The 48,689-nt window shown below is 65.0% G+C and carries 49 protein-coding genes and 1 pseudogene; 40 read left to right on the forward strand and 10 right to left on the reverse strand.

Annotated elements, in window-relative coordinates; all coding sequences use genetic code 11:
- Window positions 1–616 (forward strand): aldehyde dehydrogenase family protein (locus PMI40_RS00440; protein WP_008110993.1); only part of this gene is annotated, 616 nt, incomplete at its 5' end.
- A gap of 65 nt (window positions 617–681) precedes the next feature.
- On the opposite strand, the gene PMI40_RS00445 is transcribed toward PMI40_RS00440, so the two are convergent.
- Window positions 682–1,476: an IclR family transcriptional regulator gene (locus tag PMI40_RS00445; protein ID WP_238540866.1), complete on the reverse strand. Its 795-nt coding sequence runs from the start codon at window positions 1,474–1,476 to the stop codon at window positions 682–684.
- A 258-nt stretch (window positions 1,477–1,734) separates the two neighbouring features.
- On the opposite strand from PMI40_RS00445, the gene PMI40_RS00450 reads away from it, so the two are divergent.
- From PMI40_RS00450 to PMI40_RS00485, 8 genes are all read left to right on the forward strand, one after another.
- A complete protein-coding gene (locus PMI40_RS00450) occupies window positions 1,735–2,568 on the forward strand; it encodes an ABC transporter substrate-binding protein (protein ID WP_008110997.1) in 834 nt (277 codons plus the stop codon).
- Window positions 2,569–2,706: 138 nt separating this feature from the next.
- Complete coding sequence (locus PMI40_RS00455; RefSeq protein ID WP_008110998.1) at window positions 2,707–3,402, forward strand: amino acid ABC transporter permease; 696 nt, start codon at window positions 2,707–2,709, stop codon at window positions 3,400–3,402.
- A gap of 1 nt (window position 3,403) precedes the next feature.
- Window positions 3,404–4,111 carry an amino acid ABC transporter permease gene (locus PMI40_RS00460; RefSeq protein WP_008111001.1) on the forward strand — a complete coding sequence of 236 codons (708 nt, stop codon included), beginning with the start codon at window positions 3,404–3,406 and terminating at the stop codon, window positions 4,109–4,111.
- The gene (locus PMI40_RS00465) at window positions 4,111–4,839 is read left to right on the forward strand and encodes an amino acid ABC transporter ATP-binding protein (protein ID WP_008111002.1); all 729 of its coding nucleotides are present in this window, start codon (window positions 4,111–4,113) and stop codon (window positions 4,837–4,839) included. Before PMI40_RS00460 ends, PMI40_RS00465 begins: the two co-directional genes overlap by 1 nt.
- 67 nt (window positions 4,840–4,906) lie before the next feature.
- Window positions 4,907–6,109 (forward strand): pyridoxal phosphate-dependent aminotransferase, encoded by a 1,203-nt coding sequence (locus tag PMI40_RS00470; RefSeq protein ID WP_008111004.1) that lies wholly within the window; start codon window positions 4,907–4,909, stop codon window positions 6,107–6,109.
- 29 nt (window positions 6,110–6,138) lie between these two features.
- Window positions 6,139–6,822, forward strand: a complete 684-nt coding sequence (locus PMI40_RS00475) for an RraA family protein (RefSeq protein WP_008111006.1) — start codon at window positions 6,139–6,141, stop codon at window positions 6,820–6,822.
- A complete protein-coding gene (locus tag PMI40_RS00480) occupies window positions 6,806–7,840 on the forward strand; it encodes an amidohydrolase (RefSeq protein ID WP_008111007.1) in 1,035 nt (344 codons plus the stop codon). Before PMI40_RS00475 ends, PMI40_RS00480 begins: the two co-directional genes overlap by 17 nt.
- Window positions 7,841–7,885: 45 nt before the next feature.
- Window positions 7,886–9,235 (forward strand): MFS transporter, encoded by a 1,350-nt coding sequence (locus PMI40_RS00485; protein WP_040501453.1) that lies wholly within the window; start codon window positions 7,886–7,888, stop codon window positions 9,233–9,235.
- Between the two features lie 28 nt (window positions 9,236–9,263).
- Here the strand turns inward: PMI40_RS00485 and PMI40_RS00490 are convergent, their stop codons facing one another.
- Window positions 9,264–9,896: a carbonic anhydrase gene (locus tag PMI40_RS00490; protein WP_008111011.1), complete on the reverse strand. Its 633-nt coding sequence runs from the start codon at window positions 9,894–9,896 to the stop codon at window positions 9,264–9,266.
- Window positions 9,897–10,044: 148 nt separating this feature from the next.
- On the opposite strand from PMI40_RS00490, the gene PMI40_RS00495 reads away from it, so the two are divergent.
- Window positions 10,045–10,461: a PaaI family thioesterase gene (locus PMI40_RS00495; RefSeq protein WP_008111013.1), complete on the forward strand. Its 417-nt coding sequence runs from the start codon at window positions 10,045–10,047 to the stop codon at window positions 10,459–10,461.
- A gap of 15 nt (window positions 10,462–10,476) precedes the next feature.
- On the opposite strand, the gene PMI40_RS00500 is transcribed toward PMI40_RS00495, so the two are convergent.
- The gene (locus tag PMI40_RS00500) at window positions 10,477–11,097 is read right to left on the reverse strand and encodes a TetR/AcrR family transcriptional regulator (RefSeq protein WP_008111016.1); all 621 of its coding nucleotides are present in this window, start codon (window positions 11,095–11,097) and stop codon (window positions 10,477–10,479) included.
- A 196-nt stretch (window positions 11,098–11,293) separates the two neighbouring features.
- Between PMI40_RS00500 and PMI40_RS00505 the strand changes: the two genes are divergently transcribed.
- The 5 genes from PMI40_RS00505 to PMI40_RS00525 all read left to right on the forward strand — a co-directional run bounded on the left by PMI40_RS00505 (window position 11,294) and on the right by PMI40_RS00525 (window position 18,943).
- Entirely contained in the window at window positions 11,294–12,367 is a 1,074-nt protein-coding gene (locus tag PMI40_RS00505; RefSeq protein WP_040501454.1) for an efflux RND transporter periplasmic adaptor subunit, read from the forward strand.
- On the forward strand, window positions 12,364–15,507 hold the full coding sequence (locus PMI40_RS00510; RefSeq protein WP_008111020.1) for an efflux RND transporter permease subunit: 3,144 nt from the start codon (window positions 12,364–12,366) through the stop codon (window positions 15,505–15,507). The genes PMI40_RS00505 and PMI40_RS00510 overlap by 4 nt, the downstream gene beginning before the upstream one ends.
- Window positions 15,507–16,967 carry an efflux transporter outer membrane subunit gene (locus PMI40_RS00515; protein ID WP_008111021.1) on the forward strand — a complete coding sequence of 487 codons (1,461 nt, stop codon included), beginning with the start codon at window positions 15,507–15,509 and terminating at the stop codon, window positions 16,965–16,967. The genes PMI40_RS00510 and PMI40_RS00515 overlap by 1 nt, the downstream gene beginning before the upstream one ends.
- Before the next feature lie 223 nt (window positions 16,968–17,190).
- Window positions 17,191–17,832 (forward strand): glutathione S-transferase family protein, encoded by a 642-nt coding sequence (locus PMI40_RS00520; RefSeq protein ID WP_008111023.1) that lies wholly within the window; start codon window positions 17,191–17,193, stop codon window positions 17,830–17,832.
- 172 nt (window positions 17,833–18,004) lie between these two features.
- A complete protein-coding gene (locus tag PMI40_RS00525; protein WP_157221409.1) occupies window positions 18,005–18,943 on the forward strand; it encodes a DNA-3-methyladenine glycosylase in 939 nt (312 codons plus the stop codon).
- A 22-nt stretch (window positions 18,944–18,965) separates the two neighbouring features.
- On the opposite strand, the gene PMI40_RS00530 is transcribed toward PMI40_RS00525, so the two are convergent.
- The 3 genes from PMI40_RS00530 to PMI40_RS00540 all read right to left on the reverse strand — a co-directional run bounded on the left by PMI40_RS00530 (window position 18,966) and on the right by PMI40_RS00540 (window position 21,423).
- Complete coding sequence (locus PMI40_RS00530; RefSeq protein WP_008111026.1) at window positions 18,966–19,745, reverse strand: EAL domain-containing protein; 780 nt, start codon at window positions 19,743–19,745, stop codon at window positions 18,966–18,968.
- Between the two features lie 133 nt (window positions 19,746–19,878).
- On the reverse strand, window positions 19,879–20,874 hold the full coding sequence (locus PMI40_RS00535) for a 2-hydroxyacid dehydrogenase (protein WP_008111027.1): 996 nt from the start codon (window positions 20,872–20,874) through the stop codon (window positions 19,879–19,881).
- Window positions 20,875–21,006: 132 nt separating this feature from the next.
- Window positions 21,007–21,423, reverse strand: a complete 417-nt coding sequence (locus tag PMI40_RS00540) for a MerR family transcriptional regulator (protein ID WP_008111029.1) — start codon at window positions 21,421–21,423, stop codon at window positions 21,007–21,009.
- Between the two features lie 153 nt (window positions 21,424–21,576).
- Here PMI40_RS00540 and PMI40_RS00545 point away from each other — a divergent pair, with 153 nt between their 5' ends.
- The gene (locus PMI40_RS00545; protein ID WP_008111032.1) at window positions 21,577–22,215 is read left to right on the forward strand and encodes an NAD(P)H-dependent oxidoreductase; all 639 of its coding nucleotides are present in this window, start codon (window positions 21,577–21,579) and stop codon (window positions 22,213–22,215) included.
- Window positions 22,216–22,261: 46 nt separating this feature from the next.
- On the opposite strand, the gene PMI40_RS00550 is transcribed toward PMI40_RS00545, so the two are convergent.
- Window positions 22,262–23,167 carry a LysR family transcriptional regulator gene (locus PMI40_RS00550; RefSeq protein ID WP_008111033.1) on the reverse strand — a complete coding sequence of 302 codons (906 nt, stop codon included), beginning with the start codon at window positions 23,165–23,167 and terminating at the stop codon, window positions 22,262–22,264.
- Window positions 23,168–23,331: 164 nt separating this feature from the next.
- Between PMI40_RS00550 and PMI40_RS00555 the strand changes: the two genes are divergently transcribed.
- The 3 genes from PMI40_RS00555 to PMI40_RS00565 all read left to right on the forward strand — a co-directional run bounded on the left by PMI40_RS00555 (window position 23,332) and on the right by PMI40_RS00565 (window position 26,643).
- On the forward strand, window positions 23,332–24,681 hold the full coding sequence (locus PMI40_RS00555) for an MFS transporter (RefSeq protein WP_008111034.1): 1,350 nt from the start codon (window positions 23,332–23,334) through the stop codon (window positions 24,679–24,681).
- A gap of 31 nt (window positions 24,682–24,712) precedes the next feature.
- Window positions 24,713–25,378: an RraA family protein gene (locus PMI40_RS00560; RefSeq protein WP_008111036.1), complete on the forward strand. Its 666-nt coding sequence runs from the start codon at window positions 24,713–24,715 to the stop codon at window positions 25,376–25,378.
- 104 nt (window positions 25,379–25,482) lie between these two features.
- Window positions 25,483–26,643 carry an alpha-hydroxy acid oxidase gene (locus PMI40_RS00565; protein ID WP_008111038.1) on the forward strand — a complete coding sequence of 387 codons (1,161 nt, stop codon included), beginning with the start codon at window positions 25,483–25,485 and terminating at the stop codon, window positions 26,641–26,643.
- Between the two features lie 137 nt (window positions 26,644–26,780).
- Here PMI40_RS00565 and PMI40_RS00570 read toward each other — a convergent pair whose 3' ends face one another.
- The gene (locus PMI40_RS00570) at window positions 26,781–27,899 is read right to left on the reverse strand and encodes an alpha/beta hydrolase (RefSeq protein ID WP_008111040.1); all 1,119 of its coding nucleotides are present in this window, start codon (window positions 27,897–27,899) and stop codon (window positions 26,781–26,783) included.
- 352 nt (window positions 27,900–28,251) lie between these two features.
- Between PMI40_RS00570 and PMI40_RS00575 the strand changes: the two genes are divergently transcribed.
- Window positions 28,252–28,677, forward strand: a complete 426-nt coding sequence (locus PMI40_RS00575; RefSeq protein ID WP_008111042.1) for a DUF4399 domain-containing protein — start codon at window positions 28,252–28,254, stop codon at window positions 28,675–28,677.
- Window positions 28,678–28,806: 129 nt separating this feature from the next.
- On the opposite strand, the gene PMI40_RS23590 is transcribed toward PMI40_RS00575, so the two are convergent.
- Window positions 28,807–29,253: a hypothetical protein gene (locus PMI40_RS23590; protein WP_157221410.1), complete on the reverse strand. Its 447-nt coding sequence runs from the start codon at window positions 29,251–29,253 to the stop codon at window positions 28,807–28,809.
- A 257-nt stretch (window positions 29,254–29,510) separates the two neighbouring features.
- Here PMI40_RS23590 and PMI40_RS00585 point away from each other — a divergent pair, with 257 nt between their 5' ends.
- Window positions 29,511–31,448, forward strand: a complete 1,938-nt coding sequence (locus tag PMI40_RS00585) for a bifunctional diguanylate cyclase/phosphodiesterase (RefSeq protein WP_008111046.1) — start codon at window positions 29,511–29,513, stop codon at window positions 31,446–31,448.
- Between the two features lie 143 nt (window positions 31,449–31,591).
- Here the strand turns inward: PMI40_RS00585 and PMI40_RS00590 are convergent, their stop codons facing one another.
- Window positions 31,592–32,263, reverse strand: a complete 672-nt coding sequence (locus PMI40_RS00590; protein ID WP_008111048.1) for a heavy metal response regulator transcription factor — start codon at window positions 32,261–32,263, stop codon at window positions 31,592–31,594.
- Between the two features lie 198 nt (window positions 32,264–32,461).
- Here PMI40_RS00590 and PMI40_RS00595 point away from each other — a divergent pair, with 198 nt between their 5' ends.
- The 19 genes and pseudogenes from PMI40_RS00595 to PMI40_RS00690 form a co-directional block, all read left to right on the forward strand.
- A complete protein-coding gene (locus tag PMI40_RS00595) occupies window positions 32,462–32,752 on the forward strand; it encodes a DUF4148 domain-containing protein (RefSeq protein ID WP_008111050.1) in 291 nt (96 codons plus the stop codon).
- Between the two features lie 690 nt (window positions 32,753–33,442).
- The gene (locus PMI40_RS00605) at window positions 33,443–34,228 is read left to right on the forward strand and encodes an ABC transporter ATP-binding protein (RefSeq protein WP_008111052.1); all 786 of its coding nucleotides are present in this window, start codon (window positions 33,443–33,445) and stop codon (window positions 34,226–34,228) included.
- A gap of 48 nt (window positions 34,229–34,276) precedes the next feature.
- Window positions 34,277–35,272, forward strand: a complete 996-nt coding sequence (locus PMI40_RS00610; protein WP_008111054.1) for an ABC transporter substrate-binding protein — start codon at window positions 34,277–34,279, stop codon at window positions 35,270–35,272.
- A 2-nt stretch (window positions 35,273–35,274) separates the two neighbouring features.
- Window positions 35,275–36,123 carry an ABC transporter permease gene (locus PMI40_RS00615; protein ID WP_008111057.1) on the forward strand — a complete coding sequence of 283 codons (849 nt, stop codon included), beginning with the start codon at window positions 35,275–35,277 and terminating at the stop codon, window positions 36,121–36,123.
- Between the two features lie 42 nt (window positions 36,124–36,165).
- Entirely contained in the window at window positions 36,166–36,936 is a 771-nt protein-coding gene (locus PMI40_RS00620; RefSeq protein WP_008111060.1) for an SDR family oxidoreductase, read from the forward strand.
- A gap of 29 nt (window positions 36,937–36,965) precedes the next feature.
- Window positions 36,966–37,502 (forward strand): cupin domain-containing protein, encoded by a 537-nt coding sequence (locus tag PMI40_RS00625; RefSeq protein ID WP_008111062.1) that lies wholly within the window; start codon window positions 36,966–36,968, stop codon window positions 37,500–37,502.
- Window positions 37,503–37,522: 20 nt separating this feature from the next.
- Window positions 37,523–38,383, forward strand: coding sequence for an alpha/beta fold hydrolase (locus PMI40_RS00630; RefSeq protein ID WP_008111064.1), 861 nt, complete (start codon window positions 37,523–37,525; stop codon window positions 38,381–38,383).
- A gap of 23 nt (window positions 38,384–38,406) precedes the next feature.
- Window positions 38,407–39,243 (forward strand): IclR family transcriptional regulator, encoded by an 837-nt coding sequence (locus PMI40_RS00635; protein ID WP_008111067.1) that lies wholly within the window; start codon window positions 38,407–38,409, stop codon window positions 39,241–39,243.
- A 6-nt stretch (window positions 39,244–39,249) separates the two neighbouring features.
- Entirely contained in the window at window positions 39,250–40,074 is an 825-nt protein-coding gene (locus tag PMI40_RS00640; protein ID WP_008111069.1) for an SDR family oxidoreductase, read from the forward strand.
- The gene (locus tag PMI40_RS00645; protein ID WP_008111071.1) at window positions 40,067–41,791 is read left to right on the forward strand and encodes a thiamine pyrophosphate-binding protein; all 1,725 of its coding nucleotides are present in this window, start codon (window positions 40,067–40,069) and stop codon (window positions 41,789–41,791) included. The genes PMI40_RS00640 and PMI40_RS00645 overlap by 8 nt, the downstream gene beginning before the upstream one ends.
- Window positions 41,792–41,801: 10 nt before the next feature.
- Complete coding sequence (locus PMI40_RS00650) at window positions 41,802–42,602, forward strand: aspartate dehydrogenase (RefSeq protein WP_008111073.1); 801 nt, start codon at window positions 41,802–41,804, stop codon at window positions 42,600–42,602.
- A gap of 11 nt (window positions 42,603–42,613) precedes the next feature.
- Window positions 42,614–44,092 carry an aldehyde dehydrogenase gene (locus PMI40_RS00655; RefSeq protein WP_040501460.1) on the forward strand — a complete coding sequence of 493 codons (1,479 nt, stop codon included), beginning with the start codon at window positions 42,614–42,616 and terminating at the stop codon, window positions 44,090–44,092.
- 83 nt (window positions 44,093–44,175) lie between these two features.
- A complete protein-coding gene (locus tag PMI40_RS00660) occupies window positions 44,176–45,159 on the forward strand; it encodes a VOC family protein (protein WP_008111078.1) in 984 nt (327 codons plus the stop codon).
- A gap of 29 nt (window positions 45,160–45,188) precedes the next feature.
- Window positions 45,189–46,337, forward strand: a complete 1,149-nt coding sequence (locus PMI40_RS00665; protein WP_008111083.1) for an FAD-dependent monooxygenase — start codon at window positions 45,189–45,191, stop codon at window positions 46,335–46,337.
- A 5-nt stretch (window positions 46,338–46,342) separates the two neighbouring features.
- Window positions 46,343–46,678, forward strand: coding sequence for a hypothetical protein (locus tag PMI40_RS00670; protein WP_008111084.1), 336 nt, complete (start codon window positions 46,343–46,345; stop codon window positions 46,676–46,678).
- Window positions 46,678–46,911 carry a recombinase-like helix-turn-helix domain-containing protein gene (locus PMI40_RS00675; protein WP_008111086.1) on the forward strand — a complete coding sequence of 78 codons (234 nt, stop codon included), beginning with the start codon at window positions 46,678–46,680 and terminating at the stop codon, window positions 46,909–46,911. The genes PMI40_RS00670 and PMI40_RS00675 overlap by 1 nt, the downstream gene beginning before the upstream one ends.
- A 36-nt stretch (window positions 46,912–46,947) precedes the next feature.
- Complete coding sequence (locus tag PMI40_RS00680; protein ID WP_008111087.1) at window positions 46,948–47,997, forward strand: aromatic ring-hydroxylating dioxygenase subunit alpha; 1,050 nt, start codon at window positions 46,948–46,950, stop codon at window positions 47,995–47,997.
- The gene (locus PMI40_RS00685) at window positions 47,994–48,425 is read left to right on the forward strand and encodes a RidA family protein (protein ID WP_008111088.1); all 432 of its coding nucleotides are present in this window, start codon (window positions 47,994–47,996) and stop codon (window positions 48,423–48,425) included. The genes PMI40_RS00680 and PMI40_RS00685 overlap by 4 nt, the downstream gene beginning before the upstream one ends.
- Before the next feature lie 23 nt (window positions 48,426–48,448).
- A pseudogene (locus tag PMI40_RS00690) lies at window positions 48,449–48,689 on the forward strand (oxidoreductase); the annotation flags it as partial.

Consider the following 48,689-nt stretch of genomic DNA (forward strand, 5'->3'; position numbering starts at 1 on the left):
GGGTGAGCGGCTGCTGCCGATGCTCACCGAGCGCGCGCGCCAGCTCAAGATCGACAACGGCATGAACCCCGAGGCCGAGATGGGTCCGGTCATCACCCGCGAGGCGGTGCAGCGCATCGAGTCGTATATCGCCTCCGGCGTGGAGCAGGGCGCCAAGCTGATCCTCGATGGGCGCAACCACAAGGTGGCCGGTCACGAGGGCGGTTACTTCGTCGGTGGCACGCTGTTCGATCACGTCACGCCCGAGATGAAGATCTACCAGGAAGAAATCTTCGGCCCGGTATTGTCCTGCACCCGTGTGGCCAGCTTCGACGATGCCGTCGACCTGATCAACAGGCACCAGTTCGGCAACGGCGTGTCGTGCTTCACCAGCGATGGTGGCGTGGCGCGTGAATTCGGGCGCCGCATCCAGGTCGGCATGGTCGGCATCAATGTGCCCATTCCGGTGCCGATGGCCTGGCACGGCTTCGGCGGCTGGAAGTCGAGCCTGTTCGGCGATACCCACGCCTATGGCGAAGAGGGCGTGCGCTTCTACACGCGCCAGAAGTCGATCATGCAGCGCTGGCCCAACAACATCAAGAAGGGCGCCGACTTCGCCATGCCGACGGCGCACTGAACCAGATCGTCGAGATGGAAAGCGGGCTCCCCGGAGCCCGCTTTTTTATTGCGCCACGCCCGGCCTCAGGAAATCTGCTGCAGCGTGATCGCCTCGTCAAACACTTCACTGCCGGGATTGACGTATACCTTCGGCGACGCCCCCAGCCGCGCCGACAGCTCTTGCGCCAGTTCCAGCAGCTTGCCCCGCAACAACGCGCTGGCAGCCGGGTCGAAGCGCAGCGTCAAGCCGAAGATCGTCATCGCGCCCACCAACCGGTCGCCGGCCCCGAACACCGGCGCCGACATCGACGACGAGTGCGCATTGTTGATGCCGACCGAAATGGCGACATAACGTCCGCCCGAGCGCGCGGCATTGCCCGGCACCGAGAAGAAGCGCAATACCTGGGACGCCGAGGTCTGGTCCAGCGCAAACAGCGAGCCAGCCTTGACGGTGGCCTTGACCGACTCGGGCGACTCGGCCGCGTACAGGCACAGCCGCTGGTCTTGCTGGGTGATATAGAAGGCGGTGCTTTCGCCGGTCTCCTTCACCAGCTTTTCCAGCGTCGGCATGATGAAGTCGGCATAGTCGAAGCGCGCCTCGAAGGCCTTGCCCAACTGGTATGCCTTGGGGCCGAGCTGGTAGGTGGCGTCGGCGCGCTGGATCACGAAGCCCTGCTTGATGAACGACATCAGGTAGCGATGGATCACGCTCTTGAACAAACCGGTGCGCTGTTCCAGTTCGGACAGCCCGAAGCGCTCGGGCGCATCGATGAACGCGGCGAGGATGGCCAGGCTGCGTTCGGCGCCCAATACGGTACGGTCGGGTGGACTTTCCTGTTCTTTCAGCCGCGATTTCGGGGTCTCAGAGGCCATATTCATCATTTGATTTCGTTTTTCGCATTGGCGGTGAGCGTATCACTTTTTGCTGCTCTTGCAGCGCACCAGAAACAGGCTTTTAACGCCCGCTTTCGCACTCCGAAGGGGAGTCTCCCGGCGCATGCAACAAATCTTGCACTGCATCGATGCAGGCGATAAGTAATTGAAAAATAACGATAAAAAATCCTTGTTATGAAATCATAACGCCATTATGATTTATTTCAGAGCTTGTTGAACCTCACCACCGGGAAAGGATGGAACATGAAACTGGCACTCCACGCGAAGACGCACCTGGGCATGGCCGCGGCCCTGCTTTCGTTGGCTTTTTCTACCGCCGCACACGCCGACCGACTGGCCGATATCAAGGCCCGCGGCACCCTCATCTGTGCCACCCTGACCAGTAGCGAACCGGTCGGCTTCGTCGACCCGCAGACGCGCCAGGTGGTGGGTTTCGACGTCGACATGTGCGCCGGCGTGGCGCGTGAGCTGGGCGTGAAGCTGGAGCAGAAGGGCGTCTCGGTCGAGGCCCGGATTCCGGAATTGACACTAGGCCGGGTCGACCTGGTGGTGGCGGCACTGGGCTACACCAAGGAGCGCGCACAGCAGATCGACTTCAGTTCGATCCACTACCAGACGCCGATCAAGCTGGTGGCCCGCGCCGACGGCCCCTTCAACAAGATCGAGGACGTCGCCGACAAGCGCATCAGCGCCAACAAGGGCTCGACCCCCGAACTGTATGCCCGTCGCCAGTTTCCCAAGGCCACCATCCTGACCTTCCAGGACAGCCCGGCGGCGTTCCTGGCACTGGCGCAAAACAAGGTGCAGGCACTGGCGATCTCGCAACCGTCGGGCGTACGTTTCGTCAACGAAGGCAGCGGCAAGTACAAGTTCCTGGATGGCGCGCTGTACTTCGAACCGACCGGCATGGGCATCAAGAAGGGCGAGCCGGCGCTGCTGGCGGCCGTCAACGAGGCCCTCGACAAGATGGAAAAAGCCGGTGAGATCGACAAGAACTGGAACAAGTGGTTTGGCCCCGGCACCAAGTACAACATCGTGCGCGAGAAGAAACTGGCCCCGGTCAGCGCTTTCGAATAAACCGGTTCGTCCGATGGACTGAATCGATGGGACGCCGGCCCGCCCGGCGTCCCCCGGGGTCTCTTGGCCCCGCCATGGCGATCGTTGTTGCGCCCCGTAACGCACGCCGCCAGACCACTTCGCAGGAAGGCAAACAACATGCATCTCGATTTCAGTGCGGTCTTGCAGGGCCAATACCTGGACTGGCTGATCAAGGGCGCCTTGACCACCTTGTGGCTGTTCGCCACCGCCTGGGTGTGTGCGTTCGTGCTGGCCATCTTCCTGGTCGCGCTGCGCATGCTGCAGCTGCGCCCGCTCGAATGGCTGATCTCGGCATTCGTCAATTACCACCGCAACGTCCCCGGCCTGGTCCAGATCTTCGTCTGGTACTTCGGCATTCCCGAACTGCTGCCGGCGGTCATCACCGATTTCATCAACGACCACAACGGCGAATTCATCTTCGCGCTGATCGCCATCTCGCTCAATTCGGCCGCCTACATGTCGGAAGACCTGCGCAGCGGCATGCGGTCGGTGGCCGGCACCCAGCTCGAAGCGGCGCGCGCGCTCGGCTTGAACTATGTGCAGTCCATGCGCGACGTGCTGCTGCCGCAGGCCATCCGCATCTCGGTGCCGCCGCTGGTGAACCAGTCGCTGAGCCTGTTCAAGTCGACCAGCCTGGCCATGGCCATCGGCGTGGCCGAGATGACGTATTCCAGCCGCCAGATCGAGAACGAGACCTATCGCACCTTCGAGACCTTTGCGCTGGCCTCGGTCTTCTACCTGCTGATGTCGTGGACCATCATGGCCGCCGGCGCCTATTACAACAACCGGAACCTGAAGTCGGGGGCGCGTTGAAATGATCGATGACTTCATCTCCATCCTGTCGACCTACGGCTTGCAGCTGCTGATCGGCGAATTTCCCCATGGCGCCCTGGGCGGCCTGGCGCTGACCCTGATCCTGGCCGTCACCGGCCTGGTGTGCGCCTTCCCGCTGGCGGTGCTGTGCGGCATCGCCCGCACCAGCACGCTCAGGTGGATCGCCGCCCCGGCCGCGATGCTGGTGCACACCGTGCGCGGCTTGCCGGTATTGATGCTGATCTTCTGGGCCTACTTCATCGTGCCGCTGCTGACCGGCAAGTCGATCTCCGGCACCACCACCCTGATCTGTGCCCTGATCGCCTACGAGACCGCTTTCCTGGGCGAGGTGATCAAGGCCGGCATCCAGGCCATTCCCCGTGGCCAGGTCGAGGCGTCGCGCTCGCTGGGCATGAGCTACTTCAGGACCATGCGCGAGATCGTGCTGCCGCAGGCGATGTTCAACATGATCCCGAGCATCCTGAACCAGCTCATCTCGCTCATCAAGAACACCTCGCTGGCCTACATCATCAGCGTCAACGAATTGACCTACGCCGCCTACCAGGTCAATGCCCAGCTGCTGACCGAGCCGTTCCAGGTCTATTTCCTGCTGGCGCTGATCTACTTCGCCATCTGTTATGCGCTCAGTTCGCTGGTGGGCCTGGCCGAGCGCCGCATCAAAGACAAACGTCAATTCAGGAGTGCTTGATGATCCGATTCAATAACGTCAACAAGTGGTACGGCGACTATCACGCCCTGCGCAACGTCAGCGAAGAGATCCGGCGCGGCGAGGTGGTGATCGTGTGCGGCCCGTCCGGCTCGGGCAAGTCGACCCTGATCCGCACCGTGAACCGGCTCGAGCCGATCAATGACGGCAACATCTACGTCGATGGCCAGGACGTGCACGGCAATGGTGTCGATATAAACCGCTTGCGCAGCCGCATCGGTTTCGTGTTCCAGTCGTTCAACCTGTTTCCGCACATGAGCGTGGTGCGCAACGTGATGCTGGCCACCATGCGGGTGCTGAAGCTGTCCGACAAGGACGCCCGGGCCGCCGCCATGGTGCTGCTCGACAAGGTCGGCCTGGCCAACAAGGCCGACGCCTTTCCCGGCCAGTTGTCGGGAGGCCAGCAGCAGCGCGTGGCGATTGCCCGCGCGCTGGCCATGAAGCCGCCGGTGATGCTGTTCGACGAGCCGACCTCGGCGCTCGACCCGGAAATGGTGGGCGAGGTGTTGCAGGTCATGAAGCAGCTCGCTGCCGAAGGCATGACCATGGTCTGCGTCACCCACGAGATGGGCTTTGCCCGCGAAGTGGCCGACCGCCTGCTCTTCATGGCCGACGGCGAAGTGCTCGAGCGCGCCACGCCGCAGGACTTCTTCGAACGGCCGCAGCATCCGCGGGCGCAGAAATTCGTCGCCGACATCCGCCACGCCTGAACCGCATTGGGCCGACATCAGCGGCCATCCACGCCAACAATCCACGAGAATCATCAACCAGACCATCATGGCATTCATCTCAGATTCCCTTTCCCGCATCAAGCCCTCGGCCACCATCGCGGTCAGCCAGAAGGCGCGCGAGCTCGCCGCGCAGGGCCGCAACGTCATCGCCCTCAGTTCCGGCCAGCCCGACTTCGACACGCCAGACAATATCAAGCAGGCCGCCTTCGAGGCGATCCGTCGCGGCCAGACCAAGTACACCGCGGTGGCCGGCATCACCGAACTGCGCGAGGCTGTCGTTGCCAAGTTCAAGCGCGAGAACCAGCTCGACTATACGGTGGCGCAGACCATCGTCTCCAATGGCGGCAAGCAGGTCATCGCCAACGCCCTGATGGCGACCGTCAATCCGGGCGACGAAGTCATCGTGCCGGCGCCGTACTGGGTGTCGTATCCCGAACTGGTGGCGCTGTGCGGCGGCGTGCCGGTGTTTGCGCGGGCCAGCCGCGCCAACAACTACAAGTTGCGCCCGCAGGAACTGGAAGAAGCGATCACGCCGCGTACCAAATGGGTCATGTTCAATTCGCCCTGCAACCCCAGCGGCGCGGCCTATACCCGTGCCGAGCTGGAAGCGCTGGCCGAGGTCTTGAAGCGCCATCCGCATGTGTGGATCCTGGCCGACGACATCTATGAGCACCTGGTGTACGACGGCTTCCGGTTCACCACCCCGGCGCAGATCGCGCCCGAGCTGGTCGAGCGCACGCTGACCATGAACGGCGTGTCGAAGGCCTATGCGATGACCGGCTGGCGTATCGGCTACGCCGCCGGCCCGGCGCAACTGATCAAGGCCATGGAAAAGATCCAGGGCCAGATGACGTCGGGCGCCTGCTCGGTGTCGCAATGGGCCGCCGTGGAAGCGCTCAGCGGTCCGCAGGATTACATCCATGGCAGCCGCAAGGTGTTCCAGGAGCGTCGCGACCTGGTGGTGTCGATGCTGAACCAGGCCAGCGGCCTGGATTGCCCGGTGCCCGAAGGCGCCTTCTATGTCTTCCCGTCGTGCGAGGCGCTGCTGGGCAAGCGCACCGAGACCGGACGGGTCATCGAGACCGACGAAGACTTCGTGTCCGAACTGCTCGAGGCCGAAGGGGTGGCGCTGGTGCACGGCAGCGCCTTCGGCCAGGGGCCCAACTTCCGCCTGTCGTATGCCGACTCGACCGAGCGCCTGCGCGACGCCTGCACCCGCGTGCAGCGCTTCTGCGGCAGCCTGCGCTGATTTCAACCGTATTGCCAGAGGAGAGCATCGTGTCCGTGGGATTCCGTATTTTCGAACGTCAGCGCAAGGTCGCCGACCAGGTGGTGCAACAATTCTCGGTCATTCCGGTGGCCAACATCAGCGATTCGATGGCGCGCATGTCGGCCGGCGGTGCGCGCCTGCGGGCATTGCATCGCGGCGCCAGGCTGGCCGGCGCGGCCATCACCGTCAAGTCGCGCCCGGGCGACAACCTGATGGTGCACAAGGCGCTCGACATGGCCGAGCCGGGCGATATCGTGGTGGTCGACGCCGGGGGCGACCTGTCCAACGCCATCATCGGCGAACTGATGGTGGCGCTGGCGATCCAGCGCAAGCTGGGCGGGATCGTCATCAATGGTGCCGTGCGCGACCTGGATGCGATCCAGGCCGGGGACTTTCCGGTATTCGCCGCTGGCGTGACCCATCGCGGCCCCTACAAGGATGGCCCGGGCGAGATCAATGTGCCCATCGCCATCGACGGCATGGTGGTGCGTCCCGGCGACCTGGTGGTGGGCGACAGCGATGGCCTGCTGTGCGTGGCCTACGAAGACCTCGATGCCGTGTATGCCGCGGCCAAGGCAAAGAACGACGCCGAGGCGGCGCAGATGGCTGCCATCGCCGCCGGCACCAGCGACCGCAGCTGGGTCGACCAGGCGCTGCAGAAACTGAACTGCGAGTATGTCGCCGCTGGTTGATACGGCTTCGCCGCACCTGCAGGTGCGTGCGCAATGGCTGGCATTGCAGCGGGAGGACGTGCTGGAGCCGGAACTGCCCATCATCGATGCCCATCACCACCTGTGGGACCGCCCCGGCGGACGCTACCTGCTCGATGAACTGCTGCTCGACCTGGGTGCCGGCCACCGTGTGACCGGCACGGTCTTCGTGCAATGCCGCACCATGTATCGCCAGCACGGGCCACAGGCGCTGCGACCGGTGGGCGAGGTCGAGTTCATCGAAGGTATCGCAGCGCAATCGGCGTCGGGCCGGCATGGCCCGGCCCGGGCCTGCGCCGCCATCGTCGGCTTTGCCGACCTGATGCTGGGCGAGCAGGTGGTGCCGGTGCTGCATGCGCTGGAGGCGGCGGGCAATGGACGCCTGCGCGGCATCCGCAATACCACCGCCTGGCATGCCGACGCCGCCATTCGCAGCAACCCCGTGCCGCCGCCGCCGGGCATGTTGCTGGAGCCGGGTTTCCAGGCCGCGACCCGCCGCTTGCCGGCGCATGGCCTTACGCTCGACGTCTGGGCCTATCACACCCAGCTCGACGAGGTCCTGGCGCTGGCCCGGGCCTGTCCTGCGACCACCATCGTGCTCGATCACGTGGGTGGCCCACTGGGCGCCGGGCCGTACCGGGGGCGCCAGGCCGAGGTATTTCGCCACTGGCGCGACGCCATGCGCAAGCTTGCGGCGCTGCCCAATGTACGCCTGAAACTGGGCGGACTGGGCATGCCCGTGGGCGGCTGGGACTTTCATTTGCGCGAGGTGCCGCCCGCCTCGGAAGTGCTGGCCGCGGCGTGGCGCCCGTGGATCGAGACCGCCATCGACCTGTTCGGCCCGCCGCGCTGCATGTTCGAAAGCAACTTCCCGGTGGACAAGGGCATGTTCGGCTACGTCGCCGTCTGGAACGCATTCAAGCGTTTGACTGCGATAATGTCGCCTGCCGAGCGCACCTGCCTGTTCAGTGGCACCGCGCAAGAGACTTATCGCATTTAGCAACGCAAACAGCAGAGGGTGAAAGTGCAAGCAAAGATCAGTGCCATGCCGGACATGGATGGTTTGCCGGCCAGGCAGCGCATGCTGGCCATCGTGACCTTGGTCCTGGCGGTGGCCATTGCAGTGATGGATGGCTCCATCGCCAACCTGGCGCTGCCCACCATCGCGCGCGACATGATGACCACCGAGGCCGATGCCATCTGGATCATCAACAGCTACCAGATCGCGCTGGCCGTGTTCCTGCTGCCGCTGGCGTCGCTGGGCGAGGTGGTCGGATATCGCAAGGTATACCTGACCGGGCTGGTGCTGTTTACGCTGGCCTCGCTGGCCTGCGCGGCCAGCGACACCATGCTGCAGTTGAGCCTGGCGCGGGTGTTGCAGGGCATGGGGGCGGCCGGGATCCTCAGCGTCAACACGGCACTGATCCGCTTCATCTATCCCAGCCATATGCTGGGCCGCGCCATCGGCTACAACGCCCTGGTGGCCGGTACGGCCACGGCATTGGGGCCGACGGTGGCCGGCGCCATCCTGCATTTCGCTTCCTGGCACTGGCTGTTCCTGATCAATATCCCGCTGGGCCTGCTGGCCTTGTTCATCGGCATGAAGGCGCTGCCGATGAACCCGCTGTCGCGCCGCAGGTTCGATCACAAGAGCGCGCTGGTATGCATGCTGTTCGTTGGGCTGCTGCTCTACACGATAGACGCCATCGGCCACGTCGAAGGCGGCGCCACGGTGCTGGTGTGCGCGGTGCTGACGGTGACCAGCCTGGTGGTGCTGCTGAAGGTGCAGAGCACCTCGGCACCGATGCTGCCGCTGGACCTGCTGCGCATCCCGCTGTTTGCGTTATCGATCGGCACTTCGTTCTGTTCCTTTGCGGCCCAGATGGCCAGCTTCGTGATGTTGCCGTTCATGCTGCAGAACCAGCTCGGCATGGGTGCCGGCCGCGCCGGGCTGCTGTTGACGGCATGGCCGATCGCGGTGGCGCTGACCGGGGTGGTCGCCGGCAAGCTCTCCGACCGGGTATCGGCGGGTCTGCTGGGCGGCATCGGGCTGGCGATCATGAGTGCCGGCCTGTTGATGCTGCTGATGGTGGGCCAGGGCACGCCCGACGGCGTCATTGCCGCCCTGTTTGCCGTCTGCGGCTTGGGCTTCGGATTGTTCCAGTCACCCAACAACCGCACCATCATCAGCTCGGCGCCGCGTGCGCGCACCGGCGGTGCCAGCGGCATGCTGGGTACCGGGCGCCTGATGGGGCAGAGCCTGGGCGCCTCGGTGGTGGCGCTGTTGCTCACGGTGTCGTCGGCGCCGTACCAGCTGGTGCTGGTCTGCTCGGCCGCGCTGGCCGGCGCGGCGTGCCTGGTGAGCCTGTCGCGCATCCGCTATCACGGACGGTGATGTCGGCTCGGCGCCGACGCCAGGGCGCCTATACCTTGGTGCCTGGGTGCTGCGCCAGCGGGACGAACTTGCCCGTCGATGCGTCCAGCGCATCGATCGACCCCGACTCGATATCGTAGACCCAGCCGTGCAAGGTTACCCGCCCTTGTGCCAGCGCCACGGCCACCGACGGATGGGTGCGCAGGTTGTTCAACTGGGCCACCACGTTCTGGCGCACCATGCCATCGATGCGTTCGGCTTCGGTGGGGTGGTTGTGCGACTCGTTGATCATGCGGGCCGCATCGGCGTAATGCAGCCAATGCTTCACGGCCGGCATGTGGTCCAGGCAGGCGCAGGTGGCAACGGCCTTCATGGCGCCGCAATCGGAGTGGCCGCAGATGACGATATCGGACACCTGCAGTGCCGACACCGCGTATTCGACGGTGGCGCTGACGCCGCCCGGCTCGGGCCCGAACGATGGCACGATATTGCCGGCATTGCGGATGACGAACAGCTCGCCCGGCTCGCGTTGGGTCACCAGTTCGGGCACCATGCGGCTGTCGGAACAGGAAATGAACAGCGCCTTGGGGGTCTGGCCGCTGGCCAGCGTCTTGAACAGTTCCTTGCGTTCGGGAAACACCTCCTGCTGGAACCGCAGGAATCCACTGATGATATCTTGCATGGCGAAAATCTTATTGAATGGGGGAGTGCCGCATTATCGCCTGCATTCGTCCTGGCCTGCCAGCCTGGCCGACTGAGGCAATGCGCTACCGAGCATACGGCGTGGTCGTCACCAGCGCCGGTCGAGAAACCAACCACCGGGAGAACCGATGAGCGATCTGCAGCAACGCATCAGCAACAGCTTCAATGCCCAGGGCCTGATGGCGACGCTGGGTGCGCAACTGGCCTCGGTGGCCGATGGCGAAGTGCAGATCGCCTTGCCGTTCTCGGCCCACCTGAGCCAGCAACATGGTTACCTGCATGCCGGTGCTACCACCAGTATCCTCGACAGCGCCTGTGGTTATGCGGCGCTGACCAGGGCGCCGGCCGGGCATGAAGTGGTCAGCGTCGAATTCAAGATCAACCTGCTGCGCCCGGCCATCGGCGAGCGCTTCGTGGCCATCGGACGGGTGCAGAATGCGGGCCGCACGTTGATCATCTGCAACGGCGAGGTGCTGGCCATGCGCGACGGTGCGCGCAAGGTGGTGGCGCTGACGCAGGCGACCATGATGGCGGTGGCGGCGTGACAAGCCGGCGCCGGCCTAGCGTGCCGGCACTGCGATGGCGGCCTTGAGGAACCATGACAGCACCGATTCGGCCGTCTTCTCGTCGACCATGTCGGGGGCGCAACGGTGCGAGAAGCTCACGCCTTCGCACAGCGCCATCAGGCCGATGGCGATCTCGCGCGGCGGGGCGGCCGGGACGGTGCCGGTCAGGCGGGAATAGATCTCGACGAATTCGGCGATCTGGGTATAGCGCTCTTCCAGGAAGCCATTGAACTGGGCGCGGAATTTTTCATCGCGCAAGGCGACGATACGCGCTTCCATCCATAACAGGCTGCATTTATCGGCCTTGAACAGGCTGGCGTAATAGCTGGCAACTTGTTGCTGCAGCACCATGGGGTCGGCCACGGGGCCACTGAGCAGCCGGTGGAAGTCCTGGTCGATGCTCTCGTCTTCGCGTCGCAGCAGCTCGAAGAAGAGTTCGGTCTTGTCTTCGAAGTTGGAATAGAAGGCGCCCCGGGAATACCCGGCCGCACCGCTGATATCTTCCACGCTGGCCAGTGCCAATCCCTTTTGCGTAAATACCGCGTGGGCTGCATCGAGCAGCCTTTCCCTGGTCTGCTCCCGGCTTTGCTCGCGGCTGAGTCGTTGGCGTGTCATGGGCTGAATTCTAACAGGTGCGTATTCAAATACAAGGTTGCATTTGAATTCATAACTGAATTAGAATGCGAAAAACTCGAATTATGTCGATGGTTCGGCGCCCACGCCAGTCCGGACATTCACATTCCAAGAAAGGAACGTCGTGACGCTTGCCTTCCATCTCCGCTTGCGCAGCCTGCCTGCGCGCGCCCTGTCGATGCTGCCCCTGGTGCTCCTGATCGCCGCCTGCAGCAAGCCCGAACCGGTGCCCGACACGCCGCGTGAAGTCGTCGTGCTGCAAGCCCGGCAGCGCCAGGGTGCGCAGATGCTGCGCCTGCCTGCCGAAGTGCAGTCGCGTTTTGTCACGGCCATGTCGTTCCGGGTGGCGGGAAAGTTGGCGCAGCGGCGGGTCCACCTTGGCGATAAGGTCAGGAAGGGCCAGTTGCTGGCACGACTCGATCCGGTCGACGCCGACTACAACGCCGCCAGCGCCCGTGCCGACCTCGACTCGGCGCGCCAGCACCTCGACGCTGCGGCCAAGCAGCTCAAGCGAGATACCGAACAGGCCGGCGAAAACCTGATCAGCGCACAGCAACTGGAGCAAAGCCAGGATGCGCACGCCGCCGCGCAGGCCCAGTTCAAGGCTGCGCAGGCGCGCGCCGGGGTGGCCGGCAACCAGCGCAACTACACCGAGCTGGTGGCCGATCGCGATGGCGTCATCAGCGCCGAACAGGCCAATACCGGCGACGTGCTGGCCGCGGGCCAACCGGTCTACTCGCTGGCCTGGGCCGGTGCGGTCGATGTCATCACCGATGCCGCCGAAGGCCAGGTCGCGCGCATCAGGGCCGGCGCGCCTGCCACCGTCACCCTGGCGGCCTTGCCAGGCCGCAGCTTCAACGGTCGGGTGCGCGAGATCAGTCCGGCGGCCGATGCGCAAAGCCGCACCTACCGCGTCAAGGTGACGCTGGAACAAGCCGACCCGGCAGTGCTGCTGGGCATGAGCGGCGAAGTGCTGATCGCCAACCAGGACACGTCGGCCGCGCCGCTCACGGTGCTGCCGGCCACCGCCCTGTTCCACCAGGGCGACAAGCCGGCGCTGTGGATCGTGCGCAGTGACGGCCAGCTCGAACTGCGGCCGGTGACGGTGGCCGCCTACGGCGAGCGCAGCATCTCGCTCACGCAAGGCGTGGCCGCCGGCGAACAGGTGGTGGTGCAGGGCGTGCATACCCTCACCGCCGGCGAGAAGGTCAAGCCGATCGCGCCGCTGCACGCCGAGGACTTCGCATTATGAGCGCGCCGGGCCGTTTCAACCTGTCGTCCTGGACCTTGCAGCACCAGGCGCTGGTGACCTTCATCCTGGCGCTGGTGACCCTGCTGGGCATCGGTTCCTACAGCAAGCTGTCGCAGTCGGAAGACCCGCCGTTCACCTTCAAGGTGATGGTGATCCAGACCGATTGGCCGGGCGCCACCGCGCGCCAGGTGCAAGAGCAGATCACCGACCGCATCGCCCGCAAGCTGCAGGAGACCCCGGACGTCGACTTCCTGCGCAGCTATTCGCGCGCCGGCCAGTCGCAGCTGTTCTTCACCATCAAGGACACCGCGCCGGCGGCGCAGGTGCCCAAGACCTGGTACGAGGTGCGCAAGAAAGTGGGTGACATTGCCGCCACCTTGCCCCAGGGCGTGCAGGGTCCGTACTTCAACGATGAATTCGGCGACGTCTATACCAACATCTATGCGCTCGAAGGCGATGGCTTCTCGCCGGCGCAATTGCGCGACTACGCCGACCAGTTGCGCGGCGAATTGCTGCGGGTACACGGCGTGGGCAAGATCGATTACTTCGGCGAACGCAACCAGCGCATCTATATCGATATCTCGAACGCGCAGATGACCCGCCTGGGCATCAGCCCGCAGCAACTGGCCGATGCCATCGGCGGCCAGAACGCGGTGGTGCCGGGCGGGCTCATCACCGCCAGCGACGATCGCGTCTACGTGCGGCCCACCGGCCAGTTCACCGACATGGAGTCGCTGGCCAACAAGATCATCCATATCAACAATCGCAACTTCAGGCTGGGCGACATCGCCACCATCACGCGCGGCTACGACCAGCCGCAGGAGCAGGAAATGCGCTCCAACGGCAAGCCGGTGCTGGGCATCGGCGTGACCATGCAGCCCGGTGGCGACGTCATCCGCCTGGGCCAGGCACTCGACTCGCGCACCGAGCAATTGCGCAAGCGACTGCCGGCCGGGCTGACCCTGACGCCGGTGTCGAGCATGCCGCATGCGGTGGCCAAGTCGGTCGACGACTTCCTCGAGGCGGTGGCCGAGGCAGTGGCCATCGTGCTGGTGGTGAGCCTGGTGTCGCTGGGCCTGCGCACCGGCATGGTGGTGGTGATCTCGATTCCCATCGTGCTGGCGGTCACCGCCCTGTTCATGGATATGCTCGACATCGGGCTGCACAAGGTGTCGCTGGGCACCCTGGTGCTGGCCCTGGGCTTGCTGGTGGACGACGCCATCATCGCCGTCGAGATGATGGCGGTGAAGCTCGAGCAGGGCTGGAACAAGCGCCGTGCCGCCGCCTTCGCCTATACCAGCACCGCCTTCCCGATGCTGACCGGGACCCTGGTGACGGTATCGGGCTTCCTGCCGATCGCGCTGGCCAAGTCGGGCACCGGCGAATATACGCGCTCGATCTTCGAAGTCTCGGCCATCGCGTTGCTGCTGTCCTGGCTGGCGGCGGTGATCCTGATCCCATTGCTGGGCTATCACATCCTCAAGGAAAAGCCGGGTGCGCTGAGCGACGAACAGATCGCCGCCAACCCGCATGCCGGGCATGACGAGGAAGACCACGACCACCCGATCTACCAGACCCGCATCTACGTGCGGCTGCGGCGCGCCGTGGCCTGGTGCGTGGTGTACCGGGGCCGGGTGGTGCTGGCCACGACGGTGCTGTTCATCGCGTCGCTGGCTGCCTTCGGCCTGGTGCCGCAACAGTTCTTCCCGAGCTCGGACCGGCCCGAACTGCTGATCGACCTGCACCTGCCGGAGCGCGCCTCGTTCGAGGCCACCCAGCGCGAGGCCGATCGCATGGAGGCGGTGCTCAAGGGGCGTGCCGAGGTCGATCATGTGGTCAGTTTCGTGGGCACCGGCGCACCGCGGTTCTACCTGCCGCTGGACCAGCAACTGGCCAGCGCCAACTTCGCCCAGTTCGTGGTCACGGCCAGGTCGGTGGCAGATCGCGAGGCATTGGCGCGTGCGCTGGAGGCGCCGTTACGCGAGCAGTTCGGTGGCCTGCGTACCCGCATCACGCGCCTGGAAAACGGGCCGCCGGTGGGTTTCCCGGTGCAGTTCCGCGTCAGCGGCGAGCAGATCCCCAAGGTGCGGGCGATCGCCGAGCAGGTCGCCGCCGAGATCCGCAAGGAAAGCCGCGCCATCAACGTGCAGCTGGACTGGGACGAGCCGGCACAGCGTTCGGTATCGTTCGAGGTGGACCAGAAGCGCGCTGCCGAGCTGGGCTTGAGCTCGCAGCAGATCTCCAACTTCCTGGCCATGCAGTTGTCGGGCTTTACCGTCACCCAGTACCGCGAACGCGACAAGCTGATCAGCGTCGACTTGCGCGCGCCGCGCAGCGAGCGGGTCGATCCTTCGCGCCTGGGTACGCTGGCCATGCCGACGGCCAATGGCCCGGTGCCGCTGGCCACGCTGGGACAGTTCCACAACACGCTCGAGTATGGCGTGATCTGGGAACGCGACCGGCAACCGACCATCACCGTGCTGGCCGACGTGCGGGCGGGGGTGCAAGGCATCGACGTGACCAACAGCGTCAACCAGAAGCTCGACGCATTGCGGCGCGAGCTGCCGGTGGGATATCGCATCGACGTCGGCGGCCCGGTCGAGGAAAACGCAAAGGCGCAATCGTCGATCTCGGCCCAGATGCCGTTGATGATCATCGCCGTGCTGCTGTTGCTGATGGTCCAGCTGCAAAGCTTCGGGCGCACCATGATGGTGGTGCTAACCGCGCCGCTGGGATTGATCGGCGTGGTGGGGGCATTGCTGCTGTTTCACCAGCCGTTCGGCTTTGTCGCCATGCTGGGCACCATCGCCATGCTGGGCATCATCATGCGCAACTCGGTGATCCTGGTGGACCAGATCGAGCAGGATATCGGCGCCGGCCGGGCCCGCTTCGACGCCATCGTCGGCGCCACCGTGCGACGCTTCCGCCCGATCACGCTGACCGCGGCGGCTGCCGTGCTGGCGCTGATCCCGCTGTTGCGCAGCAATTTCTTCGGACCGATGGCCACCGCCCTGATGGGCGGCATCACCATCGCCACGGTCCTGACGCTGTTCTATCTGCCGGCCCTGTACGCACTGTGCTACAAGGTCAAGCCGGATGAAACCCATCACCACGACGCGCCAGCGCAGGGGAGCCACTGATGCGATCACGCCAACCGATCAAGCCGCAGCTGGCGGCACTGCTGGGCGTGCTGCTGCTGTCGGGCTGCGCGCTGGGGCCGAGCGGCGACGCGCCGGCCATGCCGCAGCCGGCGAACTACGCGGTGGAAGCGACGCCGGCATCGTTCGGCGCCGAGGGCGCGCGCCAGCATTTCGTGCTGGGCCAGCGTGCCGTGCCGCAGTGGTGGCAAGCCTATGGTGCGCCGGAACTGTCGGCCTGGGTCGACGAGGCGCTCAGGCACAATCACTCGCTGGCGCAGGCCGAGCACAGCCTGGCGGGGGCCAAGGAACAACTGCGGGCGCAACTGGGCGAGTCGCTCTGGCCGACCATCGATGCGGTCGGACAAGCCACCCGCCAGCGGGCGCTGGGCCTGCCCAATATCGGGCAACCGACCAACCTGTACAACGTCTTCGCGGGGCAATTGCGGGCCAGCTACACCTTCGACCTGTTCGGCGTGGAGCGCTTTGCCAACTCGGCCATGGCGGCCCAGGTCGATGCGCAGTCGTACCAGTTCGATGCGGCCCGTCGCACGCTGGCGGCCAATGTGGTCGTCAGCGCCATCAACGCGGCATCGCTGGCGGCGCAGGTGCGGCATACCGAACGCCTGGTGGCGCTGGCCGATACCGATGCGGCCGAGCTGCAGCGCCGCGCGGCCATGGGCGCGGTGCCGATCGACGAAGTGCTGGCCGCCCAAGCCAGCGCGCAATCGCTGCGCGCCAGCTTGCCGGGACTGAAGTCGCAATGGCAGGCCATGCGCCATGCGCTGGCGGTATTGATGGGGCGCACGCCCGACGCCGCTCCGCCCGATCTCGATATCGCCCTGCTGCGCCTGCCCGAACGGGTGCCATTGTCGATCCCGTCGGACCTGCTGCGCCAGCGTCCCGATATCCTGGCCGCCGATGCGGCGTTGAAGGTGGCGGCGGCCGAGGAAGCGCTGGCCACCGCCGAGATGTTCCCCAGCCTGTCCATCAATGCGTCGTTCGGCCAGTCGGGCTTTACCTGGGCGCGCGCCACCGGCGCCGCCGGCGCGGTGTGGGGGATCGGCGCCTCGCTGACCCAGCCGATCTTCCACGGCGGCGCCTTGAGTGCGCGCCGCCGCGCCGCACAGCAAGCCTACCTGGCCTCCGAGGACAATTATCGCCAGACCGTGCTCAACGCATTCCAGAACGTGGCCGACAGCCTGGTGGCGTTGACGCATGACGCCGATGCGCTGCAGGCGGCATCGGCTGCCCGCGGCCATGGCGAGCAGAGCTGGCGCAATGCGCAACGACGTTCGGCATTGGGCGCGGTGGCACCGGGCGCGGTGCGCGCCGGCGAACGGCAGTACCTGGATGCCCGTCTCGGCGAGATCCGGGCCACCGCCGCCCGCCTGGCCGCCACGGCGACGCTGTTCCAGGCGATGGGGGTCGGTATCGAGACTGCCCAGGCGGACGCACCGTGAGGCTTGACTGCAAGACCTGATTTCGGGCGGGCATCGGCTGGCCGGTCACCTCGTTGGCTTGCCAGCCGGCCAGCGCCGACGCGACGAACCAGCGGTGGCCACGGTGCGGTCTCGAGGGCGGCGATAGAATGGCGAAGTCCGACCACGGTCCGACCTGCATCGTGTCGACCGGAACAACACCGATGGACACGCCCGACTCATCCACCATCCTGCATCCACACCCATGATCAAGGTCCACCACCTGGGCATTTCCCAATCCGAACGCATCCTCTGGCTTTGTGAAGAGCTGGGCTTGCCCTATGAACTGATCCACCACACGCGGGACCAGCTCACCCGCCTGTCGCCGCCCGAGTTGCGCCGGCTTCATCCGCTGGGCGCGGCGCCGGTGATCGAAGACGGCGAGTTGTTGCTGGCCGAGTCGGCGGCCATCGTCGAGTACCTCATCACGGTGCATGGCGATGGCCGTCTCAAGCTGGCGCCACCGCATCCGGATTACGCCGCCTACCTGTACTGGTTCCATTTTGCCAATGGCAACCTGCAATCCGTGATGATGCGCAACATGACGGTGCAGCGTGCCGGCCTGGCGCCCGATCATCCGTTGCTCGCTGCCACCCGCGACCGGGTAGAGCGGGTGCTGTCGTTGCTGCAACACCGTCTGGGCCAGGTCCCGTACCTGGCCGGCAGCGAGTTCACGGCCGCGGATGTGATGAGCCTGTTCTCGTTGAGCACCATGCGCCATTTCCAGCCGCTCGACCTGTCTGCCTACCCGCACATCCTGGCCTACATGAAGCGGCTCGGCGAACGCCCGGCCTACCGCCGTGCGATGGCCAAGGGCGATCCCGGCTTCACGCCCCTGCTCGACTGAGCGGGGACGGCCGCGCCGCGCAAGCCGTTGCCGGCCAATGTGACGCCGCGACTGGCAAGGGCAACCACGGATGCCGATTGGCAAACCTTCTGATCGCACCGTTCGCGCTCTGCGCGTGTCGGTCGCCAGGGCGGGTACACTGTGTGCCGTTCCCGCCCGCTACCCGCTCATCATGGCCACCGCAAAGCGCAAGACCGCAAGCAAGCAGACCACTTCCGAAACCAGTTTCTCGTTGAAGCTGCCGGCGGGCTACCATCCGGGCGACGTATTGAGCTTTCACGGCCGCGACCAGCAGCAGCTGGCCGAAGCCGTGACCCAGTCCGGATTGCGCAAGGGCGTACTGCTGGACGACACGCCAGCGGTGGTCGATATCGCATTGACCGACAAGCGCGCGGAGTGCGTCATCCGTGCCGATGGCGCCTGGACCGACACCATGGACGCGCAGGCCAGGCAGGTGTTGTCCAGCCTGCTCGGCCTGCGCCTGGACCCGCGCCCGTTCGCCGCCTTCGTGGCCGCCGACCCGCTGTTCGGTCCGTTGACCAGGAAGCAGAAGGGCCTGCGCATCGTACAGGCGTCCAGCATCTTCGAGGCCCTGACCTGGGCGGTGATGGGGCAGCAGATCAATGTCTCGTTCGCCGTCTCGCTCAGGCGCACGTTCATCGAACTGGCAGGCCGGCGCCACAGCAGCGGCCTGTGGTGTTATCCCGCGCCCGCCGACGCGGCCCGGCTGCCGCTGCAGGAGTTGACCACGCGCCAGTATTCGCGCTCCAAGGCCGAGACGATATTGCGATTGGCCACCATGATGGCCAATGGCGAGCTCGACCTGGTCGAGCGTGACGCCAACCCGATCGAGTCCATCTGCGCGGCGCTGCTGGCGGTCAAGGGCATCGGTCCGTGGACCGTCAATTACGCGCTGTTGAGGGGATTCGGCCATGCCGATTGCTCGCTGCATGGCGATGTGGCGGTGCGTTCGGCGATCGGCAAGCTATGCGGGCATGCGGTGCGGCCCGACATCCCGGCGGCCGAGCGATTCCTCAAGCGCTACAGTCCGCACCGGACCATGGCGGCAGCCCATCTGTGGGCCAGCCTGAAGGTGGAATCGGCCTATTGAACGGGGCCTGGCGCCAGCCCGATCAGGCCCAGGCGGCCGGCGCGATCCCGGGCAGGGCCATGAAGCCCGGTTTGGCGAACCAGTAGCCCTGCATCAGCGAAATGCCGGCACTGCACAGGAAGTCGCGTTCCTCGCGGGTTTCTATGCCCTCGGCCAGCACCCGGATACCGAGTTCGCGGCAGATGCCGGTAATGCCCCTGACGATGGCTTGCCGTGGCTTGTGGAGGTGGATGTCGCGCACCAGGTCCATATCGATCTTGACGATGTCGGGCTGGTATTCGGCCAGCAGGTTCAGTCCGGCATAGCCGGCGCCGAAGTCGTCGATGGCGGTCTGGAAACCGAAGCGGCGGTATTGGCGGAAGATGTCGACCAGGTGCGGCCGGTCCTGGATATGTTCGCCCTCGGTCACTTCGAAGATGATGTTCTCGATCGGGAAACCATGCGTGCGCGCCGCTTCGAAGGTGCTGCGAATACAGACCTCGGGGCGGTACACGGCATTGGGCAGGAAGTTGATCGACAGCAGCGAGGTCATCCCCAGCCGGGCGGCCCCTTCGACGGCCTTCATCCGGCACGCCTGGTCGAAGCGATACTGGTTGCCCTCATTGACCTGCGCCAGCACGCTGGCGGCCGACTCCCCCGCCGGCCCCCGCACCAGTGCCTCGAAGGCATAGACCGACCGGGTGTCGAGATCGACGATGGGCTGATAGGCGAATTCGAAGGCGATGTCGTCCTGGGCCGGAGCCTGGCAGCCGCCGCAGCCGGCTTTTCCGGCAGGGAGAATATCTTGGTGGATCGGGATCATGCGCGCTGGCCCTACAGGCTGAGAATGGTCGGTTAATGGCGTGGCGCCCGGTTCAATTGGAGCGCGAAAGTCGAATTGTCGCATTCGCGCCAGCGCTCGGATATCGGAATATCTCCTACATGCAACTTTTGCTTCAGGCGGTCACTACCCTGTCCACCGGCAGCAACCCTTGCGAGAAATCAGTCAGGTTGCGCACCGTGGTGTCCATGATCTGGCCGATGGCTTCCTCGGTGAAGAAGGCCTGGTGGCCGGTGACGATGACATTGGGGAACGAGACCAGGCGCTGGATCACATCGTCGGTGATGATGGTGGAAGACAAGTCCTGGAAGAACAGGCTGGCCTCCTGCTCGTAGACGTCGATGGCCAGGCCGCGCAGGCGGGCGCTCTTGAGCGCGCCGATGGCAGCTTCGGTGTCGACCAGCCCGCCGCGGCTGGTGTTGACCAGGATGCAACCCGGCTTGACCATTGCCAGTGTGCGCGCATTGACGATATGCCGGGTCTGTTCGGTCAGTGGGCAGTGCAGCGAGACGACGTCGCTGCTGGCCAGCAGCTCGTCGGTGCCGACATAACGCGCGCCCAGCTGCTCGAATTGTGGGTTGGGATGGGTGTCGTAACCCAGCAAGCGGCAGCCGAAGCCGGCCATGATGCGGGCGAAGATGGTGCCGATCTTGCCGGTGCCGATCACGCCGACCGTCTTGCCGTGCAGGTCGACGCCCATCAGGCCGTCGAGCTCGAAGTTGCCCTCGCGGGTGCGGACGCTGGCACGCGCGATCTTGCGATTGACCGCCAGCAGCAGGCCGACGGCGAATTCGGCCACCGAATAGGGCGAATAATCGGCCACCCGCATCACCGTGATGCCGACCCGGCCGGCGGCGGCCACATCGATATGGTTGTAGCCGGTCGAGCGCGTCAGCACCAGGCGCGTCCCCTGCCGTGCCAGCTGCACCAGCACCTCGGCGCTGACGTCGTCGTTGACGAATACGCATACCGCTTCGCAGCCTGCGGCCAGGGCCGCGGTGCCGGCGTCGAGCCCGTCCTGCAGGAACAGCAGTTCATGTGCGCCATCCCGGTTGGCGCGGGACAGCAGGGTCTGGTCGTAACGGCGGGTGCTGAAGACGGCGGTTTTCATGGTGGTTTTCCCCGGGGATGCACTACGCGTGGATGTCGGTCGGCTACCGGCAAGGATATCCTGCCGGCCAGGCGTTTCCATGACCTCGAGCAAACGCGGCCACCGGGCATGCGGCACCGCGCGGCCGCTGCCTCAGGAAACGGGTTTGCGGGAACGCCGGCGGGGCGCCTTCAGCAGGGTCGGGCACATCGGGTCGCGTCCGCTCTCGATGCTCTCTTCCAGCACGCGCTTGAGCGCCTCGATGTCGCGGCGCTGGCCGGCAAGCGCCAACTCGAGTGCGCGCAGTTCAGCCAGTCGCAACTCGATCTGTTCGATGGTGCGGGACTTGGAGCAGGCGCCGTCGTCCGAGAACATGCGGCGGATATTGTCCAGCGAAAACCCCAGGTTCTGCACCGCCACCACGATGCGCAGCTGCTGCAGGGCGCGCTCGTCGTAGTGCCGGTATCCATTCGCGCCGCGCGCCGGCGAGCTGATCAGCCCCTGTTCTTCATAGAATCGTATGGCCGACGTCGCCAGCCCGGTCTTGCGGGCCAGTTCACCTATCTTCATGGTACTTGACCTTCAAGTTGACTTGAAACTTATTATACGTGTGCAAGCCCATCGCCAGCGCCGCCGACAACGCGCTGACGGCCGGCCGATTTTTCATTGCAACGACGATGCATGCCAGGCATCGCTTGCCAACCGCTGACACGAGGACATTTGATGAGCGATCTATTGCAAGACATGAACTGGCGCTATGCCACCAAGAAATACGATGCCGCCAAGGTGGTGCCGGCCGAGAAGCTGGAGCGGATCCTGGAAGCGATCCGCCTGGCGCCGACCTCGAGCGGCCTGCAGCCGTTCGAAGTGCTGGTGGTCACCAACCCCGGGGTGCGCGAGAGGATCAAGGCAGTCGCATGGAACCAGGCGCAGGTCACCGACAGCTCGCACCTGCTGGTGTTTGCAGCATGGGACGACATCACCGCCGAGCGGGTCAACCAGATGTTCGACCTGGTGAACCGGCAACGCGGCACCGTCAATGAAGGCTGGGAAGCCTACCGCCAGCAGTTGCTCGGTATCGTGGCCGCGCGCGGAACGCAGGTCAATGCCCAAAGCGCGGCGCGCCAGGCCTATATCGCGCTGGGCTTTGCGCTGCTGGCGGCGGCCGCCGAGCGGGTCGACTCGACCCCGATGGAAGGCTTCGATCCCGATGCCGTCGACGATATCCTGGGCCTGAAGAGCCGCGGCCTGCGCAGCGTGGTGATGCTGCCGCTGGGTTACCGGGCAGGCGAGGGCGACTGGCTGGTCGACCTGGTCAAGGTGCGCCGCGCCAAGGCGGACCTGTTTGTCGAAGTGAAGTAGGCGCCGCCGGCCGTGCGGTGTCAGCCGGGCCGGCGCGGCTGGCCACCTAGCCCAGATAGAGAGTGCGGGCGTTCTTGTCGAAGATCCGTTCGCAATGGCCGTCGACGATGGCAATGCTGCGCGCGGCGCCCGCCGTCGGCTGCTTGTGCGACAGCCGATAGCAGGTATAGGGCGGTGGCGGATCGGTCAGTTCGCGGATCATGTAGGGACCGCGCGCGAGCGTGGCCTCGGCCAGCCAGCGCGGCACGATTGCCCATTGGTCGGTGTGATTGAGCATCGACAGGATCAGGTAGCCGCTGTCGAGCTTGATACGGGACGGTGTCAGCGGGTCCCACCAGTGATCGTGCCAGGCGTCGAACTGGCGCCCCCAGGGCACGAACAGTTCATGCTCGGCGGCCAGGTCTTGGGGCCGCACCTTTTTGCCCGGCCTGGACTTGCCGTCGTGCAGGCCCAGTACCACCATCGGCGAACTCAGGAACACCTCCACCTTCACGTTGGGCGAACTGCGTTCGCGCAGCGTGAAGGCCAGGTCCAGCTTGCGTTGCTCGATCTTTTCATACATTTCATCCGAATGCAGCGTCAGGATCTCGATCTTCATGGCGGGATGATCTGCGTGCAGCTGCCGGTAAAGGCGCGGCAGCACGAACACGTTCAGGCTGTCGACGGCAGCCACGGTCAGGCTCAGGCGGGGGCCCTGCGCGCTCAATATCTCCACCTCGCGCGACAGCAGTTGCCACTGCTCGGCAATGCGCAGGAACTCCTCGCCGCTGGGGGTAAGCCTGACCTGGCGAATACCTTTGCCGCGTTCCAGCAATTGCATGCCCAGCTCTTCCTCGAGCGCCTTGATGCGCTTGCTGATGGATGTCTGCGTCAGATTCAGGCCGTCCGCGGCGGCGCTGAGGCTGCCGGTGCGCACGATCTCCAGGAAGGTGCCGATGGCGTGGGGGAACATAGGGCATCCATAAAGATTTAATAATCGCTTGACGACTATTTTATCGTCAAACAACTCATTTTACGGTTTTGATTATCCTATTTAGAATCTCCGACAGCACACAGTCCTTCACCAGATGCCGCAGAAGCATCGTGCGAAGCAAAACCAAATTACGGAGATACACCATGTCGCAATCGCCAGCCCCAGTGGCTGCTTCCACTGCCCCGGCCGTCAAGCCCACCCGGTTCCGCTGGGTCGTGGCGATCCTGATCTTCCTGATCTACACCATCGCCGCGGCCGATCGCGCCAACATCGGCGTGGCCTTGCCGTTCATCCGCAAGGAATTCGCGATGAGCAACACCGAAGCCGGTGCGCTGCTGAGCCTGTTCCTGTTTGCATATGCCTTGGCCCAGCTGCCGTCAGGGTTTGCCACCAGCCGCTTCGGGGTGCGGCGCATCTTCACCGGGGCGATGATCCTGACCTCGGTCTTTACCGGCCTCATCGGCACCACCACGTCCATCATCGGCCTGAAGATCTACCGCTTCGCGCTCGGCCTGGCCGAAGGCCCGCTGCCGGTCGGCATCGCCGCCACCATCAACAACTGGTTTCCGCCGCACGAAAAGGGTACCGCCAGCGGTATCTTCCTGTCGGCGGTGAAGTTCGGTCCGGTGATCGTGCCGCCGGTCTGCGCGGCCATCATCGCCGTGTGGGGATGGCGCGAGATCTTTATCTTCTTCGCCGTTCCCGGCTTGCTGTTCTCGGTCATCTGGTATTTCTTCGTGACCAACCATCCGTCCCAGAGCAGCCGCGTGTCGCAGGCCGAGCTGGATTACATCACCGGTGAGGCCGTCCCCGCCACGGTCGTGGCGGGTACCCCGGCAAGGGTGGCCAGGCCGGCGCCGGCCTGGCTCGACAGCTTCGTTCGCGCGCGCCGGCTGGCACCGCTGACCGACAGCAGGAGCGTGTTCCGCTCGTGGAACATCCTGGGTTGCGCCCTGGGTTACTGCTTCCAGCTGGGCATCTCCAATGTGTTGCTGGCCTGGATCCCGACCTACCTGCTGTCGGTCAAGAAGTTTTCTGTCATGAACATGGGCTTCGTCGCCGCCGCGCCGTGGGTGGGCGCCGTGATCGGCAACCTGCTGGGCGGCATGGTGTCCGATCGCCTGCTCTACAAGCGTCGCAAGCCCGGCATGATGCTGTCGGCCCTGGCCACTGCCGGCATGATGTACGCGCTGATCAATTCGCCGGCCGATCCGCTGAGCTATGGCTTGCTGCTGTTCGCCACCGGCATCCTGCTCAGTTTCGGTTACTCCGCCTACATGGCCTATCCGATGGGCGTGGCCGACAAGAAGACCTTCCCCATTGCCAGCTCGGTGGTCAACATGGGCGGCCAGCTGGGCGGCGCCATCGCGCCCCTGGCCACCGGCATGCTGCTCGACAGCTATGGCTGGGACTACGTATTCGCCTTCATGGCCATCGGCTCGCTGCTCAGTTTCGTGGTGCTGCTGACCATCGCCGAACCGGTCGACGCCTGAGCCTTTCCAACATCACCGAGACGAGAAGATCATGAGCAACCCGGCATTCACCATCAACCCCGCGCCCCAAGTAGCCGAAGCTGGCGTCATCGAGGCCCTGCAATCGATCGTGGTCTCGCACCTGAGCGACAACCTGCAGCGCCTGTCCGGCATCACCGGGCTGCAGCGCATCCACGGTTCGCGCAAGCTGGTCGGTACCGCATTCACGGTCAAGACCCGTCCCGGTGACAACCTGCTGATCTACAAGGCGCTCATGATGATGCAGCCCGGTCATGTGCTGGTGGTCGACGGCGGCGGCGAGACCAGCAATGCGCTGGTGGGCGAGCTGATCATGCTGTATGCCCAGCAGCGCGGCTGCGCCGGCTTCGTGGTGGATGCGGCGGTGCGCGACACGGCCGCCTTCGCGCAGGCGGATTTTCCCTGCTACGCACGCGGCGTGAGCCATCGTGGACCCTACAAGAGCGGACCGGGCCAGTTGAACGTGCCGGTCAGCGTCGACGGCCAGGTGATCCATCCGGGCGACATCGTCGTCGGCGACGAGGACGGCGTGGTCTGCTTTGCCCAGGACCGGGCACAAGCGCTCATCGAGGCGGCGCGCAAGACCGCCGCGGTCGAAGACGGCATCAAGGCCGAGATCGCCAACGGCCGGGTCGAACAGGCCTGGCTGGCCAAGGTGCTGGGGCCGTTCGACCTGTAGCTGCCCGAGTCAGCGTTATTTCCCTTCCCACATCACGTGCCGCCCCCGGGTGGCGCCGTGGATGATCATTGCCTGCCGCAAGGCGTTACCTTTCCTGGCCCCGTATGACGAACAAGGCATTGCAGCGTTTTTTGTCGCTCCACGATTTCGAGAAGGCCGCCAAGGCGCTGCTGCCGGCGCCGCTCTATGCCTATGTGTCGGGTGCGGTGGAGGACGAGGAATCGATCGGCGCGAACCGCTCGGCGTTCAGGAACTACGCCTTCAGGCCCAATGTGCTGGTCGACGTCTCCCAGGTCGATACCTCGATGACCCTGTTCGGCGTCAAGTATTCGACGCCGGTGGGTGTGGCGCCGATGGGGATCGCCGCGATGACCAGCTATCGCGGCGATATCGCCCTGGCGTTGGCCGCCAGGCGCGCCGGCGCCATGTGCATCATGAGCGGATCATCGCTGATCGGGCTGGAAGAAGTGATGGCGGCCGCGCCGGGCACCTGGTTCCAGGCCTACCTGCCGGGCCAGCAGCAGCAGATCGATGCACTGATCCAGCGCGTGCAGCATGCCGGGGTCGAGGTCCTGGTGCTGACGGTCGACACGCCCGTGGCCGCCAATCGCGAAAACAACCTGCGCGCCGGTTTCTCGACCCCGTTGCGTCCAAGTGTGGCGCTGGCCTGGCAAGGCGTCACTCATCCCCGATGGCTATGGGGTACCTTCGCCAAGACCCTGCTGCGGCACGGCATGCCGCACTTCGAGAACAACTATGCCACCCGTGGCGCGCCGATCGTGTCGTCCAACGTATTGCGCGATTTCTCCGACCGTGGGCACCTGGACTGGGAGCATGTGGCCCGGGTAAGGAAGATGTGGAAGGGGCCGCTGGTGATCAAGGGCATTCTCAACGTCGCCGACCTGGCCCGGGCCAAAAACATCGGTGCCGACGCCATCATCGTTTCCAACCACGGCGGCCGCCAGCTCGACGGCAGCGTCGCGCCGCTGCTGGTGTTGCCCGAGATGATCGAGGCCGCCGGGGATTTTCCGGTGATGATCGATAGCGGGATACGGCGCGGCACGGACGTGCTCAAGGCCATGGCGCTGGGCGCCAGGGCGGCCTGGATCGGTCGCCCCTTCAACTACGCCGCCACCGTGGGCGGCGAGGCCGGCGTGAGCCATGCGCTGGAATTGATCAAGCAGGAGATCAAGCGTGACATGGGCCTGCTGGGCGTGGCCAGCGTGGCAGCCATTGCGCGGCATCACCTGTGCAGCAGCCGCTGAGGCAATAAGCGGCTGGCAGGCGTGGGCTAGCCTGCGGCGCCAGGTGGCACGAGAACGGCGGCGCGAATTGCGCGGCGCCGCCGTCGAATGCACCCTGGGGCAGGGCCGCAGGCATCACCTCAACGGCTCAGGGCCGCTTAACGTGCGCCACTGGCAAATGCCTGCTTCAGGCGTTCGCCCGCATACGCCTGCGCTTGCCGGGCCTTGTCCACCACCGCCGCGGTACCGAAGAACTCGTGGGTCACGCCTTCGTAGTCCCTGCGTTCCACCGGCACCCCGGCCTTCTTCAATGCGTCTTCCATCTTCGCGCCATCGCTGCGCAGCGGGTCGATGCGGGCGTTGATCAGGGTCACCGATGGCAGCCCGTCGAGCTTGGCCTCGATCAATTGCAGGCGGGGATCCTTCAAGTCATCCTTGGATCGTACCAGGTGATCGACGAACCACTTCACCATGGCCCGGTTGAGCGGCTGCGCCACCGAGTTCTCGATATAGGATTCGGTGTTCAGGCTGGTTTGCGTCACAGGGTAGATCGCCAGCACATGCGACGGGGCCTGCAGCTTGGCATCGCGGGCGGCAATCGCGGTAGCCAGCGCCAGGTTGCCGCCGGCGCTTTCGCCGGCCAGTGCCACGCGCTTGCCATCGCCCTTGATGGAGGCCGCATTGGCCAGCGCCCAGCGATACGACGCCAGGGCGTCGTCCCATGCAGCCGGGAACTTGTTTTCGGGGGCCTGGCGGTAGTCGACCGACACCACCACCGCGTTGGCCGACTTGGCCAGGCCGCGCGCGCCGCCGTCATACACATGACGGTCGGCAATGACCCAGCCGCCGCCGTGGAAGTACACCACCACCGGGAACGGGCCTGTTCCCTCCGGGGTATAGACGGTCGCCGGCAGCGAGCCGGCCGCGCCGGTCACGGTGATGTCCTTGCTGGTCACGCCAGGCACCAGTGCCTGCGGATCGGTACTCTTTCCTTGCTGCTTGAGCACCACATTGACTGCATCGGCGATGGTCGGATTCTTGCGTGCGGTTGCCACGTCGGCCTTCTCGATGGCCTTGGGATCGAGGCTGGCATGGGCGTCGAGCACGGCCAGCATCTCCTTGTCGGCGCGAACCTTTCCGGCCGCCTTGGCCACCGCCGTCTTGACCGGGTTGGGCTTGGCCGATGTATCGTCGGCGGCGAAGGCCGCAGCACATAACGACGATGCCGCTACCGCGCCGATGGTGGTGAGGCACAGCACTTTGAACGATGTCTTCAATTTCAACTCCCTTTTTTCAGATGGATGGGATGCAGCGATGGGTTGGCGTACGCTGGAACGACTGTCCAGTCGATTTAAGCCTCATATTAGAAAAATCGACATGTCGAGGTCTGTCGGCGATTTACCCAAGTTGGGGTGGGTGGCTTACCCCAGGGGACATGGAACCCGAACGGCAGGGGTTCCTATCAGGCCGTGACAAGGTGTCGGTATCGGGATAAGTGGGAATGCAGGTAGGCGTGATTCGGTGTTAGTCCGATTCTGTTTTGCGCAAGCCACCGCTACACTCCAGCCAATCGAGCGAGCTATGCAATCGCTTTCGCAATCGCTTTTCTTTACCATGTCGGGAGTAGTCATGCAAACAAAGATAATCAGCTTGTCGCGGTCGGTGGTACTGGCCGGTGCCGGCCTGTTGCTGGCGGGGGCCGCCGGTGGCGCGTGGGCGGACGAGCCAAGCTTGTCCATCCTCGAACCCAAGGGCGGCGCGACCGTGACCAGCCCGTTCAAGGTGCGCCTGGCGGCCCACTCCATGACCACCGGACCGGCCGGCAAGCTGGTACCCAATACCGGCCATCATCACCTGCTGATCAATGAAATTCCCATCGGCAAGGGCAAGGTCATTCCCAACGACAAGACGCACATCCATCTCGACCAGGGCCAGACCGAGACCGAGCTGTCGCTGCCGCCGGGCAAATACAAGCTGACTGCCCAGTTTGCCGATGGCGAACACCGGGCCTATGGCTACATGATGGTCAACGGTATCAACATCACGGTGAAATGATCGCAATCGCCTGCGTCGGCGTCCCGGACCGGGCAGCGTCGACGCGGCGGCAAGCTCGGCTGCAATGCATCCCGGGCCGCACTGACAGCGAATCCTCACAGCCATTTCTCCGCTTTTCTTATTCCATCGTCATGGTGCCTGGCGCATCATGGCCTTCCTGCGCAACATCGGCGCAGGTAATCCGAGCATTCTTATAGGAGCATTGAAATGGCAAACCAGAATCAAGGCAGTAACCGAGGCGGCAGCCACGAACAGCACGTTCAGGCCGGCCAGCAAAGCCATAAGAACAGCGCGCAGCAACAGCAGCAATCCAATAGCGCATCGAACCAGCAGCAAGGTGGCGGCACCCGCGGCGGCACGCATGAGCAACACGTGCAGGCTGGCCAACAGAGCCACAAGAACAATGCGCAGCAACAGCAGGGCAATAGCGGCTCCAACCAGCAGCATGGTGGCACGCGCGGCGGTTCGCACGAACAGCATGTGCAAGCCGGGCAGCAAAGTCACAAGAACAGTTGATCGAGTCTGTTGCCTGGACCGCGCGGCGATTGCCATCGGGCAATCGCCGCGCTTTTTCATTGGCCGGGCCGCATGCCCTGCGCGAATCCCGGCGTGGTCTCGATATGGACCACCTGGACATCCATGTTTCGTTATTGCCAAGCAGTACGAGGGGCCCGACCAAAACGTGTAACGGCCGCGACAGATGGAAAGAAAGAGTTGGGGTTCGATCAACTAAAGGCAAAACGCCTCATCGCGTGATATATGCTCCTTGCTTACGCCGCTAGATAAAAGAAATAGGCAAATTGTTTGTCAGTTTGTAAATGGCGAAAGTAGAAATGAACTTGTCTGCGATATGGGCAACCCTGCGGCAGAATCTTTCCCTCGAACGGGGCAAGCCGGAGTTGCTGAGGGCGCAATACAAGGCCTTCTCCCGCAAGGTCCCGATGATGTACGTGATCCTGCTGGTCAATACCTGGGCCTTGGCATTCACGCACCTGGATTCGACCCCCCGATGGTTGACCATTTATTTTCCGACCGCGCTGACGCTGATATGCGCGGTGCGCTTCGTATCCTGGTGGCGCGTGCGCAGCACCGAACCCGATGCAGAGCTGGCCTGGAGAGCCTTGAGGCGAACCAGCCGCCTGGTCGGGCCGATCGCCATGGCGTTCTCGCTGTGGGCGGTGACGATGTTTCCCTACGGCGACGACTACGCGCGCGCGCACGTTGCGTTCTACATGGGCATCACCATCGTCAGCTGCATCTTCTGCCTCATGTACCTGCGCTCGGCCGCGCTCACGGGCGCGCTGATCGTCAATGGCATCTTTGCGGTGTTCTTCATCTCGACCAACATCCCCACCTTCATCGCGGCTGCCATCAACGTCGCGCTGGTGACACTGGTGATGCTGGTCATCGTGTCCAGCCATTACAACGAATTCACGCTGCTGGTCGACTCGCGCGAGAAGGCGGCCGCGCTGAGCGAAGAGAACTACGAACTGGCCAACCTCGACCCGCTTACCCGCATCGCCAATCGGCGCAAGTTCTTTGCCACGCTCGAAGGCGCATGCGAGCGGGCGGTTGCGGCCGAGACACGGTTTGCCATCGCCATTCTCGACCTGGACGGGTTCAAGTCGATCAACGACCTGTACGGCCATTCGCACGGCGACCAGCTGTTGATCGAAGTAGCCAACCGATTGCGCCGGGTGGCCGACGAGCGGGTCCATGTCGCTCGCCTGGGAGGCGATGAATTCGCGGTCATCATCGATTCCGGTCTCGATGACGCCAGCTTGCATGATTTCTGCCAGCATATCTGCGACATGCTTCGCGCTTCCTTCCTGCTGTCCAATTCCATGGTGCAGGTGGCGGCCTCGCTTGGCGTGGCGACCTTCCCGGACATGGCGGGTGACGCCAAGACGCTGTACGAGCATGCGGACTACGCGCTCTATCACGGAAAACGCAACCGCAAGGGAACCGTCACGCTGTTCTCGAACGCCGACAAGGCCGATATTCAGCGCAATGCGATCATCGAGCAAGCGCTTCGGCTGGCCGATTTCGACCACGAATTGTCGGTTCATTTCCAGCCCATCGTCGATTTGCAGAGCAATGCCACCATCGCGTTCGAAGCGCTGGCGCGCTGGACCAGCCCCAGGGTCGGCATGGTGTCGCCCGATGTCTTCATCCCGGCTGCCGAGCGCATGGGGATCATCGGCCAGATCAGCGAGAACCTGATGCGCAAGGCGTTGCGCATCGCCAGTACATGGCCCTCGCACATTCACATCTCGTTCAACCTGTCGGCCGATGACCTCAATGGCGTCGAAGGCATCGACAAGTTCGCCAAGGTAATCCGCCAGATGGATTTCGATCCTGGCAGGCTGGACCTGGAGATCACCGAAACGGCCACCCTGTACGACCTGGACAAGACCAAGCGGGTGATCAGTGCGTTGCGCGACTTCGGATGCGGTGTCACGCTGGACGACTTCGGGACGGGCTATTCGAGCCTGACGCAACTGCACGCATTGCCGCTGACCCGAATCAAGATCGACAAGAGCTTCGTGCTCGATATCGAAAGCAATCCGGTCAGCCGCAAGATCGTCAAGTCGCTGCTTACGCTGAGTCGCGACATGAGCCTGGGCTGCGTGGTGGAGGGGGTGGAGTCCGAAGCCGCACGCGACATCCTGGTGCAGCTCGGGGCGACCCTCGGCCAGGGTTATTTCTACTCGCGCCCGCTGGCCGCGCAGGACGTGCCGGGCTGGCTGGCTGCTACCGCCCACGCCTGAGCCGGCCGGACCCGGTGGCCTGGCGACTTGCCCGGCGCGGTGGATAGGCAGGAAGACGCACCGGACACCGTGCTGTCAACGGCAATTGCCGGCGACACCGGCGCTGCCATGTCGCACCGTCATCGATGCGGGCGCACGCGGCTTCAGTTCCTGGCCTCGAACACATAACCGATGCCCCACACCGTATGCAGCAGTTTCTTTTCGAAGCCGTCGTCCAGCTTGGCGCGCAGCCGGCGAACGGCCACGTCGACCACGTTGGTATCGCTATCGAAGTTCATGTCCCAGACCTGGGACGCGATCTGGGTGCGCGAGAGCACCTCGCCCGGACGTCGGATCAGCATGTGCAGCAGCGAGAACTGCTTGGCCGTCAGGTCGAGCCGCTGGCCGCCGCGGGTGACCTTGCGGCGTAGTACGTCCACGGCCACATCGGCGTATTGGATGACATCGGCTTCGCGGCTCGGGCCGCGCCGCAGCAGCGTCCTGACCCGCGCCAGCAGTTCGGTGAACGCGAACGGCTTGACCAGGTAGTCGTCGGCACCCAGCTCGAGACCCTTGACCCGGTCCTCGACGTCGTCGCGGGCGGTCAGGAACAGCACCGGGGTGTCGTGCGTGCGGCGCAGTTCGCGCAGCAGGTCCCACCCGTTCATGCCGGGCAGCATGACATCCAGGATGATCAGGCTGTATTGCAGCGTGCGGGCCTGATGCAGGCCATCCACACCGCTCCGGACCCAGTCGACCACGAAGCCCGACTCGGTCAGGCCACGACGCAGATAGTCGCCGGCCTTCGGCTCGTCTTCCACCAACAGCACATACATGAACGGGCTCCTTGCAATAACGGCATCGCGACTTTGGCTGGCGTGGCCCATTCATTACAAGCTCGTCATCAATGGGCAATCTTTCTGTGCGACCTACCTCTCTAGAATTCATTCCAACGATGCGCCACGCAAGAAGCCGGCGGTCGAAATCGCCTGCCACAGGCGACCTGTTTTCAACTTCCCTCTAGGAGAATTGGCATGAAAGTCTCGCAAATATTCGTTGGTACCCTGGCCGCTGTCTTCTCGCTGTCGGCATTCGCACAAATGACGGTCAAGACCGAAGCCGAGCGCGAGCGCGCCAACCTGACCGCGCGTGGCAACTATCCGGTGATCAAGTTCGAGAGTACCAAGTCGCGCGCCGAGGTGATGGCCGAACTGAAGTCGGCGCACGCGGCGGCGCCGATGCAGGTGGGCAAGGCCAGGCCTGCGCCGGCCGCTGGCGCGATGCAGGAGAAGGTGAGCGATCCTTCTCTTTACAATGGGGCCTGATCGGCAGGCGCGACCAGAGCGGGCCGCTTCATCCGGTGATGGAGCGGCCCTTATTGCATCGGCCTCGTCACCCTGCGATTGCTGACAGGCAGCGCGACATCCGATGTGCGCCGCACTGCCAGGTCAATGAAGCCCTCCATCCCGGCGGTCGATCTGCGCACGGCATCGATCCCGCCCGCTACCTTGCCTGCCACAGGCGCCTCTATCACGACCACGCGGTCGACCCACTCTTCACGATTGCAACGACCGGATCCGGCAACAGACGTTTCCGGCTTGGCGCTTGTCCGGGACTCGCCAGCCTTGGCCAGAAGCAACCAGGCGCCAGCGGCTGTCGCACGGTGCGACACGATCCATTCCCGGTGCACCCCACGCACCATCAGGTTTCATCTTGCGTTCCTTTGGTGAGCCAATAGTCCATCCATAAGACGAAATGGGCCTTTCAGGCCTGGCACGCTTTCTGCATAAAACAAGTAAAACGGTTTTTATATGAATCGTCAGTTTATATATGGAACAAAATAGCCTATTTTGTCCGGAAATATCTGCTATATTTCTCGGAAATATCTCCCATATATAAATCGTTGTTTCATATATGGAACGTTCGGTCCCTGGTCGGAGACACCCGCAATCAATAGCGGCGGTCCGGGAAATCGTTGAGGTGCGCAGGCACCGCGTCATCACAGCAGAGGCAACATGATCGAAATCGAATTCCGCAATGTCGGCAAGAGCTTCGTCGACCGCCAGACCGCGCAACCGCGCGCGGCCGTCACCAACGTCAACCTGTCCATCAAGAGCGGCGAGGTGGTATCCATCATCGGTCCCTCCGGTTGCGGCAAGAGCACGCTGCTCAACATGGGCGCCGGGCTCTACCTGCCCACCGACGGCGAGGTATTCGTCAGCGGCCAGAAGGTGACCAAGCCGGTGCGCAAGGTCGCCTTCATGCTGCAGAAGGACCTCCTGATGCCGTGGCGCAACATTCGCGCCAATGTGACCCTGGGGTTGGAGATCGACGGCATGTCGCAGGCCGAGCGCTGCCGCATCGCCGACGAGTTGCTGGCCAAGTGCCACCTCAAGGGATTCGAAGAGCACTATCCGTACCAACTCTCCGGTGGCATGCGCCAACGCGCGGCGCTGGCGCGCACCCTGGCGGTCGACCCGCAGGTGCTGCTGCTGGACGAGCCATTCTCGGCCCTCGATGCGCAGACCAAGATGGTGCTGCAGCAAGACCTGGCCAAGATGCTCTACGAAAAGAAGAAGACTGCGCTGTTCATCACTCACGACCTGGTCGAGGCCATCGCCCTGTCCGATCGGCTGCTGGTCATGAGCGAGCGCCCCGGCACCATCGTCGAGGAAATCGAAGTCGACCTGCCGTTCCGCGACAACCCGCTGGAGCGCCGCAAGCTGCCCGAGATCGGTCCGCTGCAAGGGCGGCTGATGGAATTGCTCAAGGTCGGCAAGGAAACCGCCGAGCTGCACTGAACCTGGTCATACCAACGTCAACGAAATCCCCAAGGGAGAGCCACCAGCATGAAGCAACTGATCGCATCCGCCTGTAGCGCATTGGCCATGGTCGCAGCCATCGGCGCGGCCATCGTTCCCGTCGTGGCCCATGCCGCGCCGGAAGAAGTCACCTACCTGTTGCCGGCGCCGCCCAATGCGCCGGCCTTCGCGCCCTGGGTCCTGGCCCAGCACAAGGGTTACTACGCCGACGAAAACCTGAAGGTCAACTTCATCGTCGCCAAGGGCGGGGTCGACGTCGCCAAGCAGATCGGCGCCGGCAATGCGGTCATCGGCGGCGCCATCGGCGATACCCCGATCGTGGTGCGCGCCAATGGCATCCCGGTCAAGGCCATCGCGGTGCTGGGTGCCGGCTCGGTGACCATGGTCGCGGCCAACCCCGGCGAGGGTATCAAGGCAATGAAGGACCTCAAGGGCAAGACCGTCACCGTCATGTCCTATACCGACACCACCTACTACGCGTTCCTGGGCAGCCTCAAGACCGCCGGCCTGTCCAAGACCGACGTCCAGATCCAGGCCGCCGGGCCGGCCGGCGTGTGGCAGTTGTACACCACCGGCAAGTCCCAGGCGTTTGCCGGCGTACCCGACTGGGTGGTCAATGCCACCGATGCCGGCGCGAAGGTGGAGTTGCTCGACAACGGCGGCTTCAAGAGCATGGCGCAGGCGATCCTGGCCTCGGACGACACCATCAAGAAGAACCCCGAGCTGCTCAAGCGCCTGGTGCGCGCCACGCTGCGCGGCATGGCCGACATCATGAAGGACCCCAAGGCGGCCGCCGATGACTATGTCGCCGCGCTGCCCAGCTACAAGGGCAAGCAGGCCAGCATCCAGGCCACCTTCGAGATGTACAACAAATATGTCTACGCCAACCAGAAGACCCTGGGCCAGATCGACAGCGCGCGCATGGACGCGGTGCAGAAGTTCTACGTCAGCGAAGGCATCGTCACCAAGGCCACGCCCGTCAATGACCTGTTCACCAACCAGTTCACCGGAATCGCCAAGTAAACATGAATACCACCACAGCCAAAGAACTGACCATGCCATCCGTCGAGCCCGCCGCCAAGCCCCGCCGTCCCCGGCTGAGCGAAAAAGCCAGCACCGTCTGCGGCAGCCTGGTGCTGCTGGTGGTGTTCATCGCCGCCTGGCAATGGGGCCCGGGCCTGATGGGCATGCCCGAATACATCCTGCCCAACTTCATGCAGGTGGTGCGTGAATCGGTAGTGATGTGGAACAACGCCCAACTGCTGCAGCACTTCGGCATCACCGCCATGGAAGTGGTGTTCGGCTTCCTCTTCGGTGCCTTGCTGGGGCTGGCCGTGGGCGTGGCGCTGGGCCTGTCGCCACGGGCCGAGGCGATGCTGTCGCCTTACATCCTGGCGTTGCAGATCGCGCCCAAGGTCGCCTTCGCTCCGCTGTTCGTGATGTGGCTCGGCTACACCATCTATCCCAAGATCATCGTGGCGGTCCTGATCGTGTTCTTCCCGATCATGATCAACGTGCTGTCGGCGGTGCGTACGGTCGATCCCGACATGGTCAACCTGGTACGCACCCTCAACGCCGGCCGCTGGCAGATCTTCCACCTGGTCGAGTTCCGCTCGGCACTGCCGGCGCTGTTCTCGGGCCTGCGTATCGCCTCGACGCTGTCGGTCATCGGCGTGACCGTGGGTGAGCTGGTAGGTGGCAACCAGGGGCTGGGCTACCTGCTGGTGGACGGCGAAGGGCAGGGCAACACCGCTGCGGTGTTCGTGGCCATCGTGGCGCTGACCTTGATCGGCGTGATCACCTATGGGTTCGTGGTGTGGGCCGAACGCAAGGTCCTGCACTACCTGCCCAAGGCCAATACCAGCACCGTCTGATCGCCCACCACGCACATCACTTCACCGATACGGGAGCAGCACATGTCAGCAACAAGCACGGCCAACCTTCTGGCGGGGCGGCGCATCCTGGTCACGGGCAGCGCCCGCGGCCTGGGCCTGGCGTTCGTCACGGCGATCGCCGAGGCCGGCGCGATGGTGGCCATGGCCGACATCCTGCAAGAGCAGCTGGGCCAGGCGGTGGCCGCATTGAAGGCGCGTGGCTTGAAGGTCGAAGGCTTCGCCCTCGACCTGGGCGACCCGCAATCGGTGCAGGCCTGCGCCGACGGTGCGCTGGCCTGGATGGGCGGCCTGGATGGCCTGGTCAACAACGCCGCCATCACCAATTCCGGCGGCAAGACCAGCGAGCAACTCGAGATCGCGATGTGGGACCGCGTCATGGATGTCAACGTGCGCGGTACCTGGCTCATGACCAATGCCTGCCTGCCGGCGTTGCGCGCCAGCGGCCGGGGCGCGGTGGTGAACCTGTCGTCGGACACCCCGCTGTGGGGCGCGCCCAACCTGCTGGCCTACGTCGCCAGCAAGAGCGCGGTGATCGGCATGACCCGTTCGCTGGCGCGCGAGCTGGGCGGCGACAACATCACGGTCAATGCCGTGGCGCCGGGGCTGACGCTGGTGGAGGCTACCCAATACGTGCCGCAGGCACGTCACCAGACCTATTTCGATCGCCGCGCCATCCAGCGCGACCAGTTGCCCGAGGATGTCTGCGGCGCCGTCCTGTTCGCCCTGTCGGACATGGCGCGCTTCTTCACCGGGCAGGTGATGGCGGTCAACGGCGGTTTCGTCTTCAACTGAATTGAACAGACCAACGCAAGGAGAACAGCATGACCGACATGTCCGAACAGGAAAACATCGCCCGCAGCTGGGACCGTCCCGATGGCAGCAGCTTCGCCGACTGGATGGAGTCGCGCGTGGCGCGCCTGTCCACCCGCAAGTACGACTGGAACGCCCTCAAGTTCCAGGCCGACTACGACCCCAAGTTCCGTCGCGCCCAGATGCGCTACATCGGCACTGGCGGCACCGGCGTGTCGCATGACACCAATGTGATCCCGTCGGAGCATTTCACCTTCTCCACCATGATCATCCCGGCCGGCCACGAAGGTCCGCCGCACCTGCACATCGACGTCGAGGAAGTGTTCTTCGTGTTGCGCGGCAAGTTGAAGCTGGTGCTGGAAAAGGATGGCGAGCGCTTCGAGACCATCCTGACCGACCGCGACGTGGTGTCGGTGCCGCCAGGCGTGTATCGCGAAGAGATCAACATCGGCGACGAAGACGCGCTGATGTGCGTGATGCTGGGCGCCAAGAAGCCCATCACACCGACCTATCCGCCCGAGCACCCGCTGGCGTCGATCAAGCGCTGAGACCGGCCAGGATCCCGACCATGACCAACCCTGCCACCGTGGCCTGCGCCGACGTCCCGGAAGACCGGCTGGCGCTGCTCGAAGCCCGCTTCGCCGAGCGCGCCGTCGATGTCGGCGGCGCGGTGGTGTCGTATCGCAGCTGCGGCAGCGGCCCGGTGGTGGTGCTGTTGCACGGGATCAGTTCGGGCGCCGCGTCGTGGCTGCAATGCGCCCTCAAGCTGGAGCCGCATGCCCGCGTGATCGCCTGGAACGCGCCCGGCTACGGCCGTTCGACCCCATTGCCGATGGCGCGTCCGAAGGCCGCCGACTATGCGTTGCGGCTGCAGCAGATGCTGGACGCGCTGCAGGTGCATGAGTGCCTGCTGGTCGGCCACTCGCTGGGCGCGCTGATGGCCGCAGCCTACCTCGCCGGCCCCCGGCCGCACGCCCGTCGCACGCTGCTGGCCAGCCCGGCGCTGGGTTATGGCACGCCGGACAAGCAGGCCCGCGCCCGCGAGATCGAGCAGGAGCGCCTGGGCGCCTTGCACACGCTGGGCATCGATGCAATGGCCAGGCGCCCCTCGCGGCTGCTGTCGGAACATGCCAGCGAGGCCGATCGCGCCTGGGTGCGCTGGAACATGCAGTGGCTGGACCCGGCCGGCTACACGCAGGCAGTGCACCTGCTGTGCGGCGATGATATCCACGGCTACCTGGCGGCAGCGCCCAAGGACGGCGTTGCGGTGACCTGCGGTGCGCTCGACGTGGTCACCACGCCGGCGGCCAGCCGTGCCATGGCGGCGCAATTTGCGTTGCCCTTCCACTTGGTGGATGCTGCCGGCCACGCCTGTTACATCGAACAGCCGACCGCCTTCGCGGCCACGATCCGCGAACAACTCGTTTAACCAATTCAACCACCACCACGATCATGAACAAACCAGTGCTGCCAGAAGAAGAGTCGCAAGACAAGTACTCCGTACCGGGCCTCGAGCGCGGCCTGCGCCTGTTGTGCGAATTCAATCGCCAGGACAAGACCCTGTCGGCGCCGGAATTGGCACGCCGCCTGGATGTGCCGCGTTCCACCGTATTCCGCCTGCTGGCGACGCTGGAACGCATGGGCTTCGTCGAGCGTACCGACGGCGGGCGCGACTATCGCCTGGGCATGGCGGTGCTGCGCCTGGGTTTCGAATACCTCGCCTCGCTGGAACTGACCGAGATCGGCCGTCCGTTGCTGGAACGCCTGCGCGACGAGATCGGCTATTCCTGCAACCTGGTGGTGCGCGATGGCCGCTCGATCGTCTACGTCGCCAAATCGGTGACCCAGACCGCCTTCGCCAGCCACGTCACGGTCGGCACCCGCCTGCCGGCACACGCCACCGTGCTGGGCCGGGTGCTGCTGGAAGACCTGAGCCTGGCGCAGTTGCGCGACCTGTATCCGGAAGAACACCTGGAAGTCTTCTCCAGCAATACCCCCAAGACCGTGGTCGAGCTGTTCGACATGGTGCAGAAGGACAAGGAGCGCGGCTTCGTGCTGCAGGAAGGCTTCTTCGAGACCAGCATCTCCACCGTCGCCGCGCCGATTCGCGACCACTCGGGTCATGTGGTCGCAGCCATGGGCGCCACCATCCCGTCGCCGCATATCGATACCGGCCAGCTCGACAGCATCGTCGCCCGCGTGCGCGATACCGCCGCCGAACTGTCGCGCCTGCTCGACCATTCGCCCCAGCGCGGCGAGGGCAAGGTCATCAACATGTGGCAAGGCTGATCGATCATGGGCATGACTGAACTTCACGGCAAGGTCGCCGTCGTCACCGGCGGCTCGTCCGGTATCGGCCTGGCCACCGTCGAATTGCTGCTCGAGGCCGGCGCCGCCGTGGCGCTGTGCGGTCGCAGTGCCGAGCGCCTGCAACAGGCCGAGGCCGGCTTGCGCCAACGCTTTCCGCAGGCGCGCCTGCTTACCGCGACCTGCGACGTGCTGGCGCCGGCACAGGTGCAGGCCTTCGCCGACGCCGTCCAGGCCGAGCTGGGCCCGGTGTCGATCCTGGTCAACAACGCCGGCCAGGGCCGCGTGTCGACCTTCGCCGACACCAGCGACGAGGCCTGGAGCGAAGAGCTGCGCCTGAAGTTCTTTTCGGTCATCTACCCGACCCGGGCCTTCCTGCCGCAGCTGCAGCGCATGAGCGCCACGCATGGCGACGCCGCCATCGTCTGCGTCAATTCGCTGCTGGCCGAGCAGCCCGAACCGCACATGGTGGCCACTTCGGCCGCCCGCGCCGGCGTGCACAACCTGGTGCGCTCGCTGGCCACCGAATTTGCCACCGGCGCCGCACCGCGCGTGCGCGTCAACGGCATCCTGATCGGACTGGTCGAATCAGGCCAGTGGCGTCGCCGCTTCGATGCGCGCGGCCCCGAATTGCAGGGCCAGGACTGGCGGCAATGGACTGCCGACCTGGCCGCAAGGAAAAATATCCAACTCGGCCGTCTCGGCCTTCCCCAGGAAGCCGCGCGCGCGATCGTCTTTCTCGCCACGCCGCTTTCCTCGTACACCACAGGGTGCCATATCGATGTTTCAGGAGGACTTTCCCGCCATGCCTAATACCACCAACCAAGTAACCGTAGGCTGCGCCATCGCGGCTTTCCTCGAGCAGTGCGGCGTCAAGGCGGCGTTCGGCGTGATCTCGATCCACAACATGCCGATCCTGGATGCCTTCGGCGAACGCGGCAGGATCCGCTTCATCCCGGCCCGCGGCGAAGCCGGCGGCGCCAACATGGCCGACGCCTGCGCTCGCAGCACCGCCAGCCTGGGCGTGTGCCTGACCTCCACCGGCACCGCCGCCGGCAATGCCGCCGGCGCCATGGTCGAGGCCCTGACCGCCGGCACGCCGCTGCTGCACCTGACCGGCCAGATCGAGACCCCTTACCTGGACCAGAGCCTGGCCTACATCCACGAGGCGCCGGACCAGTTGACCATGTTGAAGGCGATCTCCAAGGCCGCCTTCCGCATCCGCAGCGTCGAGACCGCCATCAGCACCATCAAGCTGGCCGTGCAGACCGCGCTGACGCCGCCGATGGGCCCGGTCTCGGTGGAGATCCCGATCGACATCCAGTCCGCCCTGATTCCGATGCCCAACGACCTGCAGCCGCTGGCGATCCCGCAGAACGTGCCATCCGAACACGCCCTGGACGAACTGGCCGAGCGCCTGCTGAAGGCCCGGCGTCCGCTGCTGTGGCTGGGTGGTGGCGCCCGCCACGCCCGGGCCCAGGTCGAGCGCCTGATGGCCTTGGGCTTCGGCGTGGTGACCAGTACCCAGGGCCGCGGCATCGTGGCCGAGGACGATGCGCGCTCGCTGGGCGCCTTCAACCTGCACAAGCCGGTCGAGAACTTCTACCAGACCTGCGACGCCATGCTGGTAGTCGGCTCGCGCCTGCGCGGCAACGAAACCCTGAAGTACGAACTCAAGCTGCCGCGGCCGCTGTACCGCGTCGACGCCGACCCGGCCGCCGAAGGCCGCTGCTACACCAGCGACTACTTCGTCTGCGGCGATTCGGCGCTGGTGCTCGATGGCCTGGCCGACCGCCTGGCTGCCATGCAGGTCGACCCGACCTTCATGGGCGACCTGCAGAAGGCCCGCGACAGCGCCGTCAACGGCCTGGTCGACGGCCTCGGTCCCTATAGTGCGCTTGTGGAGCAACTGCAGCAGGCCGCCGGCCGAGAATTCAACTGGGTGCGCGACGTGACGGTGTCCAACAGCACCTGGGGCAATCGCTTCCTGCGCATCTTCGACCCGCGCGCCGGCGTGCACGCCCTGGGCGGCGGCATCGGCCAGGGCCTGGCGATGGGTATCGGCGCGGCCATCGGCGCGGCGGTATCGGGTTCGGGCAAGAAGACCTTCACGCTGGCCGGCGACGGCGGCTTCATCCTCAACCTGGGTGAGCTGGCGACCGCGGTACAGGAGCAGGCCGACATGGTCATCGTGTTGATGAACGACAAGGGCTACGGCGTCATCAAGAACATCCAGGATGCCCAGTACGGCGGGCGTCGCCACTACGTCGATCTGCATACGCCCGATTACGCGCAACTGTCGTCGGCGCTGAAGTTGCGCCACAAGCGCATCAGCAACCTGGCCGATGTCGCCGCCGGCCTGGACGAGGCGCTGTCGCAGGCCGGCCCGTTCCTGCTGGAAATCGACATGCTGTCCATCGGCAGCTTCAAGACCGCCTTCGCCGGCCCACCGGTCAACGAGACCGAGAAGGCCGCCGCTGCCGCCGCCGCCGTGGTCGAGGCTGCTACCGCCGCAGTCACCGCGGCATAAGGAGAAGGCGATGTTGCATGTATCGATGATCGGTTGCGGTGCCATCGGCATCGGCGTCATGGAGCTGCTCAAGAGCGATCCCGAGGTCGCCTTCGATCTCATCGTCGTGCCCGAGGCCAACGTCGCCAATGCCACCCCGGTGGTGTCGTCGTTGGCGCCGGCGGCGCGCGTGGTGGCGCGCCTGGGCGAGACGCGTCCCGACCTGCTGATCGAATGCGCCGGCCATCGCGCCATTGAAGAGCATGTGATCCCGGCGCTGGAGCGCGGCATTGCCTGCATGGTGGTGTCGATCGGCGCCCTGTCCGAACCGGGCCTGGTGGAAAAGCTGGAAGCCGCGGCCCGTCGCGGCAAGACCCAGGTGCAATTGCTCTCGGGCGCCATCGGCGCCATCGACGCCTTGTCCGCGGCCAAGGTGGGCGGCCTGGAGTCGGTGGTCTATACCGGGCGCAAGCCGCCGCTGGCCTGGAAGGACACCCCGGCCGACGGCCCCTTCGAGCTGGACCGCCTGACCGAGGCCACCGTGATCTTCGAGGGCAGCGCCCGCGAAGCGGCGCGGCTGTTCCCGAAGAACGCCAACGTCGCCGCCACCTTGTCGCTGGCCGGCCTGGGGCTGGACCACACCCGCGTGCGGCTGTATGCCGACCCGGGCGTGAGCGAGAACGTCCACCATGTCGAGGCCCGTGGCGCCTTCGGCGGCTTCGAGCTGACCATGCGCGGCAAGCCGCTGGCCGCCAACCCCAAAACCTCCGCGCTGACGGTCTACAGCGTGGTGCGTGCGCTGGGCAACCGCGCGCACGCCTTGTCTATCTGATGACGCCCAACATGATCAATCCCAACCAGACCCTGCCTATCTGTGTCGCCGGACAGTGGCGCCTCGGTGGCGGCGACCGCTATGCCACGCTGTATCCGGCTACCGGCGAAGCCGTGGCGCACCTGAACGCGGCCAGCGTGGATGACGTCGAACAAGCCATCGTCGGCGCCGACCTGGCCTTCCGCACCAGCGGCTGGGCGCAGCGAAAGCCGCACGAGCGCGCCGCCGTGATGTATCGCGTAGCGCAGTTGATCCGCGAGCGCAGCGAAGCGCTGGCGCAACTGCAACGCCTGGACAACGGCAAGCCCATCAACGAAACCCGCAACCTGGTGGCCAGCGCCGCGGCGACCTTCCAGTTCTTCGCCGCCGCCTGCGAGACACTGGAAGAGACCATCACGCCGATGCGTGGCGACAACCTCACCATGAGCGTCTACGAGCCCATGGGCGTGGTGGCCGCCATCACGCCGTGGAATTCGCCGATCGCCAGCGAAGCGCAGAAGATGGCACCGGCACTGGCCGCCGGCAACGCGGTGGTGGTCAAGCCGGCCGAGGTCACGCCGCTGGCCGCGCTCGAGCTGGCACGGATCTGCATCGGGGCCGGCGTACCGGCGGGCCTGATCAGCGTGTTGCCGGGCAAGGGTTCGGTCATCGGCGACGCCATCACGCTGCATCCGCTGGTCAAGCGGGTGTCGTTTACCGGTGGCACCATCACCGGCAAGCATATTGCCCACATCGCCGCCGACAAGATGATGCCGGTGTCGCTGGAGCTGGGCGGCAAGTCGCCCACCATGGTGTTCGAGGATGCCGACATCGACCACGCCGTGGCCGGGGTCCTGTACGGCATCTTCAGCAGTTCGGGCGAGTCCTGTATCGCCGGTTCGCGCCTGTTCGTGGCGCGCGCCATCTACGACAGCTTCATGGAACGCCTGGCTGCCGGCGCGGCCGCCCTGCGGGTGGGCGATCCGGCCGACGAACGCACCCAGATGGGGCCGCTGATCACCGCGCGCCATCGCGAGGGCATCGAACGCTACGTCGACATGGGCGTCACCGACGGCGGCCGCATCCGCACCGGTGGCATGCGGCCGCAAGGCAGTGCCTTCGAGCGCGGCTATTTCTTTACGCCAACCATCATCGAAGGCCTCGCCAACGACCAGCGCATCTGCCAGGAAGAGATCTTCGGCCCGGTGCTGGTGGCGATGCCGTTCGACGACGAGCAGGACCTCGTGCGGCAGGCCAACGACAGCGTCTACGCGCTGGCCGCCGGTATCTGGACGCGCGACTTCAAGAAAGCGTGGCGCTTCGGTCGTGCGGTACAGGCCGGCAATGTCTGGATCAACACCTACAAGCAGTTTTCGATCTCGACGCCATTCGGCGGCTGGCGCGACAGCGGCCTGGGCCGCGAGAAGGGGCGACTGGGCATCCTGCAGTACATGGAGCAGAAGAGCATGTACTGGGGGCTCAACGAGCACCCGCTGCCTTGGGCCGGTTGAAGCCGACGCGACGACCAGCAACGCAAATCACTGGCGCTGTTCTTGCATATATCTGCCGGCAACGCCGGACACAGGAGAAGCAAATGGATGTATTGGGCATTGATGAAATCACCTATGGCGCGGACGACCTGCCGCTGTGCCGCCAGTTCTTCCTCGACTGGGGCATGGTGCTGGCGCAGGACAGCGCCGAGGCCCTGGTTTTCGCCACCCAGAACGGCTGCCGCGTGGTGGTGCGCAGCAGCGCCGACCCCAGCCTGCCACCGGCCATCGAAGTGGGACCGACCCTGCGCGAAGTGGTGTGGGGCGTGTCCTCGACGGCCGTGGTGGACAAGTTTGCCGGCCGCCTGCAAGGCCTGCCCGGCTACGTCGATACCGAACTCGACGGCGTGCGGCGCGTGGGGTGCACCGATCCCAACGGCCTGGCGGTGCGCTTCCAGGTCAGCCAGAAGCATGAGGTGCAGCTCGAGTGCGCCCGCATGAACACCTGGAACGAAAAGAACCGCGTCAACCAGCGCAGCCCGGTCTATGAGCGCGCCGCCCCGATCGAGGTCGGCCACGTGGTGTTCTTCGTCAAGGATGTAAAGGCCTGCGAGCAGTTCTACTGCGAACACTTCGGTTTCGTGCCATCGGACCGCTATCCCGAGCGCGGCGCTTTCCTGCGTTGCGCCGCCGACGGCGGCCACCACGACATCTTCCTGTTGCAACCGCCCGAGGCGCGTGCCGGCCTGAACCATGTGGCCTTCACCGTGCGCGATATCCATGAAGTCTTCGGCGGCGGCATGCACATGTCGCGCAGTGGCTGGGACACCCAGCTCGGCCCCGGCCGGCACCCGATCTCGTCGGCCTATTTCTGGTACTTCAAGAACCCCGCCGGTGGCCTGATCGAGTACTACGCCGACGAAGACCAGCTCGACCAGCACTGGCAGCCGCGCGAGTTCGAACCGGGCCCGACCGTGTTTGCCGAATGGGCCATCGATGGTGGAATCGACGGCAACACCCGTCGCCAGAAGAACGCCCAGGGTCCGACCGGCAAGTTCCTGACCGACCGCGCGCCGGTCGCCAAATAAACAGCAGACTCACCAGACAAGGAAATCGCATGTCCTTCAAGATCGCAATCCTGGGCGCAGGCATCGGCGGCCTGACCGCCGCCATCGCCCTGCAGCGAGCCGGCCACGATGTGGTGGTGTACGAACAGTCGAAGCAGTTCCTGCGCGTGGGCGCCGACATCAACCTCACCCCCAACGCCGTGCGCGCGCTCGATGGGCTGGGTATCGGCGAAGCGGTGCGCCAGACCGCAGCGCGCCCGACGCATCGCATCAGCCGCACCTGGAACACCGGCGAGGAAACCTCGCGCCTGGCCATGGGCGATACCGCCGAGCAGAAATACGGCGCACCGCAATTGACGATCCACCGTGCCGACCTGCTGGCAGCGCTGGCCGGGGTGTTCCCGCTGGAGCAGGTGCGCTTCGGCAAGCGCGCCGAGACGGTAGAACAGACCGCTGCCGGCATCACCCTCGATTTCAGCGACGGCAGCAGCGACCGGGTCGATGTGCTGCTGGGCGGCGACGGCATCCATTCGGCGGTGCGCAGCGCCATGTTCGGCGCCGAAAGTCCGCGCTTCACCGGCGTGGTGGCGTTTCGCGCCGTGGTGCCGGCCGAGAAGGTCGCCGGCGTGCCTAACCTGCAGGCCTTCACCAAGTGGTGGGGGCCGAATCCTGAAAGCCAGATCGTCACCTTTCCGTTGAACCGGGGCCGCGACATCTTCATCTTCGCCACCACCGCCCAGGAAAGCTGGCACCTCGAATCGTGGACCACGCCGGGCAACGTGCAGGAGCTGCGCGACAGCTACGCCGGCTTCCACGCCGATGCCACCGCCTTGCTGGACGCCTGCGACGAAGTGCTCAAGACCGCCTTGTATGAACGCGATCCGCTGCCGGCATGGGCGCGCGGCAACCTGGCCCTGCTGGGCGACGCCTGCCATCCGATGATGCCGTTCATGGCCCAGGGCGCCGGCATGGCCATCGAGGATGCAGTGGTGCTGGCGCGCTGCCTGGCCACCGTGTCCAGGTTGGAAGACGTCGCCGGGGCGCTGCAGACCTATGCCGGCCTGCGTATGGAGCGCGCCGCGAAGATACAGGTCGGCTCGCGCGGCAACAACTGGCTGCGCGAAGGCGGCAACGCCGACTGGGTATATGGCTACGACGCCTGGAAGGTGCCGCTGGAGCCCGAGTTGGCGACCGCCTGACCGCCATGCAACAACAGGTGAACAAGCCCGACACGATGTTGCTGACGATCCTGCTCAAGCACGATCAGTCGCACAACCTGGAACAGATCCAGGCGCACATGAAGAAGCAGAACTGGTGGGAACGCTTCCCGGTCGAGGGCACCCGGGTGGTGTCCTGGACCGTGGCCATGGGCCTGGGCCAGATCGTCACGCTGGAGTTGCCGCCGGCCCTGCTGGGCCAGGTCAACGTCGAGCTGGAGCGATCGGCCTGGGGCGTGTTTCGCACCGAGTGTTACCCGACTTACGATTTTGTTCCCGTGCGCGAGCGTATCCGCGAGCGCATCAGAAATGGAGGCCAATGATGGTTGCAACAGTGACAGACGTCTATCTCAATCCGCACCAGGCACGCCGCCGGCCGCCGACCCAGTACGAAGACCTGCTGGGCGACTCGATCGAGCGCGCCTACGGTGCCGGCACCCATGACCTGGCCGGCATGGTGGCGCACCTGAATCGCACCGGTCCCAGTTGTCCCTACAACCAGGGCGTCTGGACCGAGCAGAACTTTCAAGAAGAGATCGCCCGCCTGGCCGCGTGAGCCATGCGCCAGGCACAAGCCAAGGAGAAGCCAGAAATGAGAACGACAGCCAATGATCCCGTCGATGCCGTGCTTGCCGTCGGCCTGAAGGACTTGTGGTACCCGATCTGCCCGTCCGGATTCGTTGCCGAAAAGCCGGTGTCGCTGCGCCGCCTGGGCAAGAAGTTCGTGCTGTGGCGCGAACCGTCCGGCACCATCCACGCGCTGGAAGACCACTGCCCCCATCGCGGTGCGCCCTTGTCCATGGGTATTCCCATGGGCGACCGCATCGCCTGCGGCTATCACGGCGTGCAGGTGCGCTTCGACGGCGTCGTCACCAGCGTGCCGGGCAGCCCCGGCTGCAAGCTGGAGGGGGCCAAGGCCACGCGTCGCTTCCATGTCACCGAGGCCGCTGGCGCCATCTTCCTCTACAACAGCATGGTCGACGTCGATGAAGCGCCACCGCTGCGGCTGCCGGAAGAACTGACCAGCCCCGAGTATTCCAACTTCCTGTGCTACACCGAGTGGAAGGGCGACTACCGCTATGTGCTGGACAACGTGATGGACCCGATGCACGGCACCTTCCTGCACAAGCAGTCGCACTCGATGGCCGAGGGCGACAACCACGCCACCTTCGGCATCCGCGAGACCGACATCGGCTTCGTCTTCGAGAAGGAAGGCCAGCGCGACGTCAACTTCGACTGGACCGAATGGGCCGACACCGACCTGCACTGGATGCGCCTGGCGATTCCATACCCAAAGACCGGCGGCCCCGGCGGCAGTTTCGTGATCGTCGGCAGCTACACGCCCATCGTCGACAACATCGCCGCGGTATTCCACTGGCGCTGCCGCAAATTGACCGGTTGGCAACGCGACACCTGGCGCTTCCTCTATCGCAACCGCCTCGAGGCGCGCCACTGGAACGTACTGGAGCAGGATCGGGTGGTGCTGGAGCTGATGGAAGCAGACGCCAACCAGCGCGAGATGCTGTACCAGCACGACATGGGCATCGTGCGCCTGCGCCGCCACCTGCGCGGCCTGGCCAAGGAGCAACTGGCCCGCGAGGAAGAACTCGCCGCCGCCAAGGTGGCGGTCAGGGCGGCATGAGCGAGCCGGCAAAGACGCCGCCGGTGCGCCGCGTCATCAGCGACAAGGTGGTCGAGCCCGACAGCGCGACCTGGTCCAACTGCCTGGTCATCGGCGACGAGATCGTCCTGTCCGGCATGACCGCGCACCCGGCCTCGCGCGAGCAGGTGCTCGACACCTACAGCCAGACGCTGGTGGTGCTGGGCAAGATCGGCGAGCTGGTGCGCGCCGCCGGTGGCGACATCGGCTGTATCTACAAGCTGGTGATCTATGTGAAGGACATCGCCGACAAGGAACAGGTCGGGCGAGCCCGCCGTGACTTCTTCGGCAGCACCTATCCGTGCTCGACGCTGGTGGGCGCAAACGCCCTGGTGTTTCCCGAGTTGAAGGTGGAAGTCGACGCCTTCGCGCGGCTCGGGGTGGATGTGCGGCAGGCGACGGTGTCCTGATTCAGTCAAAGGAAGTGGCATTCATGAGCAGTCCTCTTATTTCCGTGCGGGTCCAGGCCATGCGTTTCGAGGCGCAGGGCGTACTGTCGGTCGAGTTGTGCGCGCCCGACCTGGGCCAGTTGCCTGCCTTCGAGGCGGGCGCGCATATCGACCTGCACCTGGGCAATGGCATCGTGCGCAGCTACTCGCTGTCGAATTCGCCGGCCGAGCGCCACCGCTACGTGGTGGGAGTGCTCAAGGACCGCGCCAGCCGTGGCGGCTCGC

This window comes from Herbaspirillum sp. YR522 (assembly GCF_000282575.1).
Lineage (GTDB): Bacteria > Pseudomonadota > Gammaproteobacteria > Burkholderiales > Burkholderiaceae_D > Herbaspirillum.

Excerpts from the sequence above, each read along its gene's own strand:
- PMI40_RS00445 (WP_238540866.1), bottom strand. The coding sequence starts at position 1,476 with ATGAATATGGCCTCTGAGACCCCGAAATCGCGGCTGAAAGAACAGGAA.
- PMI40_RS00450 (WP_008110997.1), top strand. The coding sequence starts at position 1,735 with ATGAAACTGGCACTCCACGCGAAGACGCACCTGGGCATGGCCGCGGCC.
- PMI40_RS00455 (WP_008110998.1), top strand. The coding sequence starts at position 2,707 with ATGCATCTCGATTTCAGTGCGGTCTTGCAGGGCCAATACCTGGACTGG.
- PMI40_RS00460 (WP_008111001.1), top strand. The coding sequence starts at position 3,404 with ATGATCGATGACTTCATCTCCATCCTGTCGACCTACGGCTTGCAGCTG.
- PMI40_RS00465 (WP_008111002.1), top strand. The coding sequence starts at position 4,111 with ATGATCCGATTCAATAACGTCAACAAGTGGTACGGCGACTATCACGCC.
- PMI40_RS00470 (WP_008111004.1), top strand. The coding sequence starts at position 4,907 with ATGGCATTCATCTCAGATTCCCTTTCCCGCATCAAGCCCTCGGCCACC.
- PMI40_RS00480 (WP_008111007.1), top strand. The coding sequence starts at position 6,806 with ATGTCGCCGCTGGTTGATACGGCTTCGCCGCACCTGCAGGTGCGTGCG.
- PMI40_RS00485 (WP_040501453.1), top strand. The coding sequence starts at position 7,886 with ATGCCGGACATGGATGGTTTGCCGGCCAGGCAGCGCATGCTGGCCATC.
- PMI40_RS00490 (WP_008111011.1), bottom strand. The coding sequence starts at position 9,896 with ATGCAAGATATCATCAGTGGATTCCTGCGGTTCCAGCAGGAGGTGTTT.
- PMI40_RS00495 (WP_008111013.1), top strand. The coding sequence starts at position 10,045 with ATGAGCGATCTGCAGCAACGCATCAGCAACAGCTTCAATGCCCAGGGC.
- PMI40_RS00500 (WP_008111016.1), bottom strand. The coding sequence starts at position 11,097 with ATGACACGCCAACGACTCAGCCGCGAGCAAAGCCGGGAGCAGACCAGG.
- PMI40_RS00505 (WP_040501454.1), top strand. The coding sequence starts at position 11,294 with ATGCTGCCCCTGGTGCTCCTGATCGCCGCCTGCAGCAAGCCCGAACCG.
- PMI40_RS00510 (WP_008111020.1), top strand. The coding sequence starts at position 12,364 with ATGAGCGCGCCGGGCCGTTTCAACCTGTCGTCCTGGACCTTGCAGCAC.
- PMI40_RS00515 (WP_008111021.1), top strand. The coding sequence starts at position 15,507 with ATGCGATCACGCCAACCGATCAAGCCGCAGCTGGCGGCACTGCTGGGC.
- PMI40_RS00520 (WP_008111023.1), top strand. The coding sequence starts at position 17,191 with ATGATCAAGGTCCACCACCTGGGCATTTCCCAATCCGAACGCATCCTC.
- PMI40_RS00525 (WP_157221409.1), top strand. The coding sequence starts at position 18,005 with ATGGCCACCGCAAAGCGCAAGACCGCAAGCAAGCAGACCACTTCCGAA.
- PMI40_RS00530 (WP_008111026.1), bottom strand. The coding sequence starts at position 19,745 with ATGATCCCGATCCACCAAGATATTCTCCCTGCCGGAAAAGCCGGCTGC.
- PMI40_RS00535 (WP_008111027.1), bottom strand. The coding sequence starts at position 20,874 with ATGAAAACCGCCGTCTTCAGCACCCGCCGTTACGACCAGACCCTGCTG.
- PMI40_RS00540 (WP_008111029.1), bottom strand. The coding sequence starts at position 21,423 with ATGAAGATAGGTGAACTGGCCCGCAAGACCGGGCTGGCGACGTCGGCC.
- PMI40_RS00545 (WP_008111032.1), top strand. The coding sequence starts at position 21,577 with ATGAGCGATCTATTGCAAGACATGAACTGGCGCTATGCCACCAAGAAA.
- PMI40_RS00550 (WP_008111033.1), bottom strand. The coding sequence starts at position 23,167 with ATGTTCCCCCACGCCATCGGCACCTTCCTGGAGATCGTGCGCACCGGC.
- PMI40_RS00555 (WP_008111034.1), top strand. The coding sequence starts at position 23,332 with ATGTCGCAATCGCCAGCCCCAGTGGCTGCTTCCACTGCCCCGGCCGTC.
- PMI40_RS00560 (WP_008111036.1), top strand. The coding sequence starts at position 24,713 with ATGAGCAACCCGGCATTCACCATCAACCCCGCGCCCCAAGTAGCCGAA.
- PMI40_RS00565 (WP_008111038.1), top strand. The coding sequence starts at position 25,483 with ATGACGAACAAGGCATTGCAGCGTTTTTTGTCGCTCCACGATTTCGAG.
- PMI40_RS00575 (WP_008111042.1), top strand. The coding sequence starts at position 28,252 with ATGCAAACAAAGATAATCAGCTTGTCGCGGTCGGTGGTACTGGCCGGT.
- PMI40_RS23590 (WP_157221410.1), bottom strand. The coding sequence starts at position 29,253 with ATGAAAAAGCGCGGCGATTGCCCGATGGCAATCGCCGCGCGGTCCAGG.
- PMI40_RS00585 (WP_008111046.1), top strand. The coding sequence starts at position 29,511 with ATGAACTTGTCTGCGATATGGGCAACCCTGCGGCAGAATCTTTCCCTC.
- PMI40_RS00590 (WP_008111048.1), bottom strand. The coding sequence starts at position 32,263 with ATGTATGTGCTGTTGGTGGAAGACGAGCCGAAGGCCGGCGACTATCTG.
- PMI40_RS00595 (WP_008111050.1), top strand. The coding sequence starts at position 32,462 with ATGAAAGTCTCGCAAATATTCGTTGGTACCCTGGCCGCTGTCTTCTCG.
- PMI40_RS00605 (WP_008111052.1), top strand. The coding sequence starts at position 33,443 with ATGATCGAAATCGAATTCCGCAATGTCGGCAAGAGCTTCGTCGACCGC.
- PMI40_RS00610 (WP_008111054.1), top strand. The coding sequence starts at position 34,277 with ATGAAGCAACTGATCGCATCCGCCTGTAGCGCATTGGCCATGGTCGCA.
- PMI40_RS00615 (WP_008111057.1), top strand. The coding sequence starts at position 35,275 with ATGAATACCACCACAGCCAAAGAACTGACCATGCCATCCGTCGAGCCC.
- PMI40_RS00620 (WP_008111060.1), top strand. The coding sequence starts at position 36,166 with ATGTCAGCAACAAGCACGGCCAACCTTCTGGCGGGGCGGCGCATCCTG.
- PMI40_RS00625 (WP_008111062.1), top strand. The coding sequence starts at position 36,966 with ATGACCGACATGTCCGAACAGGAAAACATCGCCCGCAGCTGGGACCGT.
- PMI40_RS00630 (WP_008111064.1), top strand. The coding sequence starts at position 37,523 with ATGACCAACCCTGCCACCGTGGCCTGCGCCGACGTCCCGGAAGACCGG.
- PMI40_RS00635 (WP_008111067.1), top strand. The coding sequence starts at position 38,407 with ATGAACAAACCAGTGCTGCCAGAAGAAGAGTCGCAAGACAAGTACTCC.
- PMI40_RS00640 (WP_008111069.1), top strand. The coding sequence starts at position 39,250 with ATGGGCATGACTGAACTTCACGGCAAGGTCGCCGTCGTCACCGGCGGC.
- PMI40_RS00645 (WP_008111071.1), top strand. The coding sequence starts at position 40,067 with ATGCCTAATACCACCAACCAAGTAACCGTAGGCTGCGCCATCGCGGCT.
- PMI40_RS00650 (WP_008111073.1), top strand. The coding sequence starts at position 41,802 with ATGTTGCATGTATCGATGATCGGTTGCGGTGCCATCGGCATCGGCGTC.
- PMI40_RS00655 (WP_040501460.1), top strand. The coding sequence starts at position 42,614 with ATGATCAATCCCAACCAGACCCTGCCTATCTGTGTCGCCGGACAGTGG.
- PMI40_RS00660 (WP_008111078.1), top strand. The coding sequence starts at position 44,176 with ATGGATGTATTGGGCATTGATGAAATCACCTATGGCGCGGACGACCTG.
- PMI40_RS00665 (WP_008111083.1), top strand. The coding sequence starts at position 45,189 with ATGTCCTTCAAGATCGCAATCCTGGGCGCAGGCATCGGCGGCCTGACC.
- PMI40_RS00670 (WP_008111084.1), top strand. The coding sequence starts at position 46,343 with ATGCAACAACAGGTGAACAAGCCCGACACGATGTTGCTGACGATCCTG.
- PMI40_RS00675 (WP_008111086.1), top strand. The coding sequence starts at position 46,678 with ATGGTTGCAACAGTGACAGACGTCTATCTCAATCCGCACCAGGCACGC.
- PMI40_RS00680 (WP_008111087.1), top strand. The coding sequence starts at position 46,948 with ATGAGAACGACAGCCAATGATCCCGTCGATGCCGTGCTTGCCGTCGGC.
- PMI40_RS00685 (WP_008111088.1), top strand. The coding sequence starts at position 47,994 with ATGAGCGAGCCGGCAAAGACGCCGCCGGTGCGCCGCGTCATCAGCGAC.